This is a genomic window from Stenotrophomonas sp. CFBP8980, assembly GCF_034046095.1.
In the GTDB taxonomy this organism is placed as follows: domain Bacteria; phylum Pseudomonadota; class Gammaproteobacteria; order Xanthomonadales; family Xanthomonadaceae; genus Stenotrophomonas; species Stenotrophomonas lacuserhaii.
This window is the reverse complement of record NZ_JAXCXF010000002.1, coordinates 285,264-338,741: the sequence shown is the minus strand read 5'-3', so window position 1 is coordinate 338,741 and position 53,478 is coordinate 285,264. Positions and strand designations below refer to the sequence as shown.

Genomic DNA, 53,478 nt, shown 5'->3' with positions numbered 1-53,478 from the left:
TGTTGATCGGCGTGATGATGACCTGTGGCCTGATAGCTAAGCCGGCAACGGGGGCTGAGGTTGAACGTGGAGCGCCGCTTCGCTGACGGTGCAACAGTGGAGGGCCGCCAGCTGATCGGGCTGGCGGCCAATTCGGTTCTGAGACACGGGTGGCCGACTTCCGGGAGGCGATCGCGCTGGGTGCGTTCACGCGCACGCTGACCGAGAACCGCGACACTCTGGCGCTGGTGGACCCTGACGTGAACCAGGAGCTGGGCCGCACCCCTAGCGGCACGGCGGAGCTGCGATAGAGGGCCCAAGGGCTGGAGTACCGCATCACACTGCCCGAGACCACCACGAGTAACGACCTGCACGCGCTAGCCCTACGAGGTGACTTCGGAGGCATCTCGATGGGCGTTGTCTCCAAGCGTGACAGTTCCGAGCCGCTGCTGGGCCGGGATTTCTTCGCCGCGGCGCAGGCAGTTAACGAGTCCCAGGCCAAGATCACGATGCGCTGGCGCCACGGCATCAAGGCCAGCGACCGCATCGTGCGCTTGGGGGAACTGGAACATCGTCAGCATCCAGAACGTCGCGTACCGCAACCGCGAGCTACTGATCTAGATCAAGCGAAACCGTATCGCGGACAGATAGACCATGTGGGCGGGGTGGATCGTGCCGCATGGGCGGCATTGGAACCCGACCATCGCCAGCGTGCCGAGCTTGCTGAGGACGTCGGCACTGCCCCCACCATGCAGTAGGCCGGTGGGGGCAGATATATACATTCACTCAGACGGCTCAGTCATCTTCCGGATCGATATCGGAGGGGACCACATCCAGATCGCTCTGCCCCTCGACCTTACTGGCTCCGTCTACGGAAACGGTGACGTGCGTAATGCGACCCTCAAACTGGGCTGCCTCGATCTTCACATCGAACCCTTCACCCTCGTATACCCACAACACTTCGTACTGCTGATCACCATCGCCAATCGAACGCCAATCGCTTTCTGCGATCTCGAAATCGCTCGCATTGACGTACAGCAGTTCATCGTCGTCGACCTCAACGGCCAGCTGCCCCTGGAGTTTCATAGCCCAACCTCGCTGCACTTTGGAGTGAGGGAATATTGAGGCGGCAAGACGGGAAACAAGTAGTTGCTGTTACCGTGCAGTTACGAAAAAGCCGGCTCAAGGCCGGCTTTTTCATTACCCTTTATGGATCAGGGTTTTATGTGGTGGGCGGTACAAGGTTCGAACTTGTGACCCTTGCCGTGTGAAGGCAATGCTCTACCGCTGAGCTAACCGCCCGATGCTGCTGAGCCGCTCATTATAGGGGCTTTCCGGAGAGCGTCAATACTTTTCAGATCACTTCTTCACATCGTCTGGGTCGGCTTTTCCGACGTGGTCAGGCCCGCCAACAGTGTCTCGATCTTGTGCCGTACCGCCTCGCCTTCCTGACCGTCCGCCAGCTGCACGCCGATGCCCGAAGGCCGGTTGCCCTGCGCGCCGGCCGGGGTCACCCAGATCACCTTGCCGGCAACCGGCAGGCGCTCGCTGGAATCGGGCAGGGTCAGCAGCAGGAACACCTCGTCGCCGAGGAAATAGCGCTTCGGCGTGGGCACGAACACCCCGCCATTCTTCACGAACGGCATGTAGGCGCCATAAAGCGCGGCCTTGTCCTTTACGGCAAGGGACAGGATGCCCTGTCGGGCGTTGGTGGCGCTCATCGATTACCCCTTGGGTGCTGCCGTTCGTTGACCTTGTTCCAGGCCAGCAACAGTTCTACCACGGCCAGGTCCGCGCGCACGGTGGTGCGCAGCAGGTCGCGGGTCCGGTTGGCAGCGTCGAACCAGGCTGCCAGCTTGTTCAAACGTTCCGGCGCGGTCAAGCCATCGCTGCTGGCCATCGCCAGTGCCAGGTCGGCGGCAAAGCGCAGCCGCAGCGCGGCGTCTTCGTCGCCGGTCCATTTCTGTGCCAGCGCCACCGCGCCGGTGCGCCCGGCAGCCAGCGATTCCAGGTCCTTGGTGACCTCGCGGCGCAGCTCCAGGCCTTCTTCGCGCAGCCAGGAATCGGCCAACCCGGGATGGCCGCGCGCGGCGTCCAGCGCCTCCATGGCATCGTCCTCGCGGTGGCCCTGCTGTTGCAGCCACGCCAATGCTTCTTCGCGCGGTGGCAGCCTGAATTCCAGCCGCTGGCAGCGGCTGCGCACGGTCTGCGGCAGGCGCGCCGGGTCGCTGCTCACCAGCCACAGGTAGCGGCCGGGCTGCGGTTCTTCCAGCGTCTTCAGCAGCGCATTGCAGGCCGCGCGGTTGATCGCATCGGCCGGGTCCACGATCACTACCTGGGCGATGCCGTACTGCGGGGTCAGCGAGAGCTTCTGGCCGATCTCGCGCACCTGCTCGATGACGATCTCGGTGCGCAGCTTGTCGCCGCTCTTGTTCGGGATGAAGCTGATGATCTGCAGGTCCGGGTGGGTGCCAGCCGATATCAGCTGGCGCGCACGGTCGGCCGGCGGGCCACCGCCCTGGGTGAGCACGTGTTCGGCCAGTGCATCGGCCACGGCACGCTGGCCCAGCCCGGCCGGTCCGCAGATCAGCAGGCCATGGCCCAGCCGGCCGGCGTCCAGCGCGGCGATCATCTGGTCATAGGCGCGCTGCTGCCACGGTGAAAATGCGGCCTTGCCGGTGGTGCTCATGCGCCCTCCCCGTTGTGCAGGAACTGCTCCACGCGGGCCACCACATCGGCTGCCACCTGCTGCTGCACCTGACTGGCATCCACCAGCGCGAAGCGCTGCGGATCCTGCTGCGCACGTTCGCGGAATACCGCGCGCACGCGCTGGAAGAAATCGTCCTGTTCGCTTTCGATGCGGTCCGGCCACAGGTCGCGGCCGTTGGCGCGCGCGCGGCCGGTTTCCACGTCAACGTCCAGCAGCAGGGTCAGGCCCGGCAGCAGGCCGACAACGCGGCGTTCCAGATCGGCGATCCACGCCGCATCCAGCCCGCGCCCGCCGCCCTGGTAGGCGTAACTGGAATCGGTGAAGCGGTCGGTCAGCACGAACGCGCCACGGCGCAGTGCCGGCTCGATCACCTGGCGCACGTGCTGGGCGCGTGCGGCGAACACCAACAGCAGTTCGGCTTCGGCGCTCAGCGGTTCGCCGGCGATCGCTTCATCGGGCTTCAGCACCAGCGCTCGGATGCGCTCGGCCAGCGGCGTGCCACCCGGTTCGCGGGTCAGCACGACCTCGTGGCCATGCGCGCGCAGGCAGGCGTGGATGGCATTGATGGCGGTGGTCTTGCCCGCGCCTTCGCCGCCTTCCAGGCTGATCAGACGCGGGTGGCGCAGCAGCGCGGCACTCATTGCGCTTGGTTCTCCTTGATGCGGTTCTGGCGCAGCTGCTGCAGGTAACGCGCCACGGCGACGTTGTGCTCTGCATAGCTGGCCGAAAAAATGTGCGCGCCACTGCCATCGCCGACGGCGACGAAGTACAGCGCATCGCCGGGTGCGGGCTGCGCGGCAGCGTTCAGCGCGTCGCGGCTGGGCATGGCGATGGGCGTGGGGGTGAGCCCGGCGCGGGTGTACGTGTTGTACGGCGTATCGGTGGTCAGGTGCACGCGGCGGATGTTGCCGTCGTAGGCCGGGCCGATGCCATAGATCACGGTAGGGTCGGTCTGCAGGCGCATGCCCATCTTCAAGCGGCGCACGAACACCCCGGCAATCTGCGGGCGCTCGCTGGCCAGCGCGGTCTCTTTTTCGATGATGGAAGCCAGTGTCAGCAGTTCGTACGGCGAGTTGATCGGCAGGCCGTCGGCGCGCGAATCCCAAGCTTCGGCGAGGGCCTTTTCCATCGCCTCATGGGCGCGCTTGAGCACGTCCACGTCGGTGTCGCCACGCTGGTAGACGTAGGTCTCCGGCAGGAAGCGGCCTTCGGGGTGCTGGCCGCCGAAGCCGAGGCGCTGCATCAGCGCGGCGTCATCCAGTTCGTCGGTGGTGTGCACCAGCGGCTCGGCACGCTTGAGTGCGGCGCGCACCTGGCGGATGTTCCAGCCTTCGATGAGGGTGACGCGGTGCTGCAGCACGCGGCCCTGGCGCATGCGCGTCAGCAGCTCGCGCGGGGTCAGGGTGGCATCCAGCGCGTACTCGCCGACTTTCAGCTTGCCGGCGGCATCCATCTGGCGGGCGAGCAACTGCCATTGTGCGTCCTGGCCTTCGTCCACGCCGGCTTCGCGCAGCTTGCCGAGCACGGTGTTGAAGCCATCACCGCTGGCAATGACGATGCTCTCCTGGTCGGGACTCAGCGGGCGGTCGGCGAACTGGCCCTGCTGGTAGAAGAACCATGCGCCGGCGCCTACGGCGATTGCACCGAGCAGCACCAGGATGGTCAGCACCATCAGACATCCGCGCTTGGCTGCCGCCATGGATTACCTCGAAGAATTATTCAGGTGTGCAGGATACCGCGAACGTGTAGCGCCGAGCCGTGCTCGGCGGGTGCGGAGGTGGGGCAACGGCGACAGCGTGACGACCAACGGTCGTCACCCACCAGGGCCGCAGGCAAAGGCTGACGGCCAGCGGCCGTCACTACCGGGAGCAACCGCTGGGGCTGACGGCCGGCGGCCGTCACTACCGTGGTGCGGGTCAGCCTTGCTGGCCGAGGGCGCGCATCAGGCCGCGGGCTTTGGCGCGGGTTTCGTCCAGTTCCTTGTCCGGGTCCGAATCGACCACGATGCCGGCACCGGTGCGGAAGCTGACTTCGTTGCCCGCTACTTCGGCGGTGCGGATCAGGATGTTCAGGTCCAGGTCGCCGTCGCGGTTCAGCCAGCCGAAGGCGCCGGTGTAGGCGCCGCGCGGCACCTGCTCCAGCTCGCTGATGATCTGCATGCAGCGCACCTTCGGACAGCCGGTGATGGTGCCGCCGGGGAAGGTGGCGGCGATCACCTGCCCCGGGGTGACGTCATCGCGCAGGGTGCCGCTGACATTGCTGACGATGTGGTGCACGTGGGCATAGCTTTCCACGGTCATCAGTTCGTCCACCACCACGCTGCCGGGTGTGCAGATGCGGCCCAGGTCGTTGCGCTCCAGGTCGATCAGCATCACGTGTTCGGCGCGTTCCTTCGGGTGGCCGACCAGCTCCTGGATGCGCGCGGCATCGTCGTCGCCGTCGAAACGCGGGCGGGTGCCGGCGATCGGGCGGGTCTGCGCGTGGCCGCCATGCACCGACACCAGCCGTTCCGGTGATGAGCTCACCACGTGGCGGCCGTGGCCGGTGAACAGGCCGGCGAACGGTGCCGGATTGGCGCGACGCAGCTGGGCATACAGGGCCTGCGGGCTCACCGCATCGGCAAAGTGCGCGCACCAGCGGCGCGAGAGGTTCACCTGGAACACATCGCCGGCCAGCAGGTAATCGATCACCCGCCGCACGCCATCGGTGAAGCGTGCGGGTGCGTCTTCTTCCATGCGGATCGGCGGCTGCCAGCCCTGCCCTGCGGCCGGTACGCCAGCGGCGAGCTGCGCCTGCAGGGTGCTCAGCAGCGCTTGCTGGCCGGCCTCGGCCACCAGGTAGCTGCGCTGTTCCAGGTGGTCATGCAGCACGGCGGCGGGGCAGCGCAGGGCCAGCGCGGTGGGCTGGCCATCGGCGCGCGCCATCGGCGGCAGCACGGTTTCAATCTGGCCGGCCACTTCGTAGTCCAGCAGCAGCGCCCAGCCGCCCCGGAAGGGCAGCGGGGGGGCGGGCGTGGTGGGCAGGCGCTCGGCCTGCCAGGCGGCGTCCAGCAGGTCCAGGAAGGCGCCTGCGTGGGCCTGGCCGGTGTGGTCGCGGACGATGCCATCGGCATCCAGCCGCAGGAACGCCTCGCCGGCTACCAGCAGCAGGTCCCAGCGGCCCTGTGCGGTGCCCGAAGCGGTCGATTCCATCAGCAGCGGGAAGCGCGCCGGGTCGGCCTGCTGCAGGGCGAGCAGGTCGGCCGGGGTGTCCAGTGGCTGGATCAGGATCGGATCGGGCATGTCGGCGCAGCGCCTGGAAAGTGGGGTGTCGGGTGGCGAGCGCCGGGTGGCGGTGGCGGGCACCGGGCAACGGACAGCGGTAGCGCCGAGCCACGCTCGGCGAGCGCAGCGGCAAACGCGACCGCAACAGCCGCCGAGCATGGCTATGCCGGCCGTCCTGACCGGCACCCTTCGGGCCGTCGCAAGCGACGTTGGCAGCGGCTCCTGCCGCGGCCTTCGGCGCTACCAGAACCTGACGAACCTCAGACGCGCTTGAACACCAGCGTGCCGTTGGTGCCGCCGAAGCCGAAGCCGTTGGACATCACCACGTCCACCTTGGCCTGGCGTGCTTCGTTGGGCACGTAGTCCAGGTCGCAGCCCTCGCCCGGCTGGTGCAGGTTGATGGTCGGCGGAATCACGCCGTCCTGCAGCGCCAGCACCGAGAAGATCGCTTCCACGCCGCCCGCCGCACCCAGCAGGTGGCCGGTCATCGACTTGGTGGAGCTGACCAGCATCTTGTAGGCGTGGTCGCCGAAGGCGGTCTTCATCGCCATGGTCTCGCCCAGGTCGCCCAGCGGCGTGGAGGTGCCGTGCGCGTTGAGGTAACCGATCTGGTCCGGGTTGACCCCGGCGTCCTTCATCGCCGCCGCCATGCAGCGCGCAGCACCTTCGCCGCTCTCTGCCGGTGCGGTCATGTGGTACGCATCGGAACTGGCACCAAAGCCGGCCAGCTCGCAGTAGATCTTCGCGCCGCGCGCCTTGGCGTGCTCGTACTCTTCCAGGATCAGGATGCCGGCGCCGTCGCCCAGCACGAAGCCGTCGCGGTCCTTGTCCCACGGGCGCGAGGCCGCGGTCGGGTCATCGTTGCGGGTGGACATCGCCTTCATCGCGCAGAAGCCGCCCAGCGCGGTCGGCGAGGAGCCACGTTCGGCGCCACCGGCGACCATCACGTCGGCATCGCCGTACTGGATCATGCGCATTGCCGTGCCGATGGAATGGTTGGACGTAGCGCACGCGGACACCGCTGAGAACGACGGACCCTTCAGCCCGGCGATGATGCTCAGCTGGCCCGGCAGCATGTTGATGATGGTCTTGGGTACGTAGAACGGCGAGATCTTCTTCCCTTCGTGGAAGTCGATGGTCTGCTCTTCGATGCCCAGCAGGCCGCCGATGCCGGCGCCGATGATGGCGCCAATGCGCTCGGCATTGCCTTCGTTGATCTCAAGACCCGAATCGGCCAGCGCCATGAAGGACGCGCCCAGGCCGTAGTGGATGAAGGGGTCCATCTTCTTGGCGTCCTTGCCGGACACGCGGTACTTGCCGAACTGTTCGTTGTCGGCGGTGATGTCGAAATCCTTGACCTCACCTGCAATCTTGGTGGTGAAACGGTCCAGGTAGGCGTCGGCAACGTGGGTCAGCGGACCGATGCCCGAACGGCCTTCGGTGATGCCCTGCCAACTGCTGGCCAGGTCATTGCCCAGAGGCGAAACCATGCCCATGCCGGTAACGACGACGCGACGCTTCATTGCTTTCTCCTGACCCGGAAATGGTGCGGGTATGACGCGGGGTGGAACGTAATTGGATCCGCGCCCGTATGCAGCAGCGCAAATACACAGGGCCGCATGCGCGGCCCCATGGGATGCCGTGCGCGGTTACGGTCGAGCCGCCGCCGCGCACCAGCCGCCTTGCATCAGGCCTTGACGTGCGCCTTGATGTAGTCGATCGCCAGCTGCACGGTGGTGATCTTCTCGGCTTCTTCGTCCGGGATTTCGCACTCGAACTCTTCTTCCAGCGCCATCACCAGCTCGACGGTGTCCAGCGAGTCTGCGCCCAGGTCATCGACGAACGATGCGCTGGTGGTGACTTCTTCTTCCTTGACGCCAAGCTGTTCGACGACGATTTTCTTGACGCGTTCTTCGATGGTGCTCATGGGGTATTGCTCCAGATGGAGTAGTGGTTCAAAAAGACGCCATCGCAGACGATGGCCGTGGGATAGTGTAGTGGAAACCGGCGGCGCCTTGCATGCAAGTAAAACGCCATCCAGATCAACCACTTGCGGCGCGATCCGTGCGCCCCGTGCTTACGGCATGTACATCCCGCCGTTCACATGGAGTGTCTCTCCGGTGATGTAGTTGGCTGCCGGGCTGGCCAGGAAGGCCACCGCATGGGCGATGTCCTCCGGCGAACCCAGGCGTTCCAGGGCGATGTTGTTGACCAGCGCGGCACGCGCTTCGTCAGGCAACGCCTTGGTCATGTCGGTGTCGATGAAGCCGGGCGCCACCACGTTCACGGTGACCCCGCGCGAGCCGATTTCCTTGGCCAGCGACTTGGAAAAACCGATGATGCCGGCCTTGGCAGCGGCGTAGTTGGCCTGGCCGGCGTTGCCGGTCACCCCCACCACCGAGGCGATGTTGATGATGCGGCCCTTGCGCGCCTTCATCATGCCGCGCATGACCGCTTTGCTGGTGCGGAACACGCTGGTCAGGTTGGTGTCGATGATCGACGCCCAGTCCTCGTCCTTCATGCGCATGAGCAGGTTGTCGCGGGTGATGCCGGCGTTGTTGACCAGGATGCTGATCGGGCCGAATTCCTTGGCGATGTCGGCCAGCACGGTATCCAGCGCGGCACCATCGGTGACGTTCAGCGCGCGACCGTGGCCGCCCTGCGCGGCCAGGCGCTCGCCGATGGCGGCGGCACCGGAATCGGTGGTGGCCGTGCCGATGACCGTGGCGCCTTGGGCGGCCAGCAGGTCGGCGATGGCGGCACCGATACCGCGGCTTGCGCCGGTGACCAGTGCGATTTCACCCTGCAGGGGCTTGCTCATGATGCTGTCCTCGAATGGTGCGGTCGCCCGCGCGCGGCGCCATGCCGGGGGGGCACGACGCAGGCGGGCAACGGGAAGGGGGTCAGGCCGACCATGCCTCGCGGGCGGCTTCGACGTCGCCCGGGGTGGCCAGCGAACGGCCGTCGATGGTTTTGTCGATGCGCTTGACCAGGCCGGTCAGCACCTTGCCCGGGCCGCATTCGGCGATACGGGTGATGCCACGCGCGGCCAGCGCCTGCACGCAGCCGGTCCACTGCACCGGCTGGTACAACTGCTGCACCAGCGCGGCGGCGATGGCGTCCACGCCTTCGTGCACGGTGGCATCGACGTTCTGCACCACCGGCAACTGCGGTGCCTGCCAGGACAGGCCGGCCATGGTTTCGGCCAGCCGGTTGGCGGCTTCGCGCATCAACGGGGTATGCGAGGGCACGCTGACGGCCAGCTTCACTGCCTTGCGCACGCCCTTTTCAACGAGCAGCGCCAGCGCGCGATCCACCGCGGCGGCGTCGCCACCGATGACGATCTGGCCAGGCGAGTTGTAGTTGGCGGGCACCAGTACCTGGCTGCCGGCCGCTTCCTTGCACACGTCCAGCACCAGTGCATCTTCAGCGCCGAGCACGGCGGCCATCGCGCCCACGCCCGCCGGTGCGGCGTCCTGCATGAACTGGCCACGCAGGCGCACCAGGTGCGCACCGTCGTGCAGGCTCAGGGCGCCAGCGGCAACCAGTGCGGAGTACTCGCCCAGGCTGTGGCCGGACAGCAGTGACGGCTGCGCGCCGCCCAGTGCCTTCCAGGTACGCCACACGCCGATGCTGGCGGCCAGCAGGGCCGGCTGGGTGTATTCGGTGCGGTTGAGCATTTCCTCCGGGCCGCCCTGGGACAGTGCCCACAGGTCGACACCGGCGCCATCGGATGCTTCCGTGAAGGCTTCACGCACCTGCGGGTGCAGCTCGGCCAGCTCGGCCAGCATGCCCACGGACTGCGAGCCCTGGCCGGGGAAAACGAAAGCAAGAGTGGAATCAGTCACGCGGTCATCCGCCTGGTTTGAATCGAAGCAGGCCATGATAAAGGCGATTGCCGCCTGCCGTCTGTACGTGCGCGTATGCAGGGCGGGCGGGGGCGTGACGACCAACGGTCGTCACCCACCAGGATCAACGGTCGTCATCCACCACGCACATGGGGCTTTCGGTAGCGCCGAGCCATGCTCGGCGGGGGCACGACCTACCCTGTTTCAGGTCAGCAGTTCCAGCAGATCCAAGTGCCCATCGGCCAACCAGTCCGCGCACACCACCAGCACCATCAGCACGCCCAGCGTGGTGGCGCCATGCACGACCAGGATGGCGTGGGCCAGCGCGCGCGCCGAACGCCCCAGGCCCAGGCTGGCCTTGGCCAAGCGCTGCAGCCGCCCGGTCACCGCATGCGCGTGCTCACGCACCGGCGCCTGCGCACCGTCCATCGCGGCAGCCATCATCGCCTGCAACCGCTGCGGGCGATCGGCGTAGTACTTCGCCACGCCATAGCCGAACATCAACCAGTCGCGCGCCTGCGCCTGGGCCAGGTCCATCACTTCCAGCGGATCTTCTTCGAAATCAATGAAGCCCACGCTCTGCCCGTCCCAGGTCAGGTTACGCGGCAGCGGCTGGCCGAAATACGCGCCGCGCGCATGCGCCGCCGCCATCGCCTGCATGGCGGCGGCCACCAGCGCATCGCGGCCGGCATCGTCGGCCTCGCGCAGGCAGGTATTGAAGGAACTGCCGTTGTCGCCAAGCACCAGTGCGGCATGGCCGCTGCCCAGCACCGAAGGCACGTTCACGCCCTGCGCCCGCAGTTCGCCCAGCCGCCGCGCCTCGGTCTGGCGGGCGGCATCGCCACCGCGGTGCGGCGGCGGGCGTAGTGCATCCAGATGGAAACGACGGGCAACGAAATTAAGCAAGCCCAGCGCAACGGCGCGACTGCCTTCACCGTACTGCTTCAACCACGCCCGCTGCCCTTCAAGGGTAATCGGCTCAACCATGGGCATTCTCCATAACGCAGTACGGCCCCGAGGGGCCGTCACGACGTTTTTACGAAATGGACACTCGCGTTATCAGTAACGCAGCAGTGCCGAACCCCACGTGAAGCCACCGCCGAACGCTTCCAGCAACAACAGCTGGCCGCGCTCTACCCGGCCCGAACGCACCGCGTGGTCCAGCGCCAGGGGGACCGATGCCGACGACGTATTGCCGTGCTTGTCCACCGTCACCACCACCTGGTCCATGGACATCTCCAGGCGCTTGGCGGTGGCTTCGATGATGCGCAGGTTGGCCTGGTGCGGGATCAACCAGTCCAGGTCGGCCTTGCTCAACGCGTTGGCTTCCAGGGTTTCGTCGACCACTGAATCCAGCGCCTTCACCGCGTACTTGAACACGTCGTTGCCCTTCATCAGGATCGCGCCGCGTGCCTGCTCGCCTTCGCCGAAACCGGCCGAAACGCCGACCGGATTCCACAGCAGTTCTTTCTTGCTGCCGTCCGAATGCAGGTGGGTGCTGAGGATGCCGGTGTCTTCGTCGGCCTTCAGCACCACCGCACCGGCACCGTCGCCGAACAGCACGCAGGTGGTGCGGTCATTCCAGTCGACGATACGGGTGAGGGTTTCCGCCCCGATGACCAGCACATGGCGTGCATCACCGGAACGAATGAATTTATCGGCCACGCCCAGCGCGAACACGAAGCCGGAACAGGCCGCGTTGACGTCGAAGGCAGGGCAACCGGTCGCACCGAGCTTGGCCTGGATCAGGCACGCGGTGGACGGGAAAATCAGATCGGGCGTGGTGGTACCAACCACGATCATGTCCAGCTGGCTGGCATCGATGCCGGCCGCTTCCAGCGCCTTCACCGCAGCGTGGTAGCCGAGGTCGCTGGTGGTTTCTTCTGCGGCGGCGATATGCCGCTCTTTGATGCCGGTGCGCGAAACAATCCACTCGTCCGACGTCTCGACCATTTTTTCCAGGTCGGCGTTGGTCAGCACTTTCTCCGGCAAATAGCTACCGGTGCCCGCGATCCTCGAGTAGATCCGCTTGCTCATCGACATTCCTGTTGCGCGGGCGGCCGTTGCCGGTGCCCGGAGGGATACGGCAAAGGCCGCTGCCGGCACGGCAGCGGCCTTCACTCACATCAATCTTCTTCGACGGAAGAAGTCTTGGTCTGGATGACCTTCTTGCCGCGGTAGAAACCATCGGCAGTGATGTGGTGACGCAGATGCACTTCGCCCGTGGTCGGGTCGGTCGACAGCTGCTTTGCGCTCAGGGCGTCATGCGCACGGCGCATACCGCGGCGGGACGGGGTGACACGGGATTTCTGCACAGCCATGGGATTGCTCCAAACTCGGTTCGATGTTCTTCGTCGTTTCGTCGCACAGGACGCCAGCGCCCAGCACACTTTTCGCTTTCGCCGCAGCCGCCGACGATACCCGGCTGCATATTCGCTCGGTCGAGCCAGCCCGACCTTACTTTTTCTTCAACGCTGCCAATGCCGCGAACGGGTTGACCTTGTCGGTTTCTTCCTTCGTCGGGGCCCATTCCTGGTCCACCGCCTCGCCATCGGGCGAGAGGGGTACCACCGGGACCGCCAACACAAGTTCGTCTTCAACCAGCTCCAGCGGCACAAGCTGGCCATCTTCGGGCACCAGCAGGGCCTCGAAGTCCTCCGGAAGGGACGATTCCTCGTCTTCCTCGCGGATCAGGCCGATCTTCTGCACCAGCTTCACCGGCAGCAGGAAACGCTGCAGGCTGCGCTGACAGATCAGCGGCAGCTCGGTATCGATGGTCAATTCCACATAGGATACCCGCAGGATGTCGTCGTGCGAGAATTCCAGTGCATACGAGCACTGACCTTCAGCATCGGCAACAAGCCCTTGCAGGCGGGTGAATTGAGCCAGATCGACCTGGCCGTCGAAGCGCCTTCGCGCTGCGACCATCCGCCAAGCATCCAGCGTTTCGGGCACGTTCGCGGACATAAGCCGCTGAATGTTAAGGACCGTCGCGGCCGCTGTCAATTACCTGCAGCTTCAGGCTTGTGGCGGGCGTCAGCCAGGGGCCAGACTGGCTGGCCCAGAGCCCTGATTCCACGCATGAATACCCTGTTGCTGGCCTCTACCTCACGATACCGCCGCGAGCTGCTGCAACGGCTGCGCCTGCCCTTCGACTGCGCACGCCCGCAGGTGGACGAAAGCCCCCTGCCCGGCGAGGCCCCGGCCGCGCTGGCGGTACGCCTGGCGGCCGCCAAGGCGGCCGAGGTCTCCCGGCGGCACCCGGGCGCATGGGTGATCGGGTCGGACCAGGTGGCCGATCTGGCGGGCCTGCCGTTGGGTAAACCGGGCACGGCGGAAGCCGCCCGGGCGCAGCTGGCCGGGATGTCCGGGGCCGCCGTGCAGTTCCATACGGCGATCTGTCTCATGCGTGACGGAGAACGCAGGGAGGCGCTGGATACCACCACGGTGCGCTTTCGTGTGTTGAATGAGGCTGAGATTGCCCGCTACGTGGATGCCGAACAGCCGCTGGACTGCGCTGGCAGCTTCAAGTGCGAGGGCCTGGGCATCGCCCTGTTCGAGGCCATCGACAACCGCGACCCGACCGCGCTGGTGGGCCTGCCGCTGATCGCGCTGTGCGCACTGCTGCGCCAGGCGGGAATCGCGGTGCCGTGAGCTTGCGCCCCTTGGTGGGTGACGACCGTTGGTCGTCACGCTCTTCGCCGAGGTCGGGAAAGGCCTGTGACAACCAACGGTCGTCACCCACCAGACCCAACGGTCGTCAGCGCGTGGGCACCACGAACGGTTGTTCCTGCCACAGCTCCACGCTGCCGTCGTGGCCATGCAGGCGCAGGCCCAGCCAGTGCCGTCCCGGCGCCAGCGAGCGCGTATCCAGGTGAGCATCGAAGCCCACGTTGGGATGCTGCGGATCATTGGACTGCGGCCACGCCGGACGGATGTCGAAGGCCCGCCCGTACAGCGCATCGGTCACCGCGCGCCCGTCCAGCAGCACTTCCACGCGTGACAGCCCCACGCCGTCCTTGAACGCCCAGCCGCGCACGTGCAGGTCCGCCGCCACGACATCACCGGAGGACGGTGCATCGAACCAGGCCATCGCCGGCGTAATGCACGGACCCTCCTCACGCTGGGCCGGCAGGCGGATCAACAGGAAACGCTGGAAGCCATGGTCGCTGCTCACCACGCGCGGCGGCGGCAGCGGACCGACCTGGCCACAGATCGCGTGATAGCGGTCCAGCAATTCGCGGTAACGCTGGTCGCTGGGCGACAGCACCAGCAGCAGGGGGCCATCGCGCTTGCCATCGTGCAGCTGCCCCCACAAGCCCAGCTGCACGCTGCGCCCATGCTTGTCGTTGAGCGGATGCGGCAGCACCGCGATATCGGCATCGCCCAGCTGGAAGCCCAGCTCCGCGCCGACCTTGAAGTTGCCGGCCAGCACCTTGGTGCCCGGCGGCATCTGCTGCAATTCCTCGCGCACGGCATCGGCCAGCGGCTGCCAGCCGGCGAAATTGCGCGGGTAATATTTGTAACCGGCCAACTGCTCGCGCAGCTGCGGCGAAGACGCCATCAGGTAGTAGCTGAAGGCCAACGCCAGTCCCACCCCGGCGGTCCACCATGCCGTACGGCGCAGCCAGCGCGGCCAGCCATTGAGCACCACCGGCACGGCCACCAGCAGCGCCAGGTAGCCCGGTAACGGCCAATGGAAACTGATGCGTTCCACGTCGGTGAAGAAGCCGAGCACGAAGATCGCCAGCGTGGACACGCCACCAACCAGCCCGAAGTAACGCCATTGCGCGCGCGCACCGCCCCCGGCACGGGTACCGGCCACGGCTACTTTCCACATCGCCAGGCACAGCAGCGGGGTGACCAGCATCGGCTGGATCACCAGGAACCACAGCCCGGTCCATTGGAAATCCCAGGGATGGCGATCAACCATCTGGAACTTCAGCCCTGCCTCATGGTTGTCCGCATTCCATGCCAGCAACGGCAGCCATGCCAGCACGCCAACGGCCAGCGCCACCCAGATGCGCGGATCGCGCAGCATCCGGCGGCCTTGCGGCAACATCAGCAAGGCGATGAAACCGACGGCGATCACGCCAATGAAGCGGTAATGGCTGAGCGCGCCGATCAGCAGGCCCAGCGCCAAGCGCATCGCGGCTGCGGCATCCACCGTGTGCAGCAAGCGCGCGCCAGCCCCCAGGCATAGCACCGCGGCCATCGCCATCGGCACGTCCGGCACGGCCAACATGCCCAGCGTGGCCGACAGCGGCATCAGCAGAGTCAGGCTGCCGGCCTGCCAGCCGGCCACGTTGCCGAACCAGCGCGTGGCGATGCGCGATACCGCCCAAGGCAACCAGGCCCCGATGGCCAGGAAGGGCAGGCGCAACGCCAGCACATGGTGCCCGCCGATCTCCACGCCCAGCCGGGCCAGCCACGCAGTGAGTCCTGGCAGGTCGGAGTAGGCGGCGGCCAGGTGCTGGCCTTCCTGCCAATAGAAGGCCTCGTCGACGAACAACGGCAGGCGTGCGGCCACGACCAGCTTCACTGCCGTGATCAGTGTCCATAGCCACAGAAATATCGTGCGTGCGCGTTGTTCGCCCTGCATTGCTCTATAGAATCGAAGGAAGACCGAGCCAGAGACGACGATGGATTCTTCGCCCCCCGTGCCCCGCATGCTAACCGATGAACTGCGTCAGGCTCTGCTTGATGCGCAACAACAGGTCAACGCCTTGGTACTGGGCAAGGCCCACGAAGTACGACTGGCCTTCGTCGCCCTGCTGTCCGGCGGGCATCTGCTGATCGAAGATCTGCCCGGTCTGGGCAAGACCACCCTCGCCCACGCGCTCGCCTCCAGCCTGGGACTGGGCTTCCAACGCGTGCAGTTCACGTCCGACCTGCTGCCGGCCGACGTGCTTGGCGTGTCGATCCTGGATCCGGGCAGTCGCGAGTTCGCCTTCCATCCTGGGCCGGTGTTCACCCACGTGCTGCTGGCCGATGAGATCAACCGCGCGCCGCCCCGCACGCAGAGCGCGCTGCTGGAAGCGATGGCCGAACAGCAGGTCACCCTGGATGGCCAGACCCATGCCCTGCCGGACCCGTTCTTCGTGATCGCCACGCAGAACCCGGTGGACCTGTCCGGCACCTTCCCGCTGCCGGATTCGCAGCTGGACCGGTTCCTGCTGCGGCTGGCGATGGGCTATCCCAACGTGGACGCCGAACGCGAGCTGCTGCGTGGCGTGGACCGTCGCGACCTGATCGCGCGCGCCACCCCGAAGCTGGACGACCAGCAGGTGCGCGCACTGCGCGAGGCCGTGCTGCAGGTGCATGCCAGCGATGCGCTGATCGATTACGTGCAGGCACTGCTGACCCGCAGCCGGCAGCACGCCGGCGTGCGCGTTGGACTGTCGCCGCGTGCCGGGCTGGCGCTGCTGCGTGCAGCGAAGGCGCACGCGCTGCTGCTGGGCCGCGCACATGTCATTCCCGAAGACGTGCAGACCTTGTTCATCGGCGTGGCCGGGCATCGCCTGGTCGGCGAAGCCGAGTCGTCGGCTGGCGCGGCGCTGGCAAAGGCGATCCTGCAGACGGTGCCGGTGGATTGAACGCGCCCGTGCCTACGCGCCGGCAGTGGCTGATGAACCTGGCGCGCCCGCGCCAGCCGGAAACCTTGCCGCAACGGCTGGACCGCCGCCGCATCTACGTCCTGCCCACGCGCTTCGGACTGTTCGTGGCGGCGGTGCTGGCGGCGATGCTGCTCGGCGCGCTGAACTACAACAACAACCCTGCCCTTTTGCTGGCATTGCTGTTGGCCGGCGCCGGCGTGGCCAGTGCGATCAGCGCGCACCTGACCTTGTCCGGGCTGAGCCTGGATGCGGTCAGCGCCGAGCCGGTTGCAGCCGGCCAGCCGCTGCGCGTACGCGTTGCACTTTCCCAGCGCGAACAGCGCGGCCGCCCGGGCCTGCAACTGGACCACGGCGATGCGCACAGCTGGACCGCAGTCCCGGCCGGCGGCCGGGTGGATGCCGAACTGGAACTGCCCACCACCCAACGCGGCTGGCTGGACCTGGACCGCATCCGCCTGTCCACCACGCAGCCGCTGGGACTGGTGCGCGCGTGGTCGTGGTTCTGGCCGGACCAGCCGCTGCTGGTGTATCCGCACGCCGAAACCCAAGGCCCCGGGCTGCCCGAACAAGGCAGCGACCCGCTGCACAGCCGGATGGATGCGGCCGGCGAAGAACTGCATCAACTGCGCCCCTATCGCGCAGGCGATCCCCGCCGCAGCATCGCCTGGAAGCACTCCGCACGGCGCGACACGCTGCTGGTGCGCGAGTATGAAAAGCCGGCCGGCATCGAGGTGATGCTGGACTGGCGCCAGCTGCACGGACTGGGCACCGAACAACGCATCGCCCGGCTTGCACGCTGGGTGGACCTGGCCGAACGCGAGGGCCGCCGCTATACATTGAAGCTGCCGGGCCAGCCGGCCCTCGGGCCTGCACAGGGCGCTTCGCACCACCATCTCTGCCTGCGCGCCCTTGCGCTGCTGCCGCATGACTGAACCTGCCCCCACCCTGCTGGACCGCCATGCACGTGGCTGGGCCTTGGCAAGCACCGCGCTGGCCCTGCTGCCATTGCTGCTGCAGCTGCCCAGCGTGCTCGCTGCCACCATCGCCGGTGTCGCCCTGCTGACCGCCGTGGTGTCACGTCGTGGCCTGCTGCCGGTAACCGTGCGGCTGTTGCTGGTGCTGGCGATGCTCGCCCTGATCTACGTGCAGATGGGCATCCGCCCCGGCCGCGATACCGGCTGTGCGCTGCTGGCGGCGATGCTGGCGATCAAGTCCAGCGAACTGCATACCCTGCGCGATGCGCGCAGCCTGCTCGGCTTCGCCCTGTTCGCCCCGTTCGCCGCCTTCCTGCTGGATCAGGGCCCGATGACCACCCTGCTGGCCACCCTGGCCGGCGTCTGCGCGCTGCTCGCGCTGCAGCGGCTGGGGCAGGTCGAAGGCCGGTCACCAACGCCGGCACTACGCGTGCAGGTGCGTGGCGTGCTGCGTCTGCTGCTGATCGGCCTGCCCTTGGCGATGGCAACCTTCTGGTTGTTCCCGCGCCTGTCACAGCCGCTGTGGGGCCTGCCGGACCGTGCGGTCAGTCGGCCGGGCCTGTCCGACAGCATGGAACCGGGCCAGTGGCTGGACCTGATGGCCGACGACACCCCGGCGCTGCGCGCGCAGTTCCATGGACCGGTGCCAGCGGCGGAACAGCGCTACTGGCGCGGCCCGGTGATGACCCATTTCGATGGCCGCACGTGGATCCGCGACCGCCGCAATGAAGAGCGCGCGCCGGTTCCGGTGCAGGCCGGTACGCAGCGCTGGAACTACACCATCGACTACGAACCCACCGACCGCCGCCAGCTGGTCGCGCTGGACCTGCCCGGCAGCGCACCGGCCGGCGCGCGACTGACCGCCGATTACAGCCTGGTCAGCGATCGCCCCCTGGCTTCGCTGAGCCGCTGGACGCTGCAGTCGGCGCCGCCGCAGGTGTTCGCCGCGTCCTTGTCGCCGTGGCAGCGCCAGCTGTCGCTGCAGTTGCCGGAAGGATTCAATCCGCGCACCGCTGCGCTCGCTCGCCAGTGGCGCGCCGAAGCCGGCAACGACGACGCCGCGCTGGTGCGTCGCAGCCTGGACTGGATCCGCGCCGAGTTCGCCTACTCGCTGGATGCCGAGTTGCCCGGCCGCAACGCGGTGGACGAATTCCTGTTCGATCAGAAGGTGGGTTTTTGTGAACACTTCAGCTCGGCATTCGTCGTGCTGATGCGCAATGCCGGGGTGCCGGCGCGCGTTGTCACCGGCTTTGCCGGTGGCGTGCGCAACCCGATCGGCGACTACTGGGTGGTGCGGCGCATGGACGCCCACGCCTGGGCCGAAGTGTGGCTTCCCGGGCGCGGCTGGGTGCGCGTGGACCCCACCGCCGCGGTGGCCCCCGAACGCATCTACGACACACTGGAAGATCGCCTGGGCACCGAAGCGGGCGGCATGCAGGGGGCTTGGCTGCAGACCGGACAGGCGATGGACTGGCTGCGCAGGGGCTGGAACGAGATGGTGCTGTCCTTCGACGCCACCCGCCAGCAGCAGTTGCTGCGGCCGCTGGGCATGCCGGACCTGTCGCCGGCACAGCTGATTTCCAGCCTGGTGGTGATTGCGCTGATGGCGCTGGGGGCGATGGCCTGGGTGCTGGCCCGCGGCGAACGCGAGCGCGACCCGTTGCTGCGCGCCTGGCACCGACTGGGCCGCCGTTACGCGAGACAGGGCCTGGCGCGTGAACCGTCCGAGCCGGCGATGGAATGGGCACGCCGCGTTGACGCCCATCGGAGCGATCCTGCCTTGCTGGCGCTCAGCCAGCGTTTCGTCCATGCGCGCTACTCTGGCACTCATGTCGACCACGCTTCATTATTGGCCGACCTGCGCAGGCATCGTCCGTCTTCCGGAGCCACATCATGAACATCAAGATTCTGCTTCCCCTGGCTGCCTCACTGGCGCTGGCGGCCTGCGCGACGGCACCGAAGCCGCTGCAAGGCCAGTTCGCCGCCGTGACCCCGCGCGATACCGTGGCGACCCAGCAGGTGGGCGCGCCGGTGCGTTGGGGCGGCCGCATCATCGAAACGCTGCCGGGCCAGGGCCAGACCTGCTTCCAGCTGCTGTCGCGCCCGCTCAACGCCAGTGGTCGCCCGACCACCAGTTCCACCGACGCCAGTGACGGCCGCTTCGTTGCCTGCCGCGCCGGTTTCTATGATCCGGCGGTATTCGAAGAAGGCCGCGATGTGACCTTCATCGGCCGCGTGGACGGCTACGAGAACGTCAAGATCGGCGAGTACGACTATCGCCTGCCCAAGCTCGCCGCCGATGTGATCTATCTGTGGCCGGAACAGCGCCAGGTCGATGTGGTGCCCTACCCGTACGGTCCTTGGGGCCCGGGTCCGGGTCCGTGGGGCCCGTGGGGTTACGGTCGCTACGGCTGGTGGTGACTGCTGCCTGAGCTGTAATTAGAGCCGCCTTCGGGCGGCTTTTTTGTGGCGCGCGGCACGACGAAGCAGAACCGGTATCGCGGCTTAGCGGCCCGGCGCGCCGAAGTGGCCCAGCGGGGCGCCAGCCAGCAGGTGCAGGTGGATATGGAACACGGTCTGCCCGGCATGCTCGCGGCAGTTCATGACGATGCGGTAGCCGTCTTCGGCCAAGCCTTGTTCGCGCGCGTACTGTGCGGCGGCCAGGGCCAGTTTGCCGATCAGGTGCGCCTGCCCCGGCGTTACGTCATCCAGGGTGGGAATGACCTCGTTCTTCGGGATGAACAGCACGTGCACCGGCGCCTGCGGCGCGATGTCCTTGAAGCCCAGCACGTCCTCGTCTTCGTAGACGATGACGGCCGGGATCTCGCGGCGGATGATCTTGCTGAAGAGCGTTTCGCTGGTCATGGGTTTCGCCTCTTGGGGAGGTGCCGACCAAGGTCGGCACTACGCGCGTGGGTATGCTTCTGTCTTTATTACCGCACTTCGCTGCGCGTGCCGAAGGCATGCGACAACGTGCCACGATCGACGAACTCCAGCTCGCCGCCCAGCGGCAGGCCCTGCGCGAGACGGCTCGGCCGCACCTGCCGCGCACGCGCCAGTTGGGCGAGGTAATGCGCGGTCGCTTCGCCTTCCACCGTGGCACTGGTGGCGATGATCATTTCGGTGATCTCGCCGGCATCGAGCCGCTGGCCCAGCAGCTCCAGCCCGAGTTCGCGCGGGCCGATGCCATCCAGCGGCGACAGCCGGCCCTGCAGCACGAAGTACACGCCGCGGAAACCGGTCGCGTTTTCGATGGCCAGCCGGTCGGCGGGGGATTCCACCACGCACAACTGGCTGCGCTCGCGGCTGTTGTTGGCGCAGGTCGCGCACAGTTCGCTTTCACTGAAATCGCGGCACTGCGCGCAATGGCCGATGCGCTCCATCGCCTGCGCCAGCAGCGAGGACAGCTTCTCGCCGCCCTCGCGCTCGCGTTCCAGCAGGTGGTACGCCATGCGCTGGGCGGTCTTTTGGCCCACGCCGGGCAACACGCGCAGCGCTTCGATCAACTGGTCAAGCAGGGGTGCGGACATCATTCGGCTCGGATAGAGCCGGGCCATGCCCGGCTGCGCTGCATCAGAACGGCAGCTTCATGCCCGGGGGCAGCTGCATGCCGGCCGTGGCCGAACCCATGCGGGTCTTCGACTCGGCATCGATCTTGTTGGATGCATCGTTGAAGGCTGCTGCAACGAGGTCTTCCAGCATTTCCTGATCGCCCAGCAGCGACGGATCCAGGCGCACCTTACGGCATTCCTTGGCACCGGTGAGGGTGACGCTGACCATGCCGCCACCGGCGCTGCCGGTGACTTCAAGCTTTGCGATTTCTTCCTGGGCCTTCTGCAGGTTCTCCTGCATCTTCTGGGCCTGCTGCATCATCTGGGCGATATTGCCGCGCATGGTTCTTTACTCTTCAAAGGGACGGATGGAATCGGACACGAGCCGCGCGCCGTGCTTCTGGATCAGCACCTGCACTTCCGGATCGGCCATGAAAAACGCCTCGGCCGCCTGCTGGCGTTCACTCCGCTGACGGTCTGATCGCTGGTGCAGGGTCTCGGCCGGCGCCTGCGTGGCATCGACCACGATCTTCGGCGGCGAACCCAGCGCCTTGCCCAGCATCTCCGCCAGCGCGCCCAGCGCGCGTTCGGAACTCAGGTACTCAAATCCGGGCGACAAACCCAGTTTCAAGACCCCGTGCTGGAAACTGATGAACGCCGCGTTGGCGGCAAGCTGCCGCGAAGGCCCACTCAGGCCACTGGCAGCCACCAGTTCCAGCCAATCTTCGGCACAGGCCAATGCCACCGAAGCACCGCCCGGGGCTGCTGCTTCGGCCACCCTGGCGGCAGGCGCGATGTCGATGCCTTCGGCGCGGAACGGCTTGGGCGGTGCCGCCACCGCAACAGCGGGCGCAGCGCGCGGTGCCGGTTCGGCAGATGGCTGCCACGGCGCCAGCATGGCCGCGTCCGGGCCAGCCAGTTCAGCCGCCAGTGCATCGTCGCGCTGGTCGCTGTCATCGGCCGCTTCGATCTCCCACGGGGGCAGATCCGGTTCATTCGAGGCCGGCGGCGGATCTTTCACCGGTGCCGGCGGCGCTGGCTCGGGATCTTCCACCGGCGTGGTATCCGGCAGCGGACCGGGCTTGGGCGCTGCGGCCTGCACGCTGGCTTCCACGGCCGGCGCCGGTGCGGCGGCAACGGGTGCGGCGGCGATGCCGGTCGAACCCGCCGAGCCGCTCGCCGCCCCCGTCGAACCACCCGACTGCAGACCTTCGCCACCTTCCGGTGCACGCGGCACCGGCGGCACCGCAGCGGCCGGACGGAAGGCCAGCATGCGCAGCACGGCCATTTCAAAACCGGCGCGCGGGCTCGGCGCCAGCGGCAGGTCGCGGCGGCCGTTGAGGGCCATCTGGTACCAGAGCTGCACCACTTCCGGACGCACCCGCGCAGCAAAGCCGCCCAGGTCCAGGCCATCGGCGGCGATGGCACCGGGCACCAGCTGCTGCACCTGGATGCGGTGCAGGGCATCGGCCAGCGCTTCCAGCACGCCGCTCCAGTCCGGCGAGAACTCCGCCAGCGCCGCCACGACCTGCAGCAGGCGCTGGCCATCACCTTCGGCCAGGGCGTCGAGCATGGCCGCCACCTGGGTGCGATCCACCGTGCCCAGCATGGTGCGCACCACGTCCTCGCGCAGCGCACCGCCGGCATAGGCGATGGCCTGGTCGAGCAACGACAGGCCGTCACGCAGGCTGCCGTCGGCGGCCTTGGACAGCTGCACGATGGCGCTGTCGTCGGCTTCGATCTCTTCGGCCGCCAGGATCCTGGTCATCTGCCCCTGGATCTGGTCTTCGTCCAGGCGCTTCAGGTTGAACTGCAGGCAGCGGCTGAGCACGGTGACCGGCAGCTTCTGCGGATCAGTGGTGGCGAGCAGGAATTTGACGTGCTCCGGCGGCTCTTCCAGCGTCTTCAGCAGCGCATTGAACGCCGCCTTGGACAGCATGTGCACTTCGTCGATCAGGTAGACCTTGTACTTGCCACGCGAGGGCATGTACTGCGCGTTCTCGATCACCTCGCGGACATCGTCCACGCCGGTGTTGGACGCCGCATCGATTTCCAGCAGATCGATGTAGCGGCCGGAATCGATGTCCAGGCAGGCCGGACACTGGCCGCAGGGATCGGCACTGGTGCCCTGTTCGCAGTTCAGCGATTTGGCGAAAATACGCGCGATGGTGGTCTTGCCCACCCCACGGGTACCGGTAAACAGGAAAGCGTGATGCACGCGACCGCTGTCCAGCGCATTGGTAAGCGCGCGGACCACGTGTTCCTGGCCCACCAGCTCGGCAAAACGCTTTGGACGCCACTTGCGGGCAAGGACGAGATAGGACATCAGGCCACCGTCTTCATCAGGACGACCATTGTGCCACGCCTGTCCAGCCCCCTACGTCGGCAACTGCAGGGCCTTGTGTCCAGCCGCGCAGCCAGCTAGAATCTGCGGCCCCTGCAACGGCATTGTCGTTCCGCAGGGGAATCCGGAGAGGTGTCCGAGCGGTTGAAGGAGCACGCCTGGAAAGTGTGTAAGCGTCTAAACCGCGCTTCGGGGGTTCGAATCCCCCTCTCTCCGCCAGACAAATGAAAAGGGCTGCCCATCGGGCGGCCCTTTTTATTTGCCTGGAGGGGAGAGCGGCAGATGAGAAGCCCCGCGGGTTCGACGGATCTGCAGGAGCAGATCCGGACAGCCGAAGGCTGGCCCTGCAGCGCGCAGCGCGGAAGGGCTGGGTGCAGGGATGCACCCAGCAATCCCCCGCTCTCCGCCAGACAAATGAAAAGGGCTGCCCATCGGGCGGCCCTTTTCATTTGCCTGGTGGGGAGAGCGGCAGATGAGAAGCCCCGGGGGTTCGACGGATCTGCAGGAGCAGATCCGGACAGCCGAAGGCTGGCCCCTAGCGCAGCCCTCAATCCCCCGACGCGTACAACAGCGCGATGTCCCGATGGTGCGACTGGCATTGCCGCCCCTCCTGCTTGACCACCGCTCGCTTGGCTTCGACCACCACCACGCAGCCGTTGGCGAAGCGGTACGAACGCTCGCCCGACGCGGTCGCCTCCTCGCGCGGCACCTCGTCCATTGGGCGCTCCGGCGCCGGGGCCGCTGTGTCGGCTGGATGCCCGCCATCGGCCGCCACGGATGCAGGGTCCGCTGCAACGGGGGCTGCAGGCGCCGGCGCCTGTGCCGTGCACGCGGTCATCAGGCACAGCGCCGCTGCTGACCCGGCGATGTGCAGCAGGTGGTGGGTTGGCGCGCGGCGCTGCAGGGCGGTATCGGGTGAAAACAGCATCGGCAGTCCTCGCGTAATGGGTGATCACCCGACACTACCTGCGCGTGCATTGGCATCCTGCGAACAACGCGTTGTGTCCTGCCACACCGGCCTTGCTACGCTGGCCAGCCCTTCCCCTCCGTGTACCGCATGCCCCCTGACCCGCCGTCCAGCCCAAGGCTCTACCAGTTCTACGTCGGCGGCACCGCAGGCCGCGCCAACATCGAACTGCACGACGTGCAATTCGCTGCCGTGCGGCGCGTGCAGGACGCCTACCCTGCCCTGCGCGAGGCCTGGTTCGGCGATCCCGGCAGCCTGCACCTGGATGGCTACAGCGTCATCGACTGGGCCGATGGCTTCGACGTGCATCTCGCGCCCGAGCCCGACCCGTCCGGACTCACGCTGTTCTTCGTCAACATGGGCGGCTATCGCGCAGACAGCCTGGCGGAGCTGCATGCGTTCGGCCTGTTCGTCGCAGCCGATGCCGCCGGCGCCAAGGCGAAGGCGCGGCGCAGCCTGCTGCAAGGGGCCCAGCAGCTGCACAAGGATGACCTGCGCGAGGTCGACAACTGCCTGGCCCTCGGGGAGTTCGGCGGCCTGCACGTGCACCTGCAGCCCAACCCATCAGGCACCCAGCCTCATCCGGAATGGCAGGGCTACCGCCCCATCGCGCGCAGGATCAACATCCGGTGAGCTGACAGCGTTCCATCAGTGTGCATGGCGCGGGCGGGATATCTACTTATAGTAAGTTACCTACAGTAAATAACAGAAGACTCCCATGCACGCACTGATTGTGGTCTCGCACGCCAATCCAGACTCCCTCACCCATGCCATCGCCCACCGCGTGGCCGACGGCATCACCAGCGCCGACCCAGCCGCTACCACGGAGTTCGCGGACCTGACCGCCGAACGCTTCGATCCGGTGTTCAACAGCGACGACCTCGCCTATTTCGAGAAGCGCGCTGCGGCTCCTGACGATGTAGCGCGCGAGCACGCCCGCCTGGAACGGGCGGACACGCTGGTGCTGGTCTACCCGATTTACTGGTGGTCGTTTCCAGGGCTGCTGAAGGGTTGGATCGACCGCGTTTTCAGCAACGGCTGGGCCTACGACGAAGGCCCCGACGGCAAGCTGCAGAAGAAACTGCAGCGGCTGCAGGTGCATCTGGTCGCCAACGGCGGCGCCGACGCGGGGATGATCGAGCGCCACGGTTACGCCAAGGCCATGGCCACGCAGATCGACCATGGCATTTTCGATTACTGTGGTGCCAATGTCGCCAGTTCGGCGCGCCTGTTGGCATCGGATCCCGGCTTCCCGGCCGCGCATCTGGATACGGCCCACGTGATCGGACGCCGCATCGCCAACCCCGGGAATTGAATCGTTGCCGAAGTCCTCCGCCACTGCCACGCCCGCCCCCCGCCGTCGCCTGCCGCGCCAAGCACGCACGCGCCAGTTGCTGGACGTGGCGTGGGCACTGATCAGCGAGGAGGGCACCGACCAGCTGACGCTGGGCAGGCTGGCCGAAGCGGCGGGGGTCACCAAGCCGGTGGCCTACGATCACTTCGGCACCCGCAATGGCCTGCTTGCCGCGCTTTACGAAGACTATGACGTGCGGCAGACGGCGATCTTCGATACCGCCGTTGACGCTGCCAAGGCCACGCTGCACGAAAAAGCGCGGGTGGTCGCGGCCAGTTATGTGCAGTGCGTCCTGACCCAGGGCCAGGAGATTTCAGCCGTCGTGGCTGCGCTCGGCGGCTCGCCTGAACTTCAGGCGGTCAAGCGCAGTTACCAGCATGCGTTCATCGAAAAGTGCCAGCGCATATTCGCCCCCTTCGCGGGCACGGCGGGAGTATCCAACGCGGGCATGTGGGCGGTGCTGGGCGCGGCCGATACGTTGTCGCAGGCCGCAGCCGACGGCGATATCAGCAGGTCACAGGCCAGCGACGAACTGATGCAGACCCTGCTTGCCGTGGTGAAGCGGAGCGCGTGACGCCCCGCCTCTGCTTGGCGCACATCAACTGCTGGACAGCTTCATCAGCACCAGTCCACACACGATCAGCACGGCCGCACCGATGCGCATCGCACTGACCTGCTCGCCCAGGAACACGATGCCCACCACGAACGCACCGACCGCGCCGATGCCGGTCCAGATCGTGTACGCGGTGCCCAGCGGCAGGCTGCGCATCGCCACGGCCAGCAGCCAGAAACTGGCGATCATGCCGACCAGGGTGATGAGCGTGGGGGTGAGCTTGCTGAAGCCTTCGGACTGTTTCATCGAAACGGCCCAGACAATTTCCAGCAGACCAGCGAACAGAAGATAGATCCAGGCCATGGCGGCCTCCTCTGCAGGGGCCAGGCCGTCCTGGACATTTCAACCCGGTATGGGGGAGGCCGTTCCTCCGGGCTGGAGTCTAGCAACAGTTGGATCGCCGCCCCATACGGGGCCTTTCGTGGTTACAACGGGTTCACTCAGATCAGGCATACAGGATATCGGCAAGCACGGTCAGTTGGCCTATGTGACGTGGTCGCTCGGGCGCGACGATATCGTCGCCCACCTTCAACGCGACGCATTTGATCAGCTCGGTCCTGGTCAACGAGGAGCGCTGCAGAACGGTCTCGATGCGCTCATTGGCAAAGGCACTCAACTTCATCGACAACCGCTTGGCCGGCCCGCCTGCTTCCAGCTCTGCTGATCGTCTGGCCAGCTTCGCAAGCCCGGCTGATGTCTCCTGGCCGTGCGCGTAGCGGTTGACATAGAAAAAGAACAGGCGTTTGCGGAAGTCAGGCGTCGCCAGCGGCGTGATGCGGGCGGCAGCGGCATCCAGCAGCTCGACGAACACCGAAGGCACGTTGACCTCGAACGAGCACTGCTGCGCTGAACGCGCATTGGCCACCGCCGGGGTTGACTGCGCCGGGATGAGGATCACATCACCGCAGGCGTTGCACCGTCCCACCAGAATGTCACGCGCAATCGCGCGCCCATCTGAAAAGGGCACGTCCCGGTATTCAAAGGTGGCGGTGACCCGACCGTCCCGGTCACATAGGGCGTCCCTGTGTTCGCCTTCGCGGTAGAGCTTCATGGCCTGATGGACTCTTGTCGGTGAACGCTGATGAACGTCGTATCGGAAAGGAAGTAGAACTTCACATACCAACCGGCGGCGAGGATCTCGTGCACCTGGATGTCGGCGTCCCGGTGGTGGGGCGAGCTGCGGTGATCCTGCCCCCGCGCGCGCTTGAGAATTGCCGCTAGATCCGACGCACTGATCCCCCCGGTCAGCAGCAGGTTCTTGCTGCTGATGTTGCGGCGGACTTCGTGGACGAAGTTGCCCGCTTGCAGGTCTCGGATGACCTGTTGCTTGGCTTCGTTGAATCCCACCATACACCATCCCATACGATACATCTCGTATTTAACGCAGGCGCGAGCACCTTGTTCAGCATAGGCATGGAATGCAGCGCCGGAAGTCAGGCGACGCATCATCATGGTGAGGGGGAACGACGCTGAGTGCGTGCTGGCTAACGCATGCGCGCATGCGCTAGAATGCGCGCCTGCCATCGCCCAGCGATGTGCAGTCCGGACCGGGTTCCAGGCGCTTCGCGCTGCGTCCCCACATCCGTGACAGGTCGCCGGCAAGGTGACCACGTCTCTATGGTGGCCCCGTCGGCCCCTCGCGACGCTAGATCGAAAATCCCGCCAGGGCCGGAAGGCAGCAACGGTATCGATCGACGCGGGCGCCGAGGTCAGCCGGCGGGGTCGCCACCTTTTCAGCCCCACCATTTGCAGCGCCGCGCCATGCCCGGCGGATGCGGTGTGCGCGCGAAACGCCGCCGAGCTTGCCCGACGCCGGCTGCAGGAGCCGGCTTTCCGTTACGGCTCCAGGCTGAAGCCGTCCTGCCGATGATGGCGCAATGCCAGCAGGTGCACGGCGCGATCGTGGATGGCGTAGAGCACCAGGTAGTCATCCAGCACGTACTCACGCAGCTCAATGGTATTGCCGAGCAACTCACGCACCCGTGCCGCCAAAGCCACTACACGCGCCCCCTCCAGATTGCGCGGTTCGAACTGACGTCCGGCTTCAGGAAACCGCATCAGCAGTTCCGGTAGGAAACCCGCTGCCCGATCCAGTACCACTTGTGCTGCGTCGACAGCCCCGAGTTCCAACAGGGCATCCACCGCCGCTTCAAGCGAGCGTTCGTACGCAGGATGGGCGTGCACCGCCCGCACGCGCGGCTCAGCCGCGCGTGGCACGCTTCACTCTGTCCTGCAACCGCACACGTACCGCGGCCGGGTCAGCACCCGCTTCTCCCGCTCTCACGCGCTCCAGCCCCTCCACCACATCGCGCAATGCAGACAACTGCTGCACCTCGCGCTCAAGCCGGTGGTAGTAGTCCAGCTTCCGGGCGTCGACGATGGCGACATAGCTTTCGCCATTGCGGGTTATGACTTTTGCATGCCCGTTGCGGGCATCTTCGGCCAGCGCCGTGAAGCGGGCACGCACCTGATTCAGCGGAACGATGTCATCGCACAGGTCCATGGGCTCTCCAGCCGAAGGGTTGCAAGCACTTTAACGCATGCATTAAACCCGATCAAATGGCCGCCGCGTCACGGCACGCCGAGCCCGGCGGCCCCACGCCTCGTCGTCAGGGCGCCTGCATCGCCGTCGGCGGCGCCAGCGGCACGCATTCGCCCGGTATCGCCACGCGGTGACCGCGCGCGCGCAGCGCATCGCCATCGCTCACGCTGGCGTAGTGGTAGAGCATCATCCGCGCCTGCAGTTCGGCGCTGTATTCGCGCTCCAGATCGTCCACGCCGGTGTGCGACGGGTTGCCGTGCAGGCCGCAGTCGTGGGCGATCAGTTCGTTGTCATCGGCGAACCGCGCGAGCATTTCCGGGATCGGGCGCGTATCGCCACTCCAGGTCAGCGCGCCCTTCAAGCGCAGCCCGTAGGCCGTTTCCGGCCAGTGGTGGCGGGCCGGGAACACCTCCAGCCGCACCCCCTCGTGCCAGAACGCATCGCCGACCACGATCAGCTGGAAGGCATCCCAGAAATTGGCGCCGCCCTCGGCCAGCACGTTCGGGTAGTCGCCGATGCGCTTGTGCAGCAGCGGCACCACCGGCGCTGGCACGTACAGCCGCACCTTGCCGCGGCGTTGCGCGCTGAAGAAGGTATCCACGAACAGGCGCTCGAAGCCGGCAACATGGTCCAGGTGCACATGGGTGACGAACAGCGCCTGCGGCATGTGGCCGTAGTGCGCCTGGAAGGCCGTCAACCCTTCGCCGCCGCAGTCGATGGTCAGCCAAGGCTGGCCATCACGCTCGATCACCGACATCGGCGAACCGAGCTCCACCGCCGACGCATTGCCGACGCCGAGGAAACGCAGCGACCAGTCCATCAGGTTCCCCGGTTCCACGCCAGGTCGTAGGCACGGCGCAGGCGGGCGAAATCTTTTTCAACGTCGTCGGTGCTGCGTTCGCCGCGCAGTTTCAGCAGTGAACGCAGCAGGCGCTTGAGGTTGCGTTCGCGCCAGGCGGTGGCCGGAATGCGCTGCACGCCGCGATCGAAATCGATCAGCCAGCCATGCCCGTTGCCATCGAACAGGATGTTGTGCGCATTGAGATCGGCGTGGTCCAGCCCGGCGCGATGGAAACGTGCAATCAGCCGACCGGTTTCTTCCCATGGCGCGCCACGGCCCGCGACCAGGGCACGATCGGCCAGCGAGCGGACATCTTCGATGCGCTCCATCAGGATCGCGCAGCGGTAACGCAGGCCTTCGCGCATGTAATACGCGGCGATCGGCCGCGGCACCGGCAGCTTGAGTTCGCGCAGGGCGCGCATCAGCCGGAATTCGGCGAAGCTGCGGGTGTGCTGCGAGCCGCGCCACAGGTACCGGTCGTGGCTCAGTTTGGCTACCAAACCGCCGCGCAGGTAGTGCCGCAGCACGCTGGGGCCGAACGGTGCGTCGACGAACCAGGCACTGCCGCGACCGCCCTCGCCTACCGGGCGCGCCCGCTCTCCCCAGTGCTGGGGCGAGAACAGACTGGCGTCGGCTTGCCGCAGCCGTTCGCGGTCGAACAGAATGGCACCCATGCCGCGACCATCACGGCAAGGCGTCAGCGCTTCATTGGCGTCGAATGCGACCATTCCTTCGAGTCTAACAACACCATGGCATCACCGTCCTCTTCCCTGTGCCTTTTGCGTTTGTCCGCGCTGGGCGACGTGACCCATGTGGTGCCGCTGGTACGCACCCTGCAGGCGGCGCGGCCGGGCGCCCGGATCCACTGGGTGATCGACAAGGTGGGCCTGAAGCTGCTGGATGGGCTGCCCGGGGTGACGTTCCATGCGTACGACAAGAAGACCGGACTGGCGGGCATGAAAGCCCTGCGCGCGGAGCTGCCAGCCGAGCGCTTCGATGCCCTGCTGCAGATGCAGGTGGCGTTCCGGGCCAACGTGCTGTCGGCCTTCATACCCGCCCACCGCCGGATCGGTTATGACCGCAGCCGCTCCAAGGACCTGCATGGACTGTTCATCAACGAGCGCATCCCGGACCGTCCCGGCATCCACGTGCTCGACGCCATCGGCAGCTTCTGCGAGCCCCTGGGCCTGAAACAGACCGGGGTCAGCTGGGACCTGGCGGTGCCGGACGAGGCCCACGCGTGGGCCCAGGCGCAGTGGCAGGACGATGGGCGGCCGGTGCTGATGATTTCGCCGTGTTCCAGCCATGAGCGGCGCAACTGGTATGCCGATCGCTACGCTGCGGTGGCCAACCACGCCAGCGCGCGCGGTTGGCGGGTCGTGCTGTGTGGCGGCCGCAGCGAACTGGAACGGCGCACCGCCGATGCCATCCAGGCCCAGTTGGTGCAGCCGGCGCTGGATCTGGTCGGAAAGGACACGCTGAAGCAGCTGCCGGCCCTGCTGGCCCGCGCGGCGCTGGTGATGACGCCGGACTCCGGGCCGATGCACATCGCCAATGCGATGGGGGTGAAGGTGCTGGGCCTGCACGCGGCGAGCAATCCGCACCGCAGCGGGCCGTATTCGGACCGCCGCTACTGCGTGGACCGCTATGACGACGCGGCGCGCAAGTACCTGGGCAAGCCGGCCAGCGCGCTGAAATGGGGCACCAAGATCGAGTTCGACGACGTGATGGAATTGATCACGGTGGAAGACGGCATCGCCGCATTCGAACGCTACGCCGCCCGGTAGTGACGGCCGCTGGCCGTCAATGTGGAGGCGCCGCTACCGCCGCGTCAGCCGGCGCGGTAGTCCTTGTACGACTTCTCTTCCACGTAGGCCGAACCCAGCGCCAGGTTGATCGCCTTCTTGATGCGCGCGCGCTCGTCGTTGCGCAGGTAGACGCTGCGCGCCAGCGCGACGAAGGCATCGCCGAAGTCACCGGCCTTGTCCTGCAGGCGGATGTTGTCTTCGATGTCCCACAGCTCTTCGTTGATCGCTTTCAGGTCGGCACGCAGCTGGGCCACGTCCTTGCCGCCGGCCGGGTGCGCCATCCAGGTCTTTTCCAGCGCTGACAGCTCGGTGCGCACGTTGGCCAGCTTGGCCTCGTCACTGATGCGCTCGGACTTGATCTGCAGGATGGAGATCTTGTCGAGCAGTTCGCCGAAGGCGACGGGGACGAGGATTTCAGCGGTCATGGGAGCACTCTCTGGAAGCAGAAGAGGATGATAACGCGCGTCGGGTGGGCGGCTGGTAAATGCAGTGCAGCTGCGCTGCGCGGGGAAATGGCGGGGGATTGCTGGGTGCATCCCTGCACCCAGCCCTGCGCGCTGCGCGCTCCGGGCCAGCCATTCGGCTGTCCGGTTCTGCTCCTGCAGAACCGTCGAACCCCGCGTCGGTTCTCTCCTGCCCGCTCTCGGCCACGCAAAAAGCAAAGGGCCACCCGTTGGGTGGCCCTTTGCTTTTTGTCTGGCGGAGAGGGGGGGATTCGAACCCCCGAGGCGCTATAAACGCCTGCCTGATTTCGAGTCAGGTACATTCAACCGCTCTGCCACCTCTCCGGTTTCCCCGGCGTACCGGGGACGCGCATGATACGAGGATGCGCGGATATTCACAAGCCATCACCGGCAAGAAAGTGAAACTCCGCTGACTTCGCCGCTTGTCGGATGTCCGCCCCGCCGCGATGATGGCGTTCTCCCTGCTGCATCCCCCTCTCCTGCGCGACCCCATGATCGAATTCGGACACCTGACCCATCCCGGCCTGCGCCGTGCGCTGAACGAAGACACCTACTACGGGGACGGTGAGCTGGCACTGTGGCTGGTCGCCGATGGCATGGGCGGTCACGCCTGTGGCGAGGTGGCCAGCGCGCTGGCACGCGAAACCATCGTGCGCGAGATCCGCCGCGGCGTGCCACTGGCCCAGGCCATCCGCACCGCGGACGAAGAAATCATCCGTGCCTCGCGCCGCCGCAACGACACCCTGCCGATGGGCACCACCGTGGTGGCCGCGCGCGTGCAGGGCAACCGCTACGAAGTGGCCTGGGTGGGCGACAGCCGGGCCTACCTGTGGCGCGACGGCCAGCTGGCCCAGCTCAGCCAGGACCACAGCGTGGTGCAGGAGATGCTGACCCAGGGCAACCTGACCCCGGAACAGGCGCGCGCGCATCCGCATCGCAACGTGGTCACCCAGGCACTGGGGGTCACCGACCCGGCGCATCTGAACGTGGCCACCACCGCCGGCGAGCTGCGCCCGGGCATGCAGCTGCTGCTGTGCAGTGATGGGCTCACCGAAGAGCTGGACGACAGCGGGATTTCCCGCACGCTGGCCTTCGATGACACCAGCGCGCAGGAATGCGTGGATTCGCTGGTGGCCGCCGCGCTGGATGGCGGCGGTTCGGACAACATCACCGTGGTGCTGGTGCGCTGCCACTAAGGCGTGCTGCCGACCGGGGCCGACTTCAGTCGGCTGCTTCCACGAGGCGGTGCCGACCAAGGTCGGCACTACCAGGCCGGGCTCAGGCGACGGCGGCTTCTTCCTGCTTCGGGCCATCCCACAGGGCGTGGCCGGCCTTCTTGCGCAGCCGCTCCAGCCGGGCGGCGTGGGCTTCCAGTTCCGACGCGGTGGCCTGCACGCGCGGGCGCGGCAGCAGCTTCGCCGGGTCGAACCCCGCCAGCGCCAGCGCCGCCGCACTGCCCTCTTCGCCCAGGTCGAAACCGAGGTCGTCCTGGCCGGAGGTCAGCGCGATGTACACATCGCCGAGGATCTGCGCATCGAGCAACGCGCCGTGCAGCTGGCGGTGCGAATTGTCCACGCCCAGCCGCTTGCACAGCGCATCCAGCGAATTGCGCTGGCCCGGGAAGCGCTCACGCGCCAGCGCCAGCGTATCCACCACGGTGCAGCGGTCGGTGATCTTGCCAAACTGGGGCCCCAGCCTGGACAGTTCGTTGTCCAGGAACCCCAGGTCGAAGGCCGCGTTGTGGATGATCAGCTCGGCGCCGTCGATGAAGGCCAGGAAGGCCTCGGCGACCTGCGCGAAGTCCGGCTTGTCGGCCAGGAAGTCGAGCGTCAGCCCGGTGACTTCCTGCGCGCCGGGTTCGAAGTCCACGTCCGGCTTCAGGTACTGGTGGTAGTGGTTGCCACTGGGCCGGCGCTTGAACAGTTCCACGCAGCCGATTTCGACGACACGGTTGCCCTTCTGCCAGGCCAGGCCGGTGGTTTCGGTATCCAGGATGATCTGACGCATGGGCTCAGTTTACCGCCATGCCGGTGTCGCGCACCCGGGTGGCGGCTTCGCGCGCCAGCACGTCCACACGTTCGTTGTCCGGATCGCCGGAGTGGCCCTTCACCCAGCGCCAGTCGATCTGATGGCGCAGGGTCGCCGCATGCAGGCGCTCCCACAGTTCGCGGTTCTTCACCGGTGAGCCGCCGGCGGTCTTCCAGTTCTTGCGGATCCAGCCGGGCAGCCATTCGGTCAGTCCCTGGCGCACGTACTGCGAATCGGTGAAGAGCACGATCTGGCAGGGCTCGCTCAATGCTTCCAGGCCGGAGATGGCGGCCATCAGCTCCATCCGGTTGTTGGTGGTGTTGAGCTCGCCGCCGCTCAGTTCACGCTCGTGCGCCTTGTAGCGCAGCAGGGCCGCCCAGCCACCCGGGCCGGGGTTACCGAGGCAGGAGCCGTCGGTGTGTACTTCAATGGTTTTCATTCGTTTCCAGGATCGATCGGGTCATGCCGGGGGTGGCCAGCGGCCCCTGCCAGCGTACCTTCAGGGGCGTCGGCCCCGGCAAGGCAAACGTGCGTTTTTCGGCGCTGAACAGACACGCCGCGCGCAACGGTGCCATTGTGCCGCCCCCACCGCCCGACGGCCACAGCGGGCCGATGTAACGGGAGGGCTCGCATTCCAGGCCAACCCGCTCCAGCAGCTGGCGCAGGCGCTGCGGGGTGCGCACCACCATGCCATGTCGCCGCCATTGCGTACGGTAGGGGCTGAACGGGTTGAGACTGCTCAGGAACAACTTGCCACCGGGCATCAGCACGCGATCGCACTCGGCCAGCAGCAGGCCCGCATCGGCGGCGGTCACGTGCTGCAGCACGATGGCGTGGACGCTTTCATTGGGCAGCGGCAACGGCAGCGCGCAGCGGGCCTCACCGGCATACCCCGTGCCGTCGCGGTACAGCCGCAGGCCACGTCCGCTCAAGGCCGCGCCCTGCAGCCAGCGCGGGCTGGGGCTGATCCACAACCACGGCTGCGCGGGCAGGCCGGCCAGCTGCGGCAGCAGTAGTTGCTGCTCCAGCTGATACAGCAGCTGCGCCGGTTCGCTGTCGAACCACGTTTCGGGTGTCGCTTGACGGAGGCTCTGCAGCGCGGGCATGGTCCGATTCTATGCGACTCACTGCCCTGCCCGCATTGGCGGACAATTACATCTGGTGCCTGGCCGGCGACGACGGCGCGGCCGTGGTCGTCGATCCCGGCGATGCCGCGCCCGTGCTGGCCGCCGTCGAGGCGGGACTGCGGCCAGAGGCGATCCTGCTCACCCACCACCACGATGACCACATCGGCGGAGTGAGTGCGCTGCAGGCGCGTTTTCCCGGCATCAGGGTGATCGCGCCACACGAACCGCGCATTCCGATGGCCACCGAGCGCGTGGCCGATGGTGAACACGTTCAGGCAGTGGGGCGGAGGTTCCACGTAGTATCCGTGCCCGGGCACACCCTCAGCCATGTCGCGTTTCACACTGATGAACACCTTTTCAGTGGAGATGCATTGTTCAGCCTGGGCTGTGGGCGCCTGTTCGAAGGTACGCCGTCCCAGCTGCTCGCCACCATGCGCAGCCTGGCGTCCCTGCCGGGCCAGCTGCTTGTCTGCTGTGCCCACGAATACACCGTGTCAAATGCCGTCTTCGCGCGGCATGTCGACCCCGCCAACGCTGCCCTGAGGCAGCGCCATGAGGAGGCACTGGCCATGCGCCGCGATGACCGCTCCACCCTGCCCGTGCTGTTGGCAGACGAATTACAAAGCAATCCGTTCCTGCGTACCCACACCGCGCCCATCCGTGCGGCGGTGTCGGCTTATCTGGGGCGGGGAATCACCGACGATGTCGACGTGATGGCCGGACTTCGGCACTGGAAAGACGGCTTTCGCGCATGAGGCGCCGAAGTCCAGCGCTTGCCCTGGGTATCATGCTGGGGCTTGCCGGAACCGCCAACGCGCAGTCGCTGGGCGCAGGCCTGACCCAGAATCTCGCCGGCGCCGCGTCACTGCCACTGGACGCCGCTACCCTGCCGGCCCCCAGCGTGCGCAATGGACAGGACATCTTCGCCAGCTTCCGCGAAGGCCTGGCTGAACCCACCTGCGATGCCGAGGCCACCAGTCCGCGCTGGCAGAAGCAGTTCGCCCATGCGCCTGCCCGGCTGGCCAACCAGAACGATGATGCCCTGGTGCTGTTCGGCTATGTGGTGGAAGAGCTGCGCAAGGCCAGCCTGCCCACCGAGTTCGCCCTGATTCCTTTCGTGGAAAGCGGCTACCGCCCGAGCGCGCGCAGCGCGGCCGGTCCGGCCGGACTGTGGCAGTTCATCGCCACCACCGCGCGCAACCACCGCGTGCCCATGAGCGAAGGCTATGACGGCCGCCTGTCGGCGGTGGATTCCACCCAGGCGGCGGTGCGTTACCTGAAGACCCTGCATGGCATGTTCGGCGGCGACTGGCGCCTGGCCACCATGGCCTACAACGCCGGCGAGTATCGGGTGCTGCAGGGCCTGCGCAAGGCCGGAATGAACGCTACCAACGCGGTGCCGGCCGAGCTGCCGGGCCTTTCGCCGATCACCCACGCCTATGTTGAAAAGCTGCATGCCCTGGCATGCGTGCTGGAAAACGCCGAAGAGCAGCCCTCGGTGATGGCCTCGCTGGACCGCACCGTGCCGGTGCTGAAGAGCCACACCCTGCCCGCTGGCACCAGCGTGCAGCAGTGGGCGGCCCAGCGTTCGCTGGACCCGGCGCGGATTGCCCGCCTGAATCCGGCCGCCAGCGGCCGTGCCCGCCCGCAGAACGCACCCGTCCGCCTGTTGGCACCGGTCACTACGCCGGCCGTGGATGCCTCGGCGATGGTGGCCAGCCTGGATGAGGCTGCAACGCCGGCCGTCGCTGTGGCTTCGGCACAGCCGGCACCGGCCGCTGCACGCAGCGTGGCCAGCGCGGCGGATCGCCCGCGCAATCGTCGCCACACGGTGCGCAATGGCGAATCGCCATGGACCATCGCCCGCCGTTACGGCATGCCGGTGAAGGCCCTGCTCAGCCTCAATGGACTCACCGGCAAGGCCGTGCTGAAGCCAGGTGCCGTGCTGCGCATCGAAGACTGACCGGACATCAGTTCGATCGGACAACAAAAAGCCCGGCAGTGCCGGGCTTTTTGTTTACCGCCGCTGCCACCCCTTACAGGTTGGCCTCGGTGGTCTGTACCACGAAGCGCTTGCGGGTGGACTTGACGAAGGCGTCGGCCGCGGCCATGCCATCGATCTGGCTCAGCTGCTGCTTGAGCTGCTGGCGCTGTTCGGTGGTGACTTCCTTGACGTTGCCCGGGGTCACCTTGGTTACCGCGAACACCACCGCACGCCCCTGCACGTCCACCTTGCCGTAGCTCGGCTTGCCTTCGGCCGGCAGCGACGCACTGAATACCGCGCGGTTGATCTCGGCGGTCGGCACCGGCTGGGTACGCGGCAGGCCCGGCATCGGGCTGACCTGCAGCTTCTCGCTTTCCGCCAGCGCCTGCAGCGTCTGGCCGCCCTTCAGCTTGGCCAGCAGCGCATCAGCGGCCTTCTCGGCGGCCTGGCGGGTACGATCGGCATGCACCGCAGCGATGACCTGGTCGCGCGCCTTGTCCAGCGGGATGGCCTGCTCCGGGGTGTGCTCGGCCACGCGGATCACCACGCTGTGGTTGCCCGCTTCGTCCAGCGCGATCGGATCGCTCGCGGTGCCATCCTGCACCAGGATGTCGGAGAACGCAGCGCGCAGCACGGCCGGGTTGGCCGCGATGCCGGTGGCATCCTGGCGGGTGAACGGACCGACGGTCTGCAGCGGCAGGTTCACTGCCTTGGCCGCAGCAGCCAGGTCGCTGGGGCTCTTGTTGGTCGCATCGACCACGCGCCCGGCCAGCTCGGTGTAACCGCGCTCGGCATCGGCCTTGGTCTGCTCGGCCATCAGCTGGTCGCGCACTTCTTCGAAGGAACGCCCTTCACCGCCGCGCACTTCGCGCACCTGGATCACGTGGTAGCCGAAATCGGTCTTGACCGGGCCGATGATGTCGCCGGCCTTGGCCGCGAACACCGCATCTTCGAACGGCTTGACCATCGCACCGCGATCCACCCACCCCAGGTCGCCACCCTGCTCCTTGGAGCCGGTGTCATCGGAGTTGGCCTTGGCCAGTGCGGCAAAATCGGCGCCTGCGGCTTTGGCTTCGGCGGCCAGCTTGGCCGCCTTGGCTTCGGCGCCGTCACCGGTGCTGATCAGGATGTGGGAGGCCAGGCGCTGCTCCGGCGTGGCAAAGCGCGCCTTCTCTTCTTCGTAGCGCTTGCGCAGGCTGGCTTCGTCCGGGGCGGCGGGCGCCGGCAGCGTGGCACCGTTGATTTCCACGTATTCCAGCTTGACCGACTCGGCCTGGCGGAAATCCTTGGTATGCGTGTCGTACCACTGCTTGATCTGCGCATCGGTGACCGGCGCGGTGTCGGCCGGCTGCTCGGGCAGCATGGCGATCTCGACGTCGCGGGTTTCGCCCAGCAGCTTGAGCAGGCGCTCGGTTTCGGCTTCGGTGACGAAGCCGGAGTTCTGCAGCGCGCTGGGGATGACCGACTGCTGCAGGCTGGTGCGGACCAGCTCGGCGAACATGTCCGGCGTGCGCGGCGGGTTGCCGCTGGCCAGCGCGATGCGGTACTGGTCGCCGTTGAACTTGCCGTCCGGGCCAAGGAAGGCCGGGATGGCCGCGATGTATTCGCGCACGGCGTCATCGCCGATCACCACGCCGGACTGTTCGCCGGCCAGTCGCACCACCTGTTCGTCGATCAGCTGGTCGAGCACGGCGAGCTTGTTCTCGGCGCTTTCGAAGGCGCGCGGATCGAAGTCCTCGCCCTGCTGCTGGCGCACGCGGGCGCGCTCCTGCTCGAAGCGCTCGCGGAATTCCTGCGAGGTGATTTCGTGGTGCTTCCACAGCAGGCGGGCCGGCCACCAGGACGGGGCCGAGGTCCACCAGGAAGGCGGTGCCGATACTTTGGCCACGTTCTGCGCACCGACGCCACCGAGGTAGCTGCTATCGATGACGAACAGGAACGGGATCATCAGCAGCCCCAGGATCACAGTGACGATCCAGCCCGAGGTCTTGTCGCGAAGTTTCTGCAGCATGGGAAAAATCATGGCCTGAGTGGCGAGCCGGGCAGTGTAACCCGCTTCATGCGCAGGCTCCAAAGCACCGGCTGCAAGGGGCGGCGCGGCCCCGGATCCGGGGCATAAAAAAAGCCCCTGGTTTTCACCAGGGGCTCTTCAATCGTGGCGGAGCGGACGGGACTCGAACCCGCGACCTCCGGCGTGACAGGCCAGCATTCTAACCAGCTGAACTACCGCTCCGCGTTGAAACTTTGCAGGCGCTCATTCTATCCGAAGATGATCTGATTGCCCAGCCTCATGAACACTTTTTTTAGAAGTTTTTCACGAGGTGTTACCAAATCTGCAGTGGCGGAGCGGACGGGACTCGAACCCGCGACCTCCGGCGTGACAGGCCAGCATTCTAACCAGCTGAACTACCGCTCCGTGCTGCAAAACTTTTTGCCTTCCACGCCGCCGAAGCGGTGGAGAAAACAAAGCCCCCAGGGTGAACCCGGAGGCCTCGTTGAAAATGGCGGAGCGGACGGGACTCGAACCCGCGACCTCCGGCGTGACAGGCCAGCATTCTAACCAGCTGAACTACCGCTCCACATTTCAAACTTTACCGCGGTGCTGTGGTGGGTGCTGAGGGTTTCGAACCCCCGACCCTCTCCGTGTAAAGGAGACGCTCTACCGCTGAGCTAAGCACCCCAGCGAGCCGCTTAGTTTACAGCATCCTTCAGGGCCTTACCAGCCTTGAAAGACGGATTCTTCGAAGCAGCGATCGCGATGGTGTCGCCGGTCTTCGGGTTGCGGCCGGTGCGGGCAGCGCGGTCACGGACCTGGAAGGTGCCAAAGCCGACCAGCGTCACAGCATCACCGCTCTTCAGTGCCTTGGTGACGGCAGCAACGACGGCATCGACAGCGCGAGCGGACTCTGCCTTGGTCAGGTCAGCGGTCTCGGCAACGGCGTCGATCAATTCGGTCTTGTTCATTCTCTACAGCTCCTTATTGCGGGGGACCCGCGGATTAGCCAGGGAAGCCATCGTTGCGTGCAGCACGCACGACGGCAAATCGGTTCGGTTCGGCGAATTGGATGCAGCTGATTCGCGAGTGCTGCTTTTATACCAGTGGCCCCACACCCGCGCAAGCCGAAAACCCAGCAATGACGCGGGTTTCGGCCGTTTGCGGTACGCGTTTCAGTGCTTGACGCGCGTGGCGGAAGGTGTCTTGGCCTTGCTGCGAACAGTGACGCGCTCCGCAGTCTTACGCGTCTTCTTTGGGGTCAGTGGACGCTCCAGTGCCAGGTCGAGTACCTGCTCGATGTACTTCACCGGAATGATGTCGATATCGCGCGTGACATTGGCGGGGATATCGGCAAGGTCCTTGCGGTTCTCCTCCGGGATGATCACCGTGCGGATGCCGCCACGCAGTGCCGCCAGCAGCTTTTCCTTCAAGCCACCAATGGCCGTGACGCGGCCGCGCAGGGTGATCTCGCCGGTCATCGCCACATCGGCCCGCACCGGCACCTTGGTCAGGATGGACACCAGCGAGGTCACCATCGCCGCGCCGGCGCTGGGGCCGTCCTTGGGCGTGGCACCATCGGGCACGTGCACGTGCACGTCCTGCTTCTGCAGGAACGCGGCATCGATACCGAACTGCACCGCGCGCGAGCGCACCACCGACAGCGCCGCCGAGGCCGATTCCTTCATCACGTTGCCCAGCTGGCCGGTCAGGATCAGCTGGCCCTTGCCCGGCACCAACGTGGATTCGATCTGCAGCAGGTCGCCGCCGACTTCGGTCCATGCCAGGCCCGTCACCAGGCCGATCTCGTTCTCTTCTTCGGCGCGGCCGAAGTCGAAGCGGCGCACGCCCAGGTACTTGTCCACGTTGCTGCCATCGACCTGCACCAGCGCGCCCTTCTTCGCTTTTTTGCCCTTCACCGCCTTCGGCTTGGGCAGGCCGGCCGGACCAGCCAGCGCGATCTCCTTGACCACCTTGCGGCAGATCTTGGCGATTTCGCGTTCCAGGCTGCGCACGCCGGATTCGCGCGTGTAGTAGCGCACGATGTCCTGGATCGCCGCGCCGTCGATTTCCAGCTCTTCCGGCTTCAGGCCGGCCGCCTTGATCTGCTTGGGCACCAGGTAACGCATGGCGATGTTGAGCTTCTCATCCTCGGTGTAGCCGGGGATGCGGATCACTTCCATGCGGTCCAGCAGCGGGCCGGGAATGTTCAGCGAGTTGGACGTGGCCACGAACATCACTTCGGACAGGTCCAGGTCCACTTCCAGATAGTGGTCGTTGAAGGAGTTGTTCTGCTCCGGATCCAGCACTTCCAGCAGCGCCGAAGACGGATCGCCGCGGAAGTCCATCGACATCTTGTCGATCTCATCGAGCAGGAACAGCGCGTTCTTGCTGCCCACCTTGTTGAGGTTCTGCACGATGCGGCCCGGCATCGAACCGACGTAGGTGCGACGGTGGCCGCGGATCTCGGCCTCGTCGCGCACGCCACCCAGGCTCATGCGCACGAACTTGCGGTTGGTCGCCTTGGCGATGGACTGGCCCAGCGAGGTCTTGCCCACGCCCGGCGGCCCGACCAGGCACAGGATCGGGCCCTTCATCTGCTTCACGCGCGACTGCACCGCCAGGTATTCCAGGATGCGGTCCTTGACCTTCTCCAGGCCGTAATGGTCGGCGTCCAGGGTGTCCTGGGCGACCTTCAGGTCCTTGCGCACCTTGGTGCGCTTCTTCCACGGCACGCCCAGGATCCAGTCCAAGTAGTTGCGCACCACGGCCGCTTCGGCGGACATCGGCGACATCTGCTTGAGCTTGGTCAGTTCGGCCTTGGCCTTGGTTTCCACCGGCTTGGGCATGCCCGCTTCGGCGATCTTGCGGGCCAGCTCTTCCAGCTCGCCCGGTGCGTCGTCCAGGTCACCCAGTTCTTTCTGGATGGCCTTCATCTGTTCGTTGAGGTAGTACTCGCGCTGGCTCTTTTCCATCTGCGACTTGACGCGGCCGCGGATGCGCTTTTCCATCTGCTGCACGTCGATTTCGCCATCGACCAGGCCCACCAGCATCTCCAGGCGCTCGCCCACCGGCAGCACTTCCAGCAGGCGCTGCTTGTCGGCCAGGCGCACGCTGATGTGCGCGGCGATGGTGTCGGCCAGGCGCGCGGGTTCTTCGATGCCGGCCAGGGTCTGCAGCAGCTCCGGCGGCAGCTTGCGGTTGGTCTTGACGTACTGCTCGAACAGCGACATCAGCGAACGGGCGATCGCTTCGATCTCACGTGCTTCGCGGCCGTCTTCGGCCTGGATCTCCACGGCGGTGCCCTGTAGCGCGCCGTCACGCTCGCCGACCTGGCTGACCTGCACGCGCGACAGGCCCTCCACCAGCACCTTGATGGTGCCGTCAGGCAGCTTCAGCAGCTGCAGCACCTGGGCGAGGGTACCGACCTGGTACAGGTCGGCTTCCTGCGGATCGTCGGTCTCGGCCGACTTCTGCGCCAGCAGCAGGATGCGCTTGTCCGCTTCCATCGCCTTTTCCAGCGCATGCATGGACTTGTCACGACCGACGAACAGCGGGATGACCATGTGCGGGAACACCACCACGTCACGCAGCGGCAGTACCGGCAGGTCGAGAGTCTCAGTTGGGGAACGGGCCATGGGGGCTCCAGGAAGGGGGGATACGCCTCTCCGGCTCCAGCGGGGCCAGAGACAAAAAAGCCGATGGCCCCGTTATGGGGCCATCGGCGCAAGGATGCAAGACGCTCCTAAAAAATACTTTCAAATCAATCGATTGAAAGAATCATTCAGCGCCAGCGGCCTTCTGTTCAGGTGCTGGCGGGGTCTGGTAGATCAGGTACGGTTCGGACTTGTGCTCGATGACCGATTCGTCCACCACCACCTTGCTGACGTTCTCCTGCGAGGGGAGCTCGTACATGGTGTCCAGCAGCACCGATTCCACGATGGTGCGCAGGCCACGGGCACCGGTCTTGCGCTTGAGCGCCTTGCGCGCAATGGCGGCCAACGCGTCGGGACGGAACTCCAGCTCGACGTTTTCCATCTCGAACAGCTTCTTGAACTGCTTGGTGATGGCGTTCTTCGGCTCGGTCAGGATGGTGATCAGCGCCGCTTCGTCCAGCTCTTCCAGAGTCGCGACCACCGGCAGGCGGCCAACGAACTCGGGAATCAGGCCGAACTTGATCAGGTCTTCCGGCTCCACTTCCGCCAGCAGCTTGCCGATTTCCTGCTTGCGCTCGGACGACTTCACCTTCGCACCGAAACCGATACCGCCCGATTCGGTGGAACGCTGCTGGATCACCTTGTCCAGGCCGGCAAACGCGCCGCCACAGATGAACAGGATGTTCTTGGTGTCCACCTGCAGGAATTCCTGCTGCGGATGCTTGCGTCCACCCTGCGGCGGAACGCTGGCCACGGTGCCTTCGATCAACTTCAACAGGGCCTGCTGCACGCCTTCGCCGGACACATCGCGGGTGATCGACGGGTTCTCGCTCTTACGCGAGATCTTGTCGATTTCATCGATGTAGACGATGCCCTGCTGTGCCTTCTCGACGTCGTAGTCGCACTTCTGCAGCAGCTTCTGGATGATGTTTTCCACGTCCTCGCCCACGTAACCGGCTTCGGTCAGCGTGGTGGCGTCGGCCATGGTGAACGGCACGTTGAGCAGGCGGGCCAGGGTTTCGGCCAGCAGCGTCTTGCCCGAACCGGTCGGGCCGACCAGCAGGATGTTCGACTTGGCCAGTTCGACCTCGTCGTTCTTCTGCCGGCTCTCGATGCGCTTGTAATGGTTGTACACGGCCACGGCAAGCGTGCGCTTGGCGCGCTTCTGGCCGATCACGTACTGGTCCAGGACTTCGAGGATCTCGCGCGGCTTGGGCAGCGAACTGCGCGCCGACTGCGCTTTTTCCTCGAGCTCTTCACGGATGATGTCGTTGCACAGCTCCACGCATTCATCGCAGATGAACACGCTTGGACCGGCAATGAGCTTGCGCACCTCGTGCTGGCTCTTGCCGCAGAAGGAGCAGTAAAGGATCTTGCCGCTGTCCGTGGAACGACCTTGTCGGTCTTCGCTCATGCTTCGCTTACCTGGTTACCCCACCCGTTCGACGGGGGTTCAATTCGAGAATAACACAGGGCCGAGAGGGCACCAGCCCTGCCCGACCCTGCTTGTCCAGTCGGAAAATCGACTGCTTTACTGTCATCAACCCGCCTGGATCGACTCTTCCGGGCGACGCTCAAGGACCTGATCGACCAGCCCGTAAGCCTGCGCCTCCACGGCGCTCTTGAAGTTGTCGCGCTCGGTGTCGCGGGCGATCGTTTCCAGCGACTGGCCGGTGTGCTTGGCCAGGATCTCGTTCAGACGCGCGCGCAACGTCAGGATCTCGCGGGCGTGGATGTCGATATCTGTCGCCTGGCCCTGGAAGCCACCCAGCGGCTGGTGGATCATCACGCGCGAGTTCGGCAATGCATACCGCTTGCCGGCTGCGCCCGATGCCAGCAGCAAGGCGCCCATCGAGGCGGCCTGGCCGACGCAGATGGTGGCCACGTCCGGCTTGATGTACTGCATGGTGTCGTAGATCGCCATGCCGGCGGTGACCACGCCACCGGGCGAGTTGATGTAGATGCTGATGTCCTTTTCCGGGTTTTCCGCTTCCAGGAACAGCAGCTGCGCCACCACCACATTGGCCATGTGATCGTCGATCGGGCCCACGAGGAAGATCAGGCGCTCCTTCAACAGGCGCGAATAGATGTCATAGGCGCGCTCGCCGCGGGCGGTCTGCTCGACCACCATCGGAACCAGATTGAGGGCTTTGGTTCGGTTGTCCATATCGTGAGGCACCTGTGTTGGGAGGAACTCCCCGCGCCTTGCGGCGCGGGGTCTGGCGTGGGCAGGACTCAGCCGCGGATCGCGTCCTGGAAGGACAGCGTTTCCTCGGTGTGCTGGGCGCGCTCGGCGATCCAGTCGATCACCTGCTCTTCCATCACGCGGTTCTGCAGACCCGACATGAGCTGGGGGTCGTTGCGGTACATCTCAATGACCTGGTCCGGCTCTTCGTAGGTCGAAGCGATCAGGCGCATGGTTTCATTCAGGCGCTTCGGCTCCAGCTTCAGGTCGTTGACGCGGGCCACTTCGCCGACCAGCAGGCCGACCAGCACGCGCTTGCCAGCGGCGTCCTTGAAGCCCTCATGGGCGTCGGCCGGCACCTGGCCCGGATCACGGCCACTGCGACGAAGCTGTTCGATCTGCTGGGCCAGCATCGCACGGGCTTCGTTCTCCACCAGGCGCGGCGGCAGCTCGACCGAGCTGTAAGCGGCAATCAGCTGCTCGCCGACTTCGCGACGCAGGCGGTTCATCAGGGCGCCCTTGAGCTCGCGCTCCAGGTTGGCGCGGATGTCTTTGCGGAACTGCTCCACGTCGCCCGCCTTCACGCCGAAGCTCTTGATGAAGGCGTCGTCCACTTCCGGCAGCGACTCTTCGGACACTTCGGTGACCTTGACAGTGACCTGCACGGTCTTGCCAGCCAGCGCTTCAACGCGCCAATCGGCCGGGAACTCGACGTCCAGGGTCTTCTCTTCACCCTTGGCCAGGCCGACCAAACCCTTTTCAATGGTTTCGAACATCATGTTCTGGCCGATGACGATCGTACCCTTCTCGGTACCTTCGGCCGGCAGGCGCTCATCGCCAGCCTGGGAGAAGGTTTCCAGCGCGACCAGGTCGCCTTCCTTCGCGCCACGGCTGACCGGGGCCCAGGTGCGGCGCTGCTGGCGCAGGTTTTCGATCATCTGGTCGATGTCGGCATCGCCGATTTCAGCCACGTGGCGGACCACGTTCAGCTTGGAGACGTCGATCTCGCCGAACTCCGGCACCAGCTCGACGGTAGCCACGAACGACAGTTCGCCCTGCTCACCCTTGTCGATGCGCGGGCTGCCGACCACGCGCAGGGCGTGTTCGCGGATGGCCGCGTCGAAGGTTTCGCGCAGCAGGCCGTCGACGGCTTCGCCACGGACCTGCGCACCGAAGCGCTGCTCGATCACCTTGGCCGGCACCTTGCCCGGGCGGAAGCCCTTGATGCGCGTGGTGCGGGCGATTTCGCCCAGACGCCCACTGATATGGGTGTTGAGGCGATCTTCCGGCAGCGAGAAGCTCAGGCGGCGTTCCAGGTTGCCGGTGGATTCGATCGAAGCTTGCATGTTGACTCCTGCCACCGGCGGCCCTGCTGGCCCCCGGTTCGATGTGATGGACGAAACGGTTGTTCGGACGCGGCGGCGTTGACACGCATGCCCGCCGCAGCCCTTTAGTTTGGACGATAACGGGCGGCACTGCCAGCGGGGGTCGGTCAGGCGGGCGCGCGCGTGAAAAACGCGGCTGGCAGGGGTGGCCGGACCATGGTGCGAAAGGGGGGACTCGAACCCCCACGCCGGTTAAGGCACTGGAACCTAAATCCAGGGCGTCTACCAATTCCGCCACTTTCGCTGGTCTAGCCCGGTATTGTCGCAGGCGCGGGGCGGTCTTGGGTAGGGCGGGCACGATGCACCCGGCCAGCATGGCCTAGAATGCCCCCAAAGTCCGGCGCGCCACATCCTCCACAACGCCAGCCTGAACCCGCCCGCCGAGGAGGCGAGCACCGCATGCAGCAGTCCGCCGCCGCCCCGCTGGGCGCAGACATCATCCAGGACATCGCCGAAATCGGCGCCATCGCGGCGGTGCCGCGGATCCTGGAAACCGTGGCCCACATCACCGGCTCGCGCTTTGCCGCCGTGGCCCGGGTTACTGACAGCCATTGGGTCGCCTGCGCTACTTACGACACGCTCGGCTTCGGTTTGGGCGTGGGTGGACAGCTGGTCCTGGAAAGCACCATCTGCAACGAGATCCGCCAGGCGCCACAGCCGGTGATTTTCGGGCATGCGAGCGAGCATCCGCACTACGCCAGCCACCACACCCCGCGCCTGTACGGGTTGGAAAGCTACGTGTCGGTGCCGATCTTCCGCCCCGACGGCAGCTTCTTCGGCACCCTGTGCGCGATCGATTCGGCACCGGCCAGGTTCGACGAAGCGCAGGTGGTGCGTTCGCTGGAATTGTTCGCCGAACTCATCGGCAACTACCTGCACACCGAACAGCGGCTGCAGCAGGCGGTCGCCGACCTGTCGGCCGCCAACGACACCGCCGTGCTGCGCGACCAGTTCATCGCGGTGCTGGGCCACGACCTGCGCAGCCCCCTGCAGGCGGCCAGCATGGCCACGGAAATGCTTGAGCTGGAACCGCACACCGAACGTGGCGGCATGCTGCTGACGCGGGTGCGCGACAGCATCACCCGCATCGATGGCCTGGTGGAGGACGTACTGGATTTCGCCCGCGGCCGGCTTGGCGGCGGCATCCCGGTGGCGCTCACCTACGATGCCAACGTGGCCGCCCAGCTGATGCGGGTGGTGCACGAAGTGGCCGGCGCGACCGGGCGCAATGACATCATCGCGACCATCGCGGTGGATGCGCCGTTGCTGTGTGATGCCAACCGCCTGTCGCAGTTGCTGGCCAATCTGCTGACCAACGCGGCGGTGCACGGCGCGGCGGACCAACCGATCACGCTGGATATCCAAACCGACGCCAATGGATTGGTGCTGCAGGTCCACAACGGCGGCGTGATCGCGCCGGACAAGCTGGGCAAGCTGTTCACCCCGTTCTCCCGCGAGGCCGGTGACCAGCCGCGTCCCGGGCTGGGACTGGGGCTGTATATCGCCGCGGAAATCGCCAAAGCACACAACGGCACGCTGTCGGTGGAATCCGATGCGGCGCGGGGGACGCGCTTCGTGTTCGCCATGCCCGCCATTCCGCTCGCGCTGGCAGGCTGAGCCCCATAACGCAGGCAAGAAAAAAGCCACCAGGGTGACCTGGTGGCTTCTGTCTGGTGGGCCGTCAAGGATTCGAACCTTGGACCTATTGATTAAGAGTCAACTGCTCTACCAACTGAGCTAACGGCCCGAAAATCGGGAGGCGAATTATGACGTGGCCGCTACATCTCTTGCAAGCTTTTTTTTCGCGCGTGATGCCATGGGCACCATGCGGGCAAGAAAAAAGCCACCAAGCATGTGCTTGGTGGCTTCTGTCTGGTGGGCCGTCAAGGATTCGAACCTTGGACCTATTGATTAAGAGTCAACTGCTCTACCAACTGAGCTAACGGCCCGAAAAACTAGACGAATACTTTAAGCTGCATCGCGTCTTTCTGCAACGGCTGATCTGCTTTCGGCTGACCAGCCTTGAATCAGTGGGGTGGCTGAGGGGATTCGAACCCCCGACCACCGGAATCACAATCCGGTACTCTAACCGACTGAGCTACAGCCACCACTGAAACATCGGATCCAGCGGCGGCAACTGCGTGCCTCTGGAACCTTGATTTCTGCCCTGCACCGTGCCGAAAAGCGACGAATGCCGAAGCAAGTCCGCTATTTTTACGGAGTCGCTCCAGAATTGCAAGCGGTTCTTCACACATGCGGCGCCGCCTGATCAACGGGCTGCAGCTCCGCCCTGCTCCCGCGCGAAGTGGCGGCAGATCCGGGATGAGAAAAAAGGGAATTCGGCGCGCCGATCGCGGCGGTGCTGGAACGTTTGCGGCGTTCACCGTGGGTAGATTCCAATGGCGCGCCCGACAGGAATCGAACCTGTAACCGCCGGCTTAGAAGGCCGGTGCTCTATCCAGTTGAGCTACGGGCGCCCGAACCGGTGGACCAACCCGCTCCAACAGGGCGATGGTTGGTCGGGGTAGAGGGATTCGAACCCCCGACATCCTGCTCCCAAAGCAGGCGCGCTACCAGACTGCGCTATACCCCGGCGATGCTTCCTGCCAGGGCGGGGCCCTCGAGCAGACGGGAATTGTGAACACCCGGCCCCGGTTCTGTCAAACCTGCGCGGGCGTGTGTGGGAGCGAGCAAGCTCGCTCCTGCGGTGTGGTCGCGAGGCGTGTCCGGGAGCGAGCAGGCTCGCTCCCGCGGGGTGCGTTATGCTGGCCGTTGACGGCCGGATGGCCTCCCCTAACCCCCTTTCGCACGGAGATCGCACATGCGCAGCGGCAACCCGGCTCTTTCCGAATCCACCTTCCTTGATCTTGGCAGCGGTACCGTTTCGGCCCGCGGCGACCAGCTGATGACTCTCAACGGCACCGTCAACAAGACCGGCCTGCTGTTGTTGCTGACCGTGCTGACCGCGTCGTTCTCGTGGAGCCAGGCACTGGTGACCGGCGGCGATACGGCCGGCACGCTGTCCTCGGCCGGCATGGGCTACCTGATCGGCGGCGCGCTGGGCGGCTTCGTGCTGGCGCTGATCACCGTGTTCAAGAAGACCTGGTCGCCGGTCACCGCGCCGATGTACGCGCTGGTGGAAGGCCTGTTCCTGGGCGCGATTTCGGCGATGTTCGAACAGCGCTTCCCGGGCATCGTGTTCCAGGCCGTGCTGGCGACCTTCGGCACCCTGGTGGCGCTGCTGGTGGCGTACCGCAGCGGGCTGATCAAGGCCACCGAAAACTTCAAGCTGGGCGTGGTCGCGGCCACCGGCGGCATCGCGCTGCTGTACCTGGCTTCGATCGTGCTGGGGATGTTCGGCATCAACGTGCCGGTGATCCATGAAGCCAGCGGCCTGGGCATCGCCTTCAGCGTGTTCGTGGTGATCGTGGCGGCGCTGAACCTGGTGCTGGATTTCGATTTCATCGAAAGCGGCGTGGAACAGGGTGCACCGAAGTTCATGGAGTGGTATGGCGCGTTCGGGCTGATGGTGACCCTGGTGTGGCTGTACGTGGAATTCCTGCGCCTGCTGTCGAAGATCCAGCAGCGCTGAGCTGACCTGGGGCGCCGGGCCATTCCCGGCGCCTTTCACCGCTACGTGCGTGATCATTGCTACGCCGAGCATGGCTCGGCGCTACCGGGTGACATCGCGCGCGGATCCTGCGCCGCCGGGCGTGGCGCCGTATGACCGCGCGACATCGCGCGCGAATCCGGTGCCGCCGGGCGTGGCGCCGTTTTACCGCGCGGTCAGCGACGACTGCAGCGCGGCGTAGTGCGCCTGCAGGTGATCGACCAGCGCGCGCACCTTTGGCGCCAGCGCGCGGGCGTGCGGGTACAGCGCGTAATAGCGTCGCTGGCCGGCGTTCCAGTCCGGCAGCACGCGGATCAGGCGCCCCGCGCGCAGGTCGTCCTGCACGGTGAGTGCGGTGAACAGGGTGATGCCCATGCCGGCCAGCGCGGCGGCATGAAGCGCCGGCGTCGCATCAACTGCCAGCCGCTGGCCGGCCTCGACTTCAAGCGATGCGCTACGCGGACCCTGCAGGTGCCAAGGCACCCGTGCGGTGGTCGGACTGAAGGCCAGCAGCGCGTGCTGCGCCAGCTCACTGCCGTGGCGCGGCAGACCATGCCGGGCCAGGTAGGACGGTGCGGCCACCAGGATGCGGTCGCAACAGGCCAGTTCGCGCGCCACCATCTGACTGTCCGGCAGTTCATGGGCAATGCGCAACACCAGGTCGAAGCCGCCGCCGACCACGTCCACCAGCTGGTCGTCCGCGCACAGATCCAGCGAGATCTGCGGATGGCGCGACAGGAACGGGGGCAGCCAGTGCGGAAGCCCTGGCTGGCGACCACCTGCGGCACACTGATGCGGATGCGACCACTCGGCTGCGCCTGTGCGGCACGGGCGCGGTTGTCGGCCAGTTCCAGCCGGTCCAGCAGTTCCACCGCTTCGGCGTAGTACTGGCGACCGGCCTCGGTCAACGCGAAACGGCGGCTGTTGCGATCCAGCAGCCGCACGTCCAGATGATCTTCCAGCTGCCGCAGTTGCCGCGACATCGCCGAGTGCGTGGTGCCCATGCGCTCGGCGGCGGCGGTGAAACTGCCTGCTTCGACGATGGCACGCAGCGCTCGCAGGGCAGCGAAATGGTCCATCCAGGGCACGCTCCGGCCGACGCCCGCGTGCTGCGGGCGCGGCCAGCTTATCAGCGTGCGACAGCGCCGGCGTTGTCCACCAGGCCGATGATCGCGTCGGTGGTCATCACATCGCCATAGGTGTCTTCCAGCGTGGCCAGGCTGGCTGCGTGCAGGGTCTTGTGGTTGATCGTCGCACCGGTGGCCAGCTCCAGGTCACGGGTGGCGGTGGCGTCGGAGGACACGATCACCCGATAACCGCGCGGGGCGGCGGCGGCGTCGCGGGCAGCGCCCGACACGCAGGCATGGGTCATCAGCCCGGTGACGATCAGCGTGTCGATGCCGGCGTCCTTCAAGGCCTTGTCCATCACCGCAGCCGAGGCGCCAGCGAAGACGCTCACGTTGTCCTTCTGCACCACGGTGTCCCCCGCCCGCGGCTGCATGTCAGGGTGGAACTGCACGGTCTTGCCACCTTCGGCGAACAGCGGGGCGCCGGCCGGCAGCACGTGCTGGACGTGGATCACGCGGATGCCCTTGGCATCGGCCGCCTGGATCAGCCGGCGTGTGTTCTGCAGTGCGCTGGCGCCATCGGGGATCACCATGCGACCACCCGGGAAGTACTCGTTCTGGAAATCGATGACGATCACCGCGGTCTTGCTTGCCTGCAGGGCGTCGATCGGGGTGGCACCGGCCATCTGGCGGATGGTGGGATGGGCCGGCTCGGCGGCGGCGACCGGGGCGACGGCGGCCATGCCGATCAGGCTGGCAAGACCGAAAGCTGCAATATTCATGGGGAAGTACCTGGGCTACGGAGAGTGCGTCCATGGTGCCGTGCACTGTGCGCACCAAAAACCCCCTGTTGCGCACTCCATCTGTGCATGAAACGCACAGATCGCGGACCGTCCCCGTAAACGCAACGAGGCGCCCGAAGGCGCCCCGCTGGTACTGCTGGGACCGTATCGCAGCCGATCAGAGGCGGCTCGCGATGGCCTGGGCGAAGCTCATCGTATTGCCGGTGCCGCCGAGGTCGCCGGTGAGGGAATCCTTGGCATCCATCGTGGCGACGATGGCCTTGCGCAGGCGCTCGGCATTTTCCGGCTGGCCAATATGGTCCAGCATCTGCGCTGCGGCGAGCAGCAGGGCGCACGGGTTGGCCTTGCCTTGGCCGGCGATGTCCGGTGCGGTGCCGTGCACGGCTTCGAAGATCGCCGCGTTCTCACCGATGTTGGCACCCGGGGCCAGGCCCAGGCCGCCGACCAGACCGGCGCACAGGTCGGAGATGATGTCGCCGAACAGGTTGGTGGTGACGATCACATCGAACTGTTCCGGACGCATCACCAACTGCATGCAGCAGTTGTCGACGATCATTTCCTGGAACTCGATGTCCGGGTACTTGGCCGCCACTTCGCGCGCCACAGCCAGGAACAGGCCCGAGGTCGACTTGATGATGTTGGCCTTGTGCACGGCGGTGACCTTCTTGCGGCCGGTGCTGCGGGCCAGTTCGAAGGCGTAGCGCACGATGCGCTCGGAGCCCTTGCGGGTGATGCGGGTGCCGGAGAACGCGGTCTCGCCGTCGGCCGACACTTCCTGGCCTTCCGCCAGGTAGGCACCTTCGGTGTTTTCGCGCACGGTCACCAGGTTGACGTTGTCAAAACGCGACTTGGTGTTGGGGAAGGTGTGCGCCGGGCGGACATTGGCGTACAGGTCGAAGTGGCGGCGCAGGCTGACGTTGATCGAGGTGAAGCCACCGCCGATCGGGGTGCTCAGCGGGCTCTTCAGGGCGATCTTGTTGCGCGCGATCGATTCCAGCGTGGAAGCCGGCATCAGGTCGCCATGCTTTTCCAGCGCCACCAGGCCGGCGTCGGCGTCTTCGTATTCCAGGCCGGCGTTGAGCTTGTCCAGGACGTACAGCGTAGCGTCCATGATCTCCGGGCCGATGCCATCGCCGCGGATGACCGTGATTTTCTGCGTCATTGATCAAATTTCCGAACAGGGGGAAAAACGCCGTCCGGGGGTGTCCGGTGCACCGGCGCAGGTAAGTTTCAACGGCAATTATGCCTCAGCCGGGCCAAAGCCCCCAAATAGACCAAAGTTCGAGGCCGGCAGAGGCACAATTGCCCGCGCATTCTTCCTCTACCCCCGCCTGTCGGCGCGCCCCTTCAACAGAAGGGGCTGTGTCACCAGACGTATTGCGGGCTCTGGTGCGGCAGGCCGTGACGACCAACGGTCGTCACCCACCACGAAATGACGGCCAGCGGCCGTCACTACCGGTCAGCGAGAAGCTCTGGTAGCGCCGAGCCATGCTCGGCGAGCGCAGCGGCAGGCCGTGACGACCAACGGTCGTCACCCACCACGAAATGACGGCCAGCGGCGGGGCTGGCGCGTGTCAGTGTTCGTGTTCAGCAGGTGCGTCGGCGCCGGCTTCAAGCTGGTCCAGGAAGTCCACCGCGCGGCGCAGGTGCGGGATCACGATCGATCCGCCCACCACCAGGCCTACCGAGAAGGTTTCGAAGAACTCATCGCGCTCTACACCTGCGGCCTTGCACTGGGCCACGTGATAGCTGATGCAGTCGTCGC

The 53,478-nt window shown here is 66.2% G+C and carries 55 protein-coding genes, 13 tRNA genes, 1 other RNA gene and 2 pseudogenes (1 of these 71 cut by a window edge); 18 read left to right on the top strand and 53 right to left on the bottom strand.

Translation table 11 applies throughout. The annotated features are described in order from the left end of the window. Positions 1–140: 140 nt before the first annotated feature. Positions 141–290, top strand: a pseudogene (locus SOM47_RS17640) (HK97 family phage prohead protease); the annotation flags it as partial. A 99-nt stretch (positions 291–389) separates the two neighbouring features. Further along, positions 390–737 carry a head-tail adaptor protein gene (locus SOM47_RS07665; protein WP_320505239.1) on the top strand — a complete coding sequence of 116 codons (348 nt, stop codon included), beginning with the start codon at positions 390–392 and terminating at the stop codon, positions 735–737. Between the two features lie 37 nt (positions 738–774). Here SOM47_RS07665 and SOM47_RS07660 read toward each other — a convergent pair whose 3' ends face one another. The 15 genes from SOM47_RS07660 to SOM47_RS07590 all read right to left on the bottom strand — a co-directional run bounded on the left by SOM47_RS07660 (position 775) and on the right by SOM47_RS07590 (position 12,767). Beyond that, positions 775–1,065 carry a hypothetical protein gene (locus SOM47_RS07660; RefSeq protein WP_320505238.1) on the bottom strand — a complete coding sequence of 97 codons (291 nt, stop codon included), beginning with the start codon at positions 1,063–1,065 and terminating at the stop codon, positions 775–777. A 141-nt stretch (positions 1,066–1,206) separates the two neighbouring features. Beyond that, positions 1,207–1,281 (bottom strand) — tRNA-Val (locus tag SOM47_RS07655). A 65-nt stretch (positions 1,282–1,346) separates the two neighbouring features. Then, positions 1,347–1,700 (bottom strand): PilZ domain-containing protein, encoded by a 354-nt coding sequence (locus tag SOM47_RS07650; RefSeq protein WP_042613390.1) that lies wholly within the window; start codon positions 1,698–1,700, stop codon positions 1,347–1,349. Continuing rightward, complete coding sequence (locus SOM47_RS07645) at positions 1,697–2,668, bottom strand: DNA polymerase III subunit delta' (RefSeq protein WP_320505237.1); 972 nt, start codon at positions 2,666–2,668, stop codon at positions 1,697–1,699. Before SOM47_RS07645 ends, SOM47_RS07650 begins: the two co-directional genes overlap by 4 nt. Further along, complete coding sequence (tmk, locus tag SOM47_RS07640; RefSeq protein ID WP_320505236.1) at positions 2,665–3,330, bottom strand: dTMP kinase; 666 nt, start codon at positions 3,328–3,330, stop codon at positions 2,665–2,667. Before tmk ends, SOM47_RS07645 begins: the two co-directional genes overlap by 4 nt. Further along, positions 3,327–4,388 carry an endolytic transglycosylase MltG gene (gene mltG, locus SOM47_RS07635; RefSeq protein WP_320505235.1) on the bottom strand — a complete coding sequence of 354 codons (1,062 nt, stop codon included), beginning with the start codon at positions 4,386–4,388 and terminating at the stop codon, positions 3,327–3,329. The genes tmk and mltG overlap by 4 nt, the downstream gene beginning before the upstream one ends. Positions 4,389–4,605: 217 nt before the next feature. Further along, positions 4,606–5,970 (bottom strand): aminodeoxychorismate synthase component I, encoded by a 1,365-nt coding sequence (locus SOM47_RS07630; protein WP_320505234.1) that lies wholly within the window; start codon positions 5,968–5,970, stop codon positions 4,606–4,608. Between the two features lie 242 nt (positions 5,971–6,212). Further along, on the bottom strand, positions 6,213–7,475 hold the full coding sequence (gene fabF, locus SOM47_RS07625; protein ID WP_192084091.1) for a beta-ketoacyl-ACP synthase II: 1,263 nt from the start codon (positions 7,473–7,475) through the stop codon (positions 6,213–6,215). A 164-nt stretch (positions 7,476–7,639) separates the two neighbouring features. Beyond that, positions 7,640–7,879: an acyl carrier protein gene (gene acpP / locus SOM47_RS07620; RefSeq protein WP_042613384.1), complete on the bottom strand. Its 240-nt coding sequence runs from the start codon at positions 7,877–7,879 to the stop codon at positions 7,640–7,642. A gap of 150 nt (positions 7,880–8,029) precedes the next feature. After that, a complete protein-coding gene (gene fabG / locus SOM47_RS07615) occupies positions 8,030–8,773 on the bottom strand; it encodes a 3-oxoacyl-ACP reductase FabG (protein ID WP_042613383.1) in 744 nt (247 codons plus the stop codon). Positions 8,774–8,855: 82 nt separating this feature from the next. Next, positions 8,856–9,800: an ACP S-malonyltransferase gene (gene fabD / locus SOM47_RS07610; protein ID WP_320505233.1), complete on the bottom strand. Its 945-nt coding sequence runs from the start codon at positions 9,798–9,800 to the stop codon at positions 8,856–8,858. 204 nt (positions 9,801–10,004) lie between these two features. Further along, the gene (locus tag SOM47_RS07605) at positions 10,005–10,787 is read right to left on the bottom strand and encodes a BUD32 family EKC/KEOPS complex subunit (protein WP_192084093.1); all 783 of its coding nucleotides are present in this window, start codon (positions 10,785–10,787) and stop codon (positions 10,005–10,007) included. Positions 10,788–10,859: 72 nt separating this feature from the next. Further along, positions 10,860–11,837, bottom strand: a complete 978-nt coding sequence (locus tag SOM47_RS07600; protein ID WP_042613381.1) for a beta-ketoacyl-ACP synthase III — start codon at positions 11,835–11,837, stop codon at positions 10,860–10,862. Positions 11,838–11,926: 89 nt separating this feature from the next. Then, positions 11,927–12,121 (bottom strand): 50S ribosomal protein L32, encoded by a 195-nt coding sequence (gene rpmF, locus SOM47_RS07595; protein ID WP_042613380.1) that lies wholly within the window; start codon positions 12,119–12,121, stop codon positions 11,927–11,929. A gap of 136 nt (positions 12,122–12,257) precedes the next feature. Continuing rightward, a complete protein-coding gene (locus SOM47_RS07590) occupies positions 12,258–12,767 on the bottom strand; it encodes a YceD family protein (protein WP_320505232.1) in 510 nt (169 codons plus the stop codon). A gap of 114 nt (positions 12,768–12,881) precedes the next feature. Between SOM47_RS07590 and SOM47_RS07585 the strand changes: the two genes are divergently transcribed. After that, positions 12,882–13,454 carry a Maf family protein gene (locus SOM47_RS07585; RefSeq protein WP_320505231.1) on the top strand — a complete coding sequence of 191 codons (573 nt, stop codon included), beginning with the start codon at positions 12,882–12,884 and terminating at the stop codon, positions 13,452–13,454. A gap of 106 nt (positions 13,455–13,560) precedes the next feature. On the opposite strand, the gene SOM47_RS07580 is transcribed toward SOM47_RS07585, so the two are convergent. Continuing rightward, the gene (locus SOM47_RS07580) at positions 13,561–15,402 is read right to left on the bottom strand and encodes an ArnT family glycosyltransferase (RefSeq protein ID WP_320505230.1); all 1,842 of its coding nucleotides are present in this window, start codon (positions 15,400–15,402) and stop codon (positions 13,561–13,563) included. A 40-nt stretch (positions 15,403–15,442) separates the two neighbouring features. On the opposite strand from SOM47_RS07580, the gene SOM47_RS07575 reads away from it, so the two are divergent. The 4 genes from SOM47_RS07575 to SOM47_RS07560 are packed head-to-tail and all read left to right on the top strand — an operon-like array spanning position 15,443 to position 19,812. Beyond that, positions 15,443–16,396 carry an AAA family ATPase gene (locus tag SOM47_RS07575; protein WP_320505229.1) on the top strand — a complete coding sequence of 318 codons (954 nt, stop codon included), beginning with the start codon at positions 15,443–15,445 and terminating at the stop codon, positions 16,394–16,396. Positions 16,397–16,428: 32 nt separating this feature from the next. Next, positions 16,429–17,349 (top strand): DUF58 domain-containing protein, encoded by a 921-nt coding sequence (locus SOM47_RS07570; protein WP_192084207.1) that lies wholly within the window; start codon positions 16,429–16,431, stop codon positions 17,347–17,349. Continuing rightward, complete coding sequence (locus SOM47_RS07565; RefSeq protein WP_320505228.1) at positions 17,342–19,288, top strand: transglutaminase TgpA family protein; 1,947 nt, start codon at positions 17,342–17,344, stop codon at positions 19,286–19,288. Before SOM47_RS07570 ends, SOM47_RS07565 begins: the two co-directional genes overlap by 8 nt. Beyond that, a complete protein-coding gene (locus SOM47_RS07560) occupies positions 19,285–19,812 on the top strand; it encodes a Slp family lipoprotein (protein WP_057506959.1) in 528 nt (175 codons plus the stop codon). The genes SOM47_RS07565 and SOM47_RS07560 overlap by 4 nt, the downstream gene beginning before the upstream one ends. An 84-nt stretch (positions 19,813–19,896) precedes the next feature. On the opposite strand, the gene SOM47_RS07555 is transcribed toward SOM47_RS07560, so the two are convergent. From SOM47_RS07555 to dnaX, 4 genes are all read right to left on the bottom strand, one after another. After that, the gene (locus tag SOM47_RS07555; protein ID WP_192084098.1) at positions 19,897–20,256 is read right to left on the bottom strand and encodes a histidine triad nucleotide-binding protein; all 360 of its coding nucleotides are present in this window, start codon (positions 20,254–20,256) and stop codon (positions 19,897–19,899) included. A 68-nt stretch (positions 20,257–20,324) separates the two neighbouring features. After that, positions 20,325–20,921 (bottom strand): recombination mediator RecR, encoded by a 597-nt coding sequence (gene recR / locus SOM47_RS07550; RefSeq protein ID WP_192084099.1) that lies wholly within the window; start codon positions 20,919–20,921, stop codon positions 20,325–20,327. A gap of 43 nt (positions 20,922–20,964) precedes the next feature. Further along, positions 20,965–21,285 (bottom strand): YbaB/EbfC family nucleoid-associated protein, encoded by a 321-nt coding sequence (locus SOM47_RS07545; protein ID WP_042613371.1) that lies wholly within the window; start codon positions 21,283–21,285, stop codon positions 20,965–20,967. A gap of 6 nt (positions 21,286–21,291) precedes the next feature. After that, positions 21,292–23,268: a DNA polymerase III subunit gamma/tau gene (gene dnaX, locus SOM47_RS07540; protein ID WP_192084100.1), complete on the bottom strand. Its 1,977-nt coding sequence runs from the start codon at positions 23,266–23,268 to the stop codon at positions 21,292–21,294. A gap of 144 nt (positions 23,269–23,412) precedes the next feature. On the opposite strand from dnaX, the gene SOM47_RS07535 reads away from it, so the two are divergent. Next, positions 23,413–23,505: transfer RNA gene (locus tag SOM47_RS07535), tRNA-Ser, on the top strand. A 328-nt stretch (positions 23,506–23,833) separates the two neighbouring features. Here the strand turns inward: SOM47_RS07535 and SOM47_RS07530 are convergent. After that, entirely contained in the window at positions 23,834–24,214 is a 381-nt protein-coding gene (locus SOM47_RS07530) for a hypothetical protein (RefSeq protein WP_320505227.1), read from the bottom strand. 129 nt (positions 24,215–24,343) lie between these two features. Here SOM47_RS07530 and SOM47_RS07525 point away from each other — a divergent pair, with 129 nt between their 5' ends. From SOM47_RS07525 to SOM47_RS07515, 3 genes are all read left to right on the top strand, one after another. Continuing rightward, on the top strand, positions 24,344–24,886 hold the full coding sequence (locus SOM47_RS07525; RefSeq protein ID WP_320505226.1) for a DUF1543 domain-containing protein: 543 nt from the start codon (positions 24,344–24,346) through the stop codon (positions 24,884–24,886). A gap of 85 nt (positions 24,887–24,971) precedes the next feature. Continuing rightward, the gene (locus SOM47_RS07520) at positions 24,972–25,568 is read left to right on the top strand and encodes an NAD(P)H-dependent oxidoreductase (protein ID WP_320505225.1); all 597 of its coding nucleotides are present in this window, start codon (positions 24,972–24,974) and stop codon (positions 25,566–25,568) included. A 4-nt stretch (positions 25,569–25,572) separates the two neighbouring features. Next, positions 25,573–26,181: a TetR/AcrR family transcriptional regulator gene (locus SOM47_RS07515; protein WP_320505224.1), complete on the top strand. Its 609-nt coding sequence runs from the start codon at positions 25,573–25,575 to the stop codon at positions 26,179–26,181. 24 nt (positions 26,182–26,205) lie between these two features. On the opposite strand, the gene SOM47_RS07510 is transcribed toward SOM47_RS07515, so the two are convergent. The 3 genes from SOM47_RS07510 to SOM47_RS07500 all read right to left on the bottom strand — a co-directional run bounded on the left by SOM47_RS07510 (position 26,206) and on the right by SOM47_RS07500 (position 27,672). Then, the gene (locus tag SOM47_RS07510) at positions 26,206–26,523 is read right to left on the bottom strand and encodes a DMT family transporter (RefSeq protein ID WP_042613365.1); all 318 of its coding nucleotides are present in this window, start codon (positions 26,521–26,523) and stop codon (positions 26,206–26,208) included. Between the two features lie 142 nt (positions 26,524–26,665). Further along, positions 26,666–27,271: a hypothetical protein gene (locus tag SOM47_RS07505; RefSeq protein WP_042613364.1), complete on the bottom strand. Its 606-nt coding sequence runs from the start codon at positions 27,269–27,271 to the stop codon at positions 26,666–26,668. Continuing rightward, complete coding sequence (locus tag SOM47_RS07500; RefSeq protein ID WP_320505223.1) at positions 27,268–27,672, bottom strand: hypothetical protein; 405 nt, start codon at positions 27,670–27,672, stop codon at positions 27,268–27,270. Before SOM47_RS07500 ends, SOM47_RS07505 begins: the two co-directional genes overlap by 4 nt. 174 nt (positions 27,673–27,846) lie before the next feature. Between SOM47_RS07500 and ffs the strand changes: the two genes are divergently transcribed. Next, positions 27,847–27,943: signal recognition particle sRNA small type (gene ffs / locus SOM47_RS07495), an RNA gene on the top strand. A 113-nt stretch (positions 27,944–28,056) separates the two neighbouring features. Here ffs and SOM47_RS07490 read toward each other — a convergent pair. From SOM47_RS07490 to SOM47_RS07475, 4 genes are all read right to left on the bottom strand, one after another. After that, complete coding sequence (locus SOM47_RS07490) at positions 28,057–28,437, bottom strand: type II toxin-antitoxin system RelE/ParE family toxin (protein ID WP_320505222.1); 381 nt, start codon at positions 28,435–28,437, stop codon at positions 28,057–28,059. After that, positions 28,421–28,723, bottom strand: a complete 303-nt coding sequence (locus tag SOM47_RS07485) for a type II toxin-antitoxin system Phd/YefM family antitoxin (RefSeq protein WP_042613362.1) — start codon at positions 28,721–28,723, stop codon at positions 28,421–28,423. Before SOM47_RS07485 ends, SOM47_RS07490 begins: the two co-directional genes overlap by 17 nt. Positions 28,724–28,829: 106 nt before the next feature. Continuing rightward, complete coding sequence (locus SOM47_RS07480) at positions 28,830–29,582, bottom strand: MBL fold metallo-hydrolase (RefSeq protein WP_320505221.1); 753 nt, start codon at positions 29,580–29,582, stop codon at positions 28,830–28,832. Continuing rightward, positions 29,582–30,331 carry a 3-deoxy-D-manno-octulosonic acid kinase gene (locus tag SOM47_RS07475; protein WP_320505220.1) on the bottom strand — a complete coding sequence of 250 codons (750 nt, stop codon included), beginning with the start codon at positions 30,329–30,331 and terminating at the stop codon, positions 29,582–29,584. The genes SOM47_RS07480 and SOM47_RS07475 overlap by 1 nt, the downstream gene beginning before the upstream one ends. Positions 30,332–30,352: 21 nt before the next feature. On the opposite strand from SOM47_RS07475, the gene SOM47_RS07470 reads away from it, so the two are divergent. Further along, positions 30,353–31,390 carry a glycosyltransferase family 9 protein gene (locus SOM47_RS07470; RefSeq protein WP_320505219.1) on the top strand — a complete coding sequence of 346 codons (1,038 nt, stop codon included), beginning with the start codon at positions 30,353–30,355 and terminating at the stop codon, positions 31,388–31,390. A 44-nt stretch (positions 31,391–31,434) separates the two neighbouring features. Here SOM47_RS07470 and SOM47_RS07465 read toward each other — a convergent pair whose 3' ends face one another. Together SOM47_RS07465 and SOM47_RS07460 are read right to left on the bottom strand one after the other, a co-directional pair. Continuing rightward, a complete protein-coding gene (locus SOM47_RS07465; RefSeq protein ID WP_101098736.1) occupies positions 31,435–31,836 on the bottom strand; it encodes a DUF6165 family protein in 402 nt (133 codons plus the stop codon). A gap of 272 nt (positions 31,837–32,108) precedes the next feature. Continuing rightward, a tRNA-Ser gene (locus SOM47_RS07460) sits at positions 32,109–32,199 on the bottom strand. A 167-nt stretch (positions 32,200–32,366) separates the two neighbouring features. Between SOM47_RS07460 and SOM47_RS07455 the strand changes: the two genes are divergently transcribed. Next, positions 32,367–33,071, top strand: coding sequence for a PP2C family protein-serine/threonine phosphatase (locus SOM47_RS07455; RefSeq protein ID WP_042613467.1), 705 nt, complete (start codon positions 32,367–32,369; stop codon positions 33,069–33,071). 82 nt (positions 33,072–33,153) lie between these two features. Here SOM47_RS07455 and dnaQ read toward each other — a convergent pair whose 3' ends face one another. The 3 genes from dnaQ to SOM47_RS07440 are packed head-to-tail and all read right to left on the bottom strand — an operon-like array spanning position 33,154 to position 35,009. Next, positions 33,154–33,882 (bottom strand): DNA polymerase III subunit epsilon, encoded by a 729-nt coding sequence (gene dnaQ, locus SOM47_RS07450; protein WP_042613357.1) that lies wholly within the window; start codon positions 33,880–33,882, stop codon positions 33,154–33,156. 4 nt (positions 33,883–33,886) lie between these two features. Then, entirely contained in the window at positions 33,887–34,342 is a 456-nt protein-coding gene (gene rnhA / locus SOM47_RS07445) for a ribonuclease HI (protein WP_042613356.1), read from the bottom strand. Beyond that, the gene (locus SOM47_RS07440) at positions 34,329–35,009 is read right to left on the bottom strand and encodes a class I SAM-dependent methyltransferase (RefSeq protein WP_320505218.1); all 681 of its coding nucleotides are present in this window, start codon (positions 35,007–35,009) and stop codon (positions 34,329–34,331) included. Before SOM47_RS07440 ends, rnhA begins: the two co-directional genes overlap by 14 nt. Before the next feature lie 11 nt (positions 35,010–35,020). Here SOM47_RS07440 and gloB point away from each other — a divergent pair, with 11 nt between their 5' ends. Both gloB and SOM47_RS07430 read left to right on the top strand, forming a co-directional pair. Continuing rightward, positions 35,021–35,785: a hydroxyacylglutathione hydrolase gene (gloB, locus tag SOM47_RS07435; protein WP_320505217.1), complete on the top strand. Its 765-nt coding sequence runs from the start codon at positions 35,021–35,023 to the stop codon at positions 35,783–35,785. Then, on the top strand, positions 35,782–36,993 hold the full coding sequence (locus SOM47_RS07430; RefSeq protein WP_320505216.1) for a lytic transglycosylase domain-containing protein: 1,212 nt from the start codon (positions 35,782–35,784) through the stop codon (positions 36,991–36,993). The genes gloB and SOM47_RS07430 overlap by 4 nt, the downstream gene beginning before the upstream one ends. Before the next feature lie 73 nt (positions 36,994–37,066). Here the strand turns inward: SOM47_RS07430 and SOM47_RS07425 are convergent, their stop codons facing one another. The 11 genes from SOM47_RS07425 to SOM47_RS07375 form a co-directional block, all read right to left on the bottom strand. Further along, entirely contained in the window at positions 37,067–39,025 is a 1,959-nt protein-coding gene (locus SOM47_RS07425) for a peptidyl-prolyl cis-trans isomerase (RefSeq protein WP_320505215.1), read from the bottom strand. A gap of 145 nt (positions 39,026–39,170) precedes the next feature. Further along, positions 39,171–39,247, bottom strand: a tRNA-Asp gene (locus SOM47_RS07420). 106 nt (positions 39,248–39,353) lie between these two features. Further along, a tRNA-Asp gene (locus SOM47_RS07415) sits at positions 39,354–39,430 on the bottom strand. An 86-nt stretch (positions 39,431–39,516) separates the two neighbouring features. Next, positions 39,517–39,593: transfer RNA gene (locus SOM47_RS07410), tRNA-Asp, on the bottom strand. A 26-nt stretch (positions 39,594–39,619) separates the two neighbouring features. Further along, positions 39,620–39,694 (bottom strand) — tRNA-Val (locus SOM47_RS07405). A gap of 11 nt (positions 39,695–39,705) precedes the next feature. Further along, positions 39,706–39,978 carry a non-specific DNA-binding protein Hbs gene (hbs, locus tag SOM47_RS07400; RefSeq protein ID WP_042613351.1) on the bottom strand — a complete coding sequence of 91 codons (273 nt, stop codon included), beginning with the start codon at positions 39,976–39,978 and terminating at the stop codon, positions 39,706–39,708. A 204-nt stretch (positions 39,979–40,182) separates the two neighbouring features. Then, positions 40,183–42,645 carry an endopeptidase La gene (gene lon / locus SOM47_RS07395; RefSeq protein ID WP_042613350.1) on the bottom strand — a complete coding sequence of 821 codons (2,463 nt, stop codon included), beginning with the start codon at positions 42,643–42,645 and terminating at the stop codon, positions 40,183–40,185. Between the two features lie 142 nt (positions 42,646–42,787). Then, on the bottom strand, positions 42,788–44,077 hold the full coding sequence (gene clpX / locus SOM47_RS07390) for an ATP-dependent Clp protease ATP-binding subunit ClpX (RefSeq protein WP_042613349.1): 1,290 nt from the start codon (positions 44,075–44,077) through the stop codon (positions 42,788–42,790). A 126-nt stretch (positions 44,078–44,203) separates the two neighbouring features. Then, positions 44,204–44,830, bottom strand: a complete 627-nt coding sequence (gene clpP, locus SOM47_RS07385) for an ATP-dependent Clp endopeptidase proteolytic subunit ClpP (RefSeq protein ID WP_042613348.1) — start codon at positions 44,828–44,830, stop codon at positions 44,204–44,206. A gap of 68 nt (positions 44,831–44,898) precedes the next feature. Next, positions 44,899–46,194, bottom strand: coding sequence for a trigger factor (gene tig / locus SOM47_RS07380; protein WP_320505214.1), 1,296 nt, complete (start codon positions 46,192–46,194; stop codon positions 44,899–44,901). A gap of 196 nt (positions 46,195–46,390) precedes the next feature. Further along, positions 46,391–46,477: transfer RNA gene (locus tag SOM47_RS07375), tRNA-Leu, on the bottom strand. A 155-nt stretch (positions 46,478–46,632) separates the two neighbouring features. Here SOM47_RS07375 and SOM47_RS07370 point away from each other — a divergent pair. Then, the gene (locus SOM47_RS07370; RefSeq protein ID WP_320505213.1) at positions 46,633–47,850 is read left to right on the top strand and encodes a GAF domain-containing sensor histidine kinase; all 1,218 of its coding nucleotides are present in this window, start codon (positions 46,633–46,635) and stop codon (positions 47,848–47,850) included. A 54-nt stretch (positions 47,851–47,904) separates the two neighbouring features. Here SOM47_RS07370 and SOM47_RS07365 read toward each other — a convergent pair. From SOM47_RS07365 to SOM47_RS07345, 5 genes are all read right to left on the bottom strand, one after another. Next, positions 47,905–47,980, bottom strand: a tRNA-Lys gene (locus tag SOM47_RS07365). 126 nt (positions 47,981–48,106) lie between these two features. Beyond that, positions 48,107–48,182: transfer RNA gene (locus SOM47_RS07360), tRNA-Lys, on the bottom strand. Between the two features lie 82 nt (positions 48,183–48,264). Then, a tRNA-His gene (locus SOM47_RS07355) sits at positions 48,265–48,341 on the bottom strand. Positions 48,342–48,633: 292 nt separating this feature from the next. Further along, positions 48,634–48,710 (bottom strand) — tRNA-Arg (locus tag SOM47_RS07350). Positions 48,711–48,749: 39 nt separating this feature from the next. After that, a tRNA-Pro gene (locus tag SOM47_RS07345) sits at positions 48,750–48,826 on the bottom strand. A gap of 228 nt (positions 48,827–49,054) precedes the next feature. Here SOM47_RS07345 and SOM47_RS07340 point away from each other — a divergent pair. Then, positions 49,055–49,825, top strand: coding sequence for a Bax inhibitor-1/YccA family protein (locus tag SOM47_RS07340; protein ID WP_320505212.1), 771 nt, complete (start codon positions 49,055–49,057; stop codon positions 49,823–49,825). A 183-nt stretch (positions 49,826–50,008) separates the two neighbouring features. Here the strand turns inward: SOM47_RS07340 and SOM47_RS07335 are convergent. The 4 genes and pseudogenes from SOM47_RS07335 to SOM47_RS07320 form a co-directional block, all read right to left on the bottom strand. Then, a pseudogene (locus SOM47_RS07335) lies at positions 50,009–50,922 on the bottom strand (LysR family transcriptional regulator). A gap of 50 nt (positions 50,923–50,972) precedes the next feature. Further along, a complete protein-coding gene (locus tag SOM47_RS07330; protein ID WP_320505211.1) occupies positions 50,973–51,692 on the bottom strand; it encodes a cysteine hydrolase family protein in 720 nt (239 codons plus the stop codon). A 178-nt stretch (positions 51,693–51,870) separates the two neighbouring features. Then, the gene (locus SOM47_RS07325; protein WP_042614806.1) at positions 51,871–52,875 is read right to left on the bottom strand and encodes an isocitrate dehydrogenase; all 1,005 of its coding nucleotides are present in this window, start codon (positions 52,873–52,875) and stop codon (positions 51,871–51,873) included. Positions 52,876–53,287: 412 nt separating this feature from the next. Next, a protein-coding gene (locus SOM47_RS07320) for a carboxymuconolactone decarboxylase family protein (RefSeq protein WP_042614805.1) crosses the window boundary here: on the bottom strand, positions 53,288–53,478 show its 3' portion. 199 nt of this gene lie beyond the right edge of the window; 191 of the gene's 390 nt are visible here — the last part of the coding sequence; its start codon lies off the right edge, out of view; the stop codon is at positions 53,288–53,290.

Excerpts from the sequence above, each read along its gene's own strand:
- SOM47_RS07480 (WP_320505221.1), bottom strand. The coding sequence starts at position 29,582 with ATGGACTGGTCGCTGCGTTTCCTCGGCGTCGGCAATGCGTCGGCGGTG.
- SOM47_RS07455 (WP_042613467.1), top strand. The coding sequence starts at position 32,367 with ATGATCGAATTCGGACACCTGACCCATCCCGGCCTGCGCCGTGCGCTG.
- fabG (WP_042613383.1), bottom strand. The coding sequence starts at position 8,773 with ATGAGCAAGCCCCTGCAGGGTGAAATCGCACTGGTCACCGGCGCAAGC.
- recR (WP_192084099.1), bottom strand. The coding sequence starts at position 20,921 with ATGTCCGCACCCCTGCTTGACCAGTTGATCGAAGCGCTGCGCGTGTTG.
- tig (WP_320505214.1), bottom strand. The coding sequence starts at position 46,194 with ATGCAAGCTTCGATCGAATCCACCGGCAACCTGGAACGCCGCCTGAGC.
- SOM47_RS07570 (WP_192084207.1), top strand. The coding sequence starts at position 16,429 with ATGAACCTGGCGCGCCCGCGCCAGCCGGAAACCTTGCCGCAACGGCTG.
- SOM47_RS07645 (WP_320505237.1), bottom strand. The coding sequence starts at position 2,668 with ATGAGCACCACCGGCAAGGCCGCATTTTCACCGTGGCAGCAGCGCGCC.
- SOM47_RS07525 (WP_320505226.1), top strand. The coding sequence starts at position 24,344 with ATGCCCCCTGACCCGCCGTCCAGCCCAAGGCTCTACCAGTTCTACGTC.
- SOM47_RS07650 (WP_042613390.1), bottom strand. The coding sequence starts at position 1,700 with ATGAGCGCCACCAACGCCCGACAGGGCATCCTGTCCCTTGCCGTAAAG.
- SOM47_RS07565 (WP_320505228.1), top strand. The coding sequence starts at position 17,342 with ATGACTGAACCTGCCCCCACCCTGCTGGACCGCCATGCACGTGGCTGG.
- lon (WP_042613350.1), bottom strand. The coding sequence starts at position 42,645 with ATGGCCCGTTCCCCAACTGAGACTCTCGACCTGCCGGTACTGCCGCTG.
- SOM47_RS07580 (WP_320505230.1), bottom strand. The coding sequence starts at position 15,402 with ATGCAGGGCGAACAACGCGCACGCACGATATTTCTGTGGCTATGGACA.
- rpmF (WP_042613380.1), bottom strand. The coding sequence starts at position 12,121 with ATGGCTGTGCAGAAATCCCGTGTCACCCCGTCCCGCCGCGGTATGCGC.
- hbs (WP_042613351.1), bottom strand. The coding sequence starts at position 39,978 with ATGAACAAGACCGAATTGATCGACGCCGTTGCCGAGACCGCTGACCTG.
- SOM47_RS07520 (WP_320505225.1), top strand. The coding sequence starts at position 24,972 with ATGCACGCACTGATTGTGGTCTCGCACGCCAATCCAGACTCCCTCACC.
- SOM47_RS07665 (WP_320505239.1), top strand. The coding sequence starts at position 390 with ATGGGCGTTGTCTCCAAGCGTGACAGTTCCGAGCCGCTGCTGGGCCGG.
- SOM47_RS07470 (WP_320505219.1), top strand. The coding sequence starts at position 30,353 with ATGGCATCACCGTCCTCTTCCCTGTGCCTTTTGCGTTTGTCCGCGCTG.
- SOM47_RS07510 (WP_042613365.1), bottom strand. The coding sequence starts at position 26,523 with ATGGCCTGGATCTATCTTCTGTTCGCTGGTCTGCTGGAAATTGTCTGG.
- acpP (WP_042613384.1), bottom strand. The coding sequence starts at position 7,879 with ATGAGCACCATCGAAGAACGCGTCAAGAAAATCGTCGTCGAACAGCTT.
- SOM47_RS07500 (WP_320505223.1), bottom strand. The coding sequence starts at position 27,672 with ATGATGATGCGTCGCCTGACTTCCGGCGCTGCATTCCATGCCTATGCT.
- SOM47_RS07530 (WP_320505227.1), bottom strand. The coding sequence starts at position 24,214 with ATGCTGTTTTCACCCGATACCGCCCTGCAGCGCCGCGCGCCAACCCAC.
- SOM47_RS07605 (WP_192084093.1), bottom strand. The coding sequence starts at position 10,787 with ATGGTTGAGCCGATTACCCTTGAAGGGCAGCGGGCGTGGTTGAAGCAG.
- SOM47_RS07440 (WP_320505218.1), bottom strand. The coding sequence starts at position 35,009 with ATGCCCGCGCTGCAGAGCCTCCGTCAAGCGACACCCGAAACGTGGTTC.
- SOM47_RS07425 (WP_320505215.1), bottom strand. The coding sequence starts at position 39,025 with ATGCTGCAGAAACTTCGCGACAAGACCTCGGGCTGGATCGTCACTGTG.
- clpX (WP_042613349.1), bottom strand. The coding sequence starts at position 44,077 with ATGAGCGAAGACCGACAAGGTCGTTCCACGGACAGCGGCAAGATCCTT.
- SOM47_RS07465 (WP_101098736.1), bottom strand. The coding sequence starts at position 31,836 with ATGACCGCTGAAATCCTCGTCCCCGTCGCCTTCGGCGAACTGCTCGAC.
- SOM47_RS07575 (WP_320505229.1), top strand. The coding sequence starts at position 15,443 with ATGGATTCTTCGCCCCCCGTGCCCCGCATGCTAACCGATGAACTGCGT.
- mltG (WP_320505235.1), bottom strand. The coding sequence starts at position 4,388 with ATGGCGGCAGCCAAGCGCGGATGTCTGATGGTGCTGACCATCCTGGTG.
- tmk (WP_320505236.1), bottom strand. The coding sequence starts at position 3,330 with ATGAGTGCCGCGCTGCTGCGCCACCCGCGTCTGATCAGCCTGGAAGGC.
- SOM47_RS07560 (WP_057506959.1), top strand. The coding sequence starts at position 19,285 with ATGAACATCAAGATTCTGCTTCCCCTGGCTGCCTCACTGGCGCTGGCG.
- fabF (WP_192084091.1), bottom strand. The coding sequence starts at position 7,475 with ATGAAGCGTCGCGTCGTCGTTACCGGCATGGGCATGGTTTCGCCTCTG.
- SOM47_RS07370 (WP_320505213.1), top strand. The coding sequence starts at position 46,633 with ATGCAGCAGTCCGCCGCCGCCCCGCTGGGCGCAGACATCATCCAGGAC.
- SOM47_RS07590 (WP_320505232.1), bottom strand. The coding sequence starts at position 12,767 with ATGTCCGCGAACGTGCCCGAAACGCTGGATGCTTGGCGGATGGTCGCA.
- SOM47_RS07600 (WP_042613381.1), bottom strand. The coding sequence starts at position 11,837 with ATGAGCAAGCGGATCTACTCGAGGATCGCGGGCACCGGTAGCTATTTG.
- SOM47_RS07325 (WP_042614806.1), bottom strand. The coding sequence starts at position 52,875 with ATGACGCAGAAAATCACGGTCATCCGCGGCGATGGCATCGGCCCGGAG.
- dnaQ (WP_042613357.1), bottom strand. The coding sequence starts at position 33,882 with ATGCGTCAGATCATCCTGGATACCGAAACCACCGGCCTGGCCTGGCAG.
- clpP (WP_042613348.1), bottom strand. The coding sequence starts at position 44,830 with ATGGACAACCGAACCAAAGCCCTCAATCTGGTTCCGATGGTGGTCGAG.
- SOM47_RS07660 (WP_320505238.1), bottom strand. The coding sequence starts at position 1,065 with ATGAAACTCCAGGGGCAGCTGGCCGTTGAGGTCGACGACGATGAACTG.
- SOM47_RS07545 (WP_042613371.1), bottom strand. The coding sequence starts at position 21,285 with ATGCGCGGCAATATCGCCCAGATGATGCAGCAGGCCCAGAAGATGCAG.
- SOM47_RS07555 (WP_192084098.1), bottom strand. The coding sequence starts at position 20,256 with ATGACCAGCGAAACGCTCTTCAGCAAGATCATCCGCCGCGAGATCCCG.
- SOM47_RS07485 (WP_042613362.1), bottom strand. The coding sequence starts at position 28,723 with ATGGACCTGTGCGATGACATCGTTCCGCTGAATCAGGTGCGTGCCCGC.
- SOM47_RS07630 (WP_320505234.1), bottom strand. The coding sequence starts at position 5,970 with ATGCCCGATCCGATCCTGATCCAGCCACTGGACACCCCGGCCGACCTG.
- SOM47_RS07585 (WP_320505231.1), top strand. The coding sequence starts at position 12,882 with ATGAATACCCTGTTGCTGGCCTCTACCTCACGATACCGCCGCGAGCTG.
- gloB (WP_320505217.1), top strand. The coding sequence starts at position 35,021 with ATGCGACTCACTGCCCTGCCCGCATTGGCGGACAATTACATCTGGTGC.
- SOM47_RS07505 (WP_042613364.1), bottom strand. The coding sequence starts at position 27,271 with ATGAAGCTCTACCGCGAAGGCGAACACAGGGACGCCCTATGTGACCGG.
- dnaX (WP_192084100.1), bottom strand. The coding sequence starts at position 23,268 with ATGTCCTATCTCGTCCTTGCCCGCAAGTGGCGTCCAAAGCGTTTTGCC.
- SOM47_RS07330 (WP_320505211.1), bottom strand. The coding sequence starts at position 51,692 with ATGAATATTGCAGCTTTCGGTCTTGCCAGCCTGATCGGCATGGCCGCC.
- SOM47_RS07340 (WP_320505212.1), top strand. The coding sequence starts at position 49,055 with ATGCGCAGCGGCAACCCGGCTCTTTCCGAATCCACCTTCCTTGATCTT.
- rnhA (WP_042613356.1), bottom strand. The coding sequence starts at position 34,342 with ATGAAAACCATTGAAGTACACACCGACGGCTCCTGCCTCGGTAACCCC.
- SOM47_RS07475 (WP_320505220.1), bottom strand. The coding sequence starts at position 30,331 with ATGGTCGCATTCGACGCCAATGAAGCGCTGACGCCTTGCCGTGATGGT.
- SOM47_RS07430 (WP_320505216.1), top strand. The coding sequence starts at position 35,782 with ATGAGGCGCCGAAGTCCAGCGCTTGCCCTGGGTATCATGCTGGGGCTT.